Origin of the sequence: Actinacidiphila yanglinensis, assembly GCF_900107965.1 — a bacterium.
In the GTDB taxonomy this organism is placed as follows: domain Bacteria; phylum Actinomycetota; class Actinomycetes; order Streptomycetales; family Streptomycetaceae; genus Actinacidiphila; species Actinacidiphila yanglinensis.
Map to the genome: position 1 here is coordinate 113707 of NZ_FNVU01000025.1, position 41100 is coordinate 154806.

The window sequence follows — 41100 nt, forward strand, 5'->3', positions numbered from 1 at the left end:
GCTCGACCACCCCGTCGCCGTCGTCATGAGCGGCTACAACCCGGCCCGCGCGCTGATCGAGACGGGACGTGCCGACGAAGCCCGCGAGCCGCTCGACCTGAGGGTCGGTCACCTGGACCGGCAGCCGCACGAGGCGCGCGCCCGCACCGATCGCCTTGCCGGCCGGCTGTGCAGCCGCACGGACCGCAATCCCGAGGCCCTGCAGCATGCCCGGAACGCGGTGGCGCCCGCCCGCGAGCCGGGCCGGCGCGGCAAGTGGGGACGCGCGCTGACGGACGCCGGCTGGGAACTGGCCGCGCTCGGCGCGTACGAGGAGGCCGTCCCCGGTCCGCGGGGAGGCCGCGCGCCGGGAACCGCTGGAAACCAGCTCGGCCGCCGCACCCGCACCGCACGTCCGAACCACCCACCAGGAGCAGGAACATGAGTTTCGACGACCACCGCGTGGTCATCACCGCCGCGGGCCGCGACTTCGGCCGGACCCTTGCCATCCGCCTCGCGGACCTCGGCGCCGAGGTCTTCCTCTCCGCGCGCACGCTCGCTGCCGCCGAGCGCACGCGGGACGAGATTCGCGAGCGGGGACACCCGCGGGTCCACGCCTTCGCCTGCGACCTGACGGACCCGGCCTCGATCCGCGACTTCGCCGCCGAGGTCGGCCGGCGCACCGACCGCATCGACGTGCTGGTCAACAACGGCTCCCGCTACCTCGAAGGCCCCGACCTGCTGTCCGCCGCCGACGCCGACATCGTCGACACCCTCGCCTCCGGTGCCACCGGGACCGTCCTGACCGTGAAGAGCTTCCTTCCCCTCCTGCTCGCCTCGGACAAGCCGGATGTGGTGACCATGATCTCCGCCTGCGGGACGGCCGGTCATCACCGCTCGGACGCGCACGACGCCTTCTACGCCGCCAAGAGCGCGCAGGCGGGGTTCGCCGAGATCCTGTCCAGGCGGCTGCGGCCGCAGGGGGTGCGGGTGATCTCCCTCTACCCGCCCGACTTCGACAACCCGGACCCGCTCTCCGCGGAGTGGGATACCACACCGCGCGGAGCCCAGGACGCCCTGACCTCCCAGTCGCTCGTGGACTGCATCCTCTTCGCCGTCGCCCAGCCCCGCGACTGCTTCATCAAGGCGTTCCACTTCGAACAGGTCTGATTCGAACGGGCCCGACCGCCCCGGGTTACGTCAGCGGGCACCGATGAGTTCGGCGCCGTCGAACGGTCCACCGGCGACACGTCCGTTCTCGACAGGAGTGCCATGTCCACCATCCAGCCAGTGATCATCACGGCCGACCACGACGTGCTGCTCGGCTTCTACACGGAGCTGTTCGGCGCCGAGGAGATCTTCCGGGAGCCGGCGGAGGGCCCGGCCTTCTACGTCGGCCTGCGCATCGGCGACACCGACCTCGGGCTGGTGGCGAGGGACGACGTCGACGCCGGGGCGGCGCCGCGGATCCTGCTCAGCATCGGTGTGGACGACGTCGAGGAGACGCTGGGCCGGGTGACGGCGCTGGGCGGCTCGCTCCACGGCGGCCCCAACGACATGCCGTGGGGACAGCGCGTCGCCCACATCAAGGACCCCGACGGCAACCCGGTGAACCTCACCCAGCCTGTCCCGCCCCGGTGAAGGGCACGCAGCGCGGTGGAGGAGGGCCGGTCCGTGCCGGAACGGGTCTCCATTGGCGGCCGAGGCCACGCGGGAGGACCATGGATTGCAGGGCGAAACAGGTGTGCACTCCCACGGGCCCGGTGCCGGCTTCGGTGAGCGTGACCTCATGGCGCGGGGGCCCGACCCCAGCGGAGCGCACACACCTGTGGGGGGCGATTCGCGCCGGCCGCCTGGCGCCCCGGAGGCGGGCCGCACCCACCCGAACATGTGAAGGCGAGCCATGTCGCACCATCTCGACTCAGCGGCAGCCAGGGCGGACGCCCGGTTGAACATCTCCGATGTCTATCTCTTCCGGGGCGATCGCGGAACGGTGTTCGTGATGAACGTCTGTTCCGACGCGGCCGGACCGGACGCGCCCAAGGGTTTCCGTCACGAGGCGCACTACGACTTCAACATCGACAGCACCGGGGACGCCGTCCAGGACCTCGCGTACCGCTTCAGCTTCGAGGCCGCGGAGGCGGACGGCGGCCAGCGGTTGGAGTTGCGGCGCCTGGAGGGCCAGCAGGCCGCCGACGACCATGCCGACGGGACCGTACTGCTGTCCGGTCCGGTCGAGCAGGAACTCCGGGCCGACGACGGCCTCAGGGTGTGGACCGGCCGGGCGGGCGACCCGTTCTGGATGAACCCCGAGGTGGTGGAGGCGGTGGGCCAGGCGTTCCAGCACGGCACCGACGTCGAGGTTCCGCCCCAGGACATCACGCAGGTGTCCAGCCTCTTCTCCGGGCAGAAGATACACTCCATCGTTCTGGAGGTGCCGGACGCGGGGCTGCGGCCCCTGACGGAGCGGCCGGACATCGGCGTGTGGGCGACCACGACGCTCGCCACCGACGCCGGCGGCTGGCACCGCATCAACCGGTGCGGGCTCCCCATGGTCTCCCCGATCTTCGCGCAGTTCGACGACGAGCTGGCCGAGAAGCTCAACCAGACCCCGCCCGCGCAGGACGAGGAGGCCTTCGGGGACGTGATCACCGAGCGGGTGGCCGCCGTCGTCGCCGCCCGCGGCACGGCCTCCGATCCGCAGAGCTACGGCAGGGACGTCGCCCGGCGGCTGCTCCCCGACATGCTGCCCTACGAGATCGGCACCCCCGCCGTGTTCGGCTTCGACAGGTTCAACGGCCGGGCGCTGAACGACAATGCCGGCGAGGTGATGTTCTCCCTCGCCACCGACAGCGCCCTGAGCATCGGCCTCTCCCAGGACGCGGTCGACTCCCCCGCGACCTCGTACTTCCCCTACGTGGCTCCCGCGATCTGACGGTTGTGCCGCGGGATCGGTCGGGGCCGGCTCCTTGCATCTCCCTTTGCCCGCCGGTTCGTTCGTGGGTGCGCTCGCTGGTCTAGCCTGGGGGCGGCGAGTTGCTCGGCGAGTCCGTCGTTCGGGTCGGACGGTGTCGAGGACGAAGCAGCGGGGAGGGGCCCAGCGGTGCCGTATCTGCCGACGACCGCGGCGCGCGAGTTCAAGGACCCGAGCCTGTTCGGCACCGCGGGTTCGGCGAGCACCCTTGCGTTCGGCGCGGACAGCCGGCTGCTGGCGCTGGGCGGTACGCGGCGGACGATCGACCTGTGGGACGCCTACGAGGCCCGGCAGGTGGGCGAACTGTCCGGGCACAAGCGCTCCCTGCTCCAGGGCACCGTCTTCTCGCTCGCGTTCAGCCGCGACGGGCGACTGCTCGCCAGCGGGGGCCAGGACCGGACGGTCCGGCTGTGGCGCGTGACCGACGGCGCGTGCGTCACCGTGTTCGACGGTTTCACCGGCTACCTGCAACGGCTCGCGTTCAGCCCGGCCGGGACGGTCCTCGCCGCCTCGGACAAGGACTCCGTACGGCTCTTCGATCTCGCCTCGGGCTCGGTCCTGCCGCTGGGGTTGCCCGAGGGCGGGGTCAACGGGCTCGCGTTCGCCCCGGACGGCTCGCTGCTGGCCGTGGCCCTCGGCGGCCGGGAGAGGCGCGGCACGCACCCGATCGTGCTGGTGGATCCGGTCGGCGGAACGGTCGTACAGACCCTCGGCGAGGGTGATTTCCTGGCCCGCGCCCTCGCCTTCAGCCCCGACGGCCGGCTGCTCGCGGTCGCGCCGCGGGAGGGCGGCCGGGTACAGCTGTGGGACACCGCCTCATGGCAGGTCGCCCGCACACTGAAGGTCGGCTCCCCCACCGTGTACGACCTCGCGTTCAGCTCGCAGGGCGCACTCGGCGCTGCCGTCGGCAACCGGGTCCGCCTGTGGGACCCGGCGGCCTCCGAGGCGAAGCCGGCCGCGGCGAGGGTGCCGTACCGGCGCTCGGCCCTGGTGGAGACGTTCGCGTTCAGCCCGGACGGGCAGTCGCTGGCGACGTGCAGGAGAGGACTGAGCGTCCGGATCTACCGCTGATCATCCGGTTCACCGTCCGCAGCACGTGGGCCTCGCGAGCAGCGCCGTACCGGCGGACCCTCCGGTGAGAACACCCGGAAACGCCGGGAAAACCGAGAACGGAGCCTGGCCGGTTGAGTACCCGCGACGACGCGTCGAAGCCCTTGCGGCCCGTGGGGGCGAGCCTGCCGAGCGGTGTCCTGGCGGACGTCGTGGACGCGGAGCCGCTCGGCGGCGGAGCGGCCAACGACGTCTGGCGCCTGACGCTCGCCGGCGGCACCCGGCTGGTCCTCAAGGCCTCGACGGGTGTGGCTCCCGACCTGTACATCCGCGAGGCGGAGGGATTGCGGGCCCTGCGTGCCCAAGGGGGCCTGCTGACACCGCGCGTGGTCGAGGTGAGCCCGGCGCACCTCCTGATCGAGGCGCTGGAGCCGGCCCCGACGGACGATCCTGGCTTCTGGGAATCGGCCGGCCGCGCGGTCGCCGGACTGCACTCCGTCCGAGGAGACCGGTTCGGCTGGCCCACCGACGGCTGGCTCGGTCTGCTGCCGCAGGAGAACGCGTGGGCGGACGACGGCCACGCGTTCTTCGCGGTTCGGCGGATCCTGCGCTACGTGCGCGAGCCGAGGGTTCGCAGCGCCCTGGGACCCGGTGACCTGGTGGGTCTGGAGAGCATCTGCGACCGCCTTCCGACGCTGATCCCGGCCGCCCCCGCCGTGCTGAACCACGGGGACCTGTACCGCGGGAACATCGTCTCCACCGCGGGCGGTGAGCCCGCGTTCATCGACCCGGCGGTCTGCTGGATGTGGGCCGAGGCGGACCTCAGCATGACGTACTGCGTCGACCGTCCCCCGGAGCGCTTCTTCGCCGCGTACCAGGAGATCCGTCCGCTGGAGGACGGCTGGCAGGATCGTATGCCACTGCTGCACCTGCGCGAACTGCTCAGCGTCGTCGCCCACTTCGATGGGGTGCCCGACTGCGTGGCCCGGATCCGGGAGACCGTCCGCCGATTCTCCTGACCTCCGCCCGCCGCCAACGGCCCCCTGACGGACTCAGGATGTGACGGACGTGTGCGGCAGCGCTTCGGCTTCCGGCCGGCGCGGAAAGGCGAGGAGTGCGCGGTCGACGACGCGGTGGAGGTCGTCCCGGGCGACGCCGGCCGCGGCCTGGACCGCGAGTCCGGCCGACACGGTGCTCACGTACTTCGCCAGGGCGGCGGGATTCTCGGAGGCCGGCAGGTCACCGTCCGTGATCGCCTGTGCGAAGCGTGCCGCGAACCGTGCTTCGCCGTCGGCGCGCCGCTCGGCGAGGTACCGCACGACGCGATCGTCGTCGGGTGAGGCCGACAGTCCCCCTTGGATCGACAGGCAGCCCGCGGGCTTGCCCGGCGTCGTCACGGCGTCGACGTTGTCCCGGAGGTAGCGGCCGGCGGTCTCGTACGCCGTCGGTGCGGCCAGCGCGGTGGTCACGTAAGCCATGTCGATGCGGGCGTACCGCTCGACGGCGAGCTTGAACGTCTCCTCCTTGGTGCCGAACGCACCGTAGAGGCTCGGCCGGCTGATGCCCATGGCCCTGGTCAGGTCGCTCAGGCTGGTGCCGGAGTAGCCCTGCCGCCAGAACACGTCGATCGCCCTGTCGAGCGCGTCCTCCATGTCGAACTCACGGGGCCTGCCCCTCTGCGCCACGGCCGGACCTCCCTTCCGAGCCCATTTAACTACCAACGGGAACAGAAGGCCGACCCCGCTCCACCACGACACCGGTCATCGGAGCGCCTGGTTGCCCCCGCGGAGCCGGCCGGCCGACCCGGTCACCCTCCCCACGGAACCGGATCAGCAGGCGGGGCAACCGACGGGTCAGCTCACGGTCAGTACGATCTTGTCGCGCACCCCGCCGGACGCGAGCAGACCATGTGCTTCGGCGGCCTGCCGTACGGGAAGTGAGCGATGCCGTTTCAGCCGGAGGGTCCCGGCCGCGAGCATCGGCATGGTGACGGCGAGCGCGTCGGGCGCGCGGCCCGGTCCGGGCTGTGACATCAGGGCTCCCGCGGCCGCCGCTCCAGCCGGATCGGCGAGCGTGACGACCCGCGCCGGATCGCCGGTCGCCCGCACGGCCTCGGCCAGTCCCCCGCGGCCGGCCGCATCGATGACGGCGTCGACCCGGTCGGAAAACGCCGCCACGCGGTCGAACACGCCGTCCCCGTACGGCACGAACGCGGCACCGAGTTCCTCGACGAGCTCCTTGTCACGCGCGGCGGCCGATGCGATGACCCGCAGGCCCCAGGCGCGGGCGAGTTGCACGACGATCATGCCGACCGACCCCGCGGCCCCGAGAACGACCAGCGTCTGCCCCGCGGCCGCGCCCACCTCGCGCAGGGTTCCGACCGCGGCCTCGGCCGAGGCCGGCAGCGCCGCCGCCTCGGTCCAGCCGACCTGTGGCGGTTTCGGGAACCACACGGGCGTCGCGACCAGCTCGCCGTACCCGCCTTGGCGCGGGAGGTAGGCCGCGACCTCGTCACCCACGGCAACGCCCTCCACACCCGCACCGACCTGCTCGACGACACCGGCCGCCTCGAATCCCAGCACCGAGCCCGGGCCCTGCGGGAACACCTTGGCGAGCCGCCCCGCGCGGATGTTGAGGTCCGTGGGCCCCACACCCGCGGCCCTCACCCGGATGAGCACGTCGCCCGGAGCCGCGACCGGAGCCGGAACCTCCTTCCATGCGAGCACCTCGGGTTCGCCGAAGCCGGTGATCACCATCGCGTAGGACATCTTCTTCGCTCCTTCTCCCCGTCGTCGGGTGCTTCTCTTTCCGCCCTGCCGCTGCCCGTTCAGATCTGGCTCGCGCCGCCGTCGACGTAGAGCTCGGCTCCTGTCACGAAGGAGCTTCGCGGGCTTGCGAGGTACAGCACCGCCTCCGCGATCTCCTCCGGGGTGCCGAGCCGCTGCATGGGCACCCCGGCCGCGAGGTTGCCCAGCAGTGCCTCGGCCTGCGAGGGCTCGGCCGCCAGACCGCTCAGCCCGGGCGTCGCGATGGGGCCCGGGGCGATGGAGTTGACGCGCACGCCGCGGCCGACGAGTTCGGCGGCCCAACTGCGCGCGAAGCTGCGGATCGCGGCCTTGGACGCGGCGTAGACGCTGAAGGACGGGCTGCCCTTGACGTCGATGTTCGAGCCGGTGAGCACGATGGAGGCGCCGGGGTTCAGCAGCGGCAGCGCCTTCTGCACCGTGAACACGGTGCCTCCGACGTTCGCCTCGAAGGTGTCGGTGAAGTGCTTCCACGTGACGTCTTCGAGGGCGGCGAACTCGCCGCCACCCGCGTTGGCGAAGACGATGTCGAGGCCGGCGCCGCGCTTCGCGATGACGCCGAAGACCGCGTCCAGGTCGTCGAGGGACGAGATGTCGCCGCGTACCGGGGTGACGGCGTCCCCCAGTTCGGCCTTGACCGCGTCGAGCTTCCCCTGGTTCCGCCCCGTCACCACCACGTGCGCGCCCTCCGCGACGAACCGGCGCACGACCGCCAGCCCTATACCCGAGGTTCCGCCGGTGACGAGCGCGGTCCTGCTGTCGAGTTCTGCCATGACCCTGTCCTCCCAAATTTCGTACCGCTCGGTACAAAATAGGAGCGTAGACCTCCCGTCGTCCCTGGTCAAATTTTTGTACCGATCGGTACTTTGAAAGTACGAGGATCGCACGAGCGGGTTCACGCGTCACGGCAGCGAGCGCGTCAGCCAGACCACCTCACCGTTCTCGACGGCGCGTTCCAGGCGCCGACGGTCGACCAGAGCCGTTTCCGGCCGGTGGCGATCGCGGCGTCGAGCACCGCGGCTGGTCACGCCCCCACTCTGCCCCCGGCCCATCCCGCGCCCCGGCGGCGGCGCATCCGCATCGGGCAGAGGACGGGGCTTGATCAACAAGGGTGAAATTCGCGCGGCTCGGGCATGTGACGAGGGAATATGCGAGGCCGGCACGTGTACATCTGTCGACGAGCCCCGGTGAACCCAGGGGCTCCCCCTCTCGACGACATGAAGGAGATCTCAGTTGAGCAAGCGCGCGGTGAAGTGCGGTCTCGTCGCAGCGGCGACTGCGGTGATGCTGGTCGGTTCGGGCGGCTTCGCGTCGGCCGCCGGCACGGGGACCATGGACATCGTGCAGGGCCAGTTGGTCACGCTCCCCGCGTCGCCCGGCGGCGGGTACGCGGGGACGGCGGCCGCCTCGGCCACCTGCCCCGCCGGGGAGGTCCTCACGGGCGGCGGCGCCGAGGTCAAGGCCGGGAACTCGTACGTCCAGCGGTACAACCTCGCGGCGAGCCGGCCGATCGGCGGGGAGACGTGGTGGGCCTACGGCACCAACTCCGACACCACCAACCCGGGCACCCTCCAGGCCTTCGCCGTCTGCGCGAAGACGACCAGCCTGGACGTGGTCCACACTCCCTGACGTAGCGCACGCAGGAGGGGCGGCACCCTCGGAGGGTGCCGCCCCTCCTGCGTCGGGGCGGGTCGCGCGAAGTGGTGAGGAGCCGTGCACGTTCTGGCGACTCCGGCTCGCCGCCCGGCACTACGGTCGTTCGCTGCACGCCTGTCCCGCGCGACCCCGACATCGGGAGGCATCCATGAGACTCAGCAGGCGCTTGACGGCCGCGGCCGCCACCGGCGTGGCCCTGGCGGGAACGTTGATCCTCGCATCCGGCCCGGCGCAGGCCCAGACGGCGGCGCCCGCGTTCTCCTGCCCCTACGGCGCGCTGTGCATCTACGGCAGCGACGGCGGCTGGCACACCCCCTACTTCTTCTGCCAGACCTACAACACCGCGGCGGACGGGTGGTACGTGACCAGGTACAACAACAACGAGACCACGAACACGGTGGCCGAGATCCGGAACGACTCGGGTGCCGAAATCGATTCCACGGCCCCCAGCGGCGAGCACGCCATCGACCCCGCCCTCAACATGGACCACTTCAAGCCCTGCTGAACGGTCCTGCCATCCAGCGCCGATCCGGACCGCGCCTCCCGACCCGTCACGCCCCTTGACCGAGCAGGAGGGCCAGCGCCCCGTCGAGCAGCAAGGGGACGAGGAGGAAGGGCAGCATCAGGTGCGGACTCCAGGCGCGGACGGGCGGGTGGTGGACGGTAGCCGCTTCGGTCATGCAGCGGAGCAGCAGCCTGCGCGCGTGGTGGCCGCCACGGTGTCGGTGGCGGATGTTCCCCCTGAAGATCGGGGGCCTGATCCGTTGCCCGTCCACGGTCTCGATGACGAGGTCACCGCGGTCGACCACCACACGCGAGACGTCCTCCACTCGGACGCGCCGCACCATGAGCGGGTAGTGGACGCTGATCACCCCGGCCTCCAGGCGGATCACGAGCATGCTGCCGACCTGCAGGAAGAGCCAGGCGCACCCGGTGAAGAACGTTGCGGCGACCGCGCGCGACGGCAGGCTCGGGTCGACTCCGGGATCGACCTGCGCCAGCACCCCTGCGGCCGCGAACACGCCGTAGGCGACGCGGGTGAACACCTGCGTGCCGCGCCCGCCGATGGCCGTCGCGGTGGCGCTCCCTAGTGGCCGGGGTTCCACAGGGGGTGGCCCGGTTGCGGGGCAATCAGGGCGGTGAGGAAGGGGTCGTGGGCGGTGCGGGCGCGGCTCAGGAAGGGGACGGCGACCATCGCGTAGCGGTGCCGGTCCGCCTTGTCCCACACCACGACCGGCCACGCCCGCCGGGTGTCGGGGTCGGGGTCGGACGGGCGGCGGGAGGAGGGGCCTGGAGGCATGGGCGCGGCGGGCATGCCGGGCGGCGGGAACGGTACTCCCGGCGGGACGCCATCGGCGGCCGGCCGGTGCGGCGGCGGTCCGGGTATGCGGCCCTTGCCCTGCTCTCCGGATTCCGATGGTCCCCGCCGATCCGCCACAGCGACTCCCCCACGTGCTTCCGCCGACCCCGGATTCCGAGGAATCCACCGTACCGACGGTTACCACCCGAAGGCCGAACTCCCGTGCATCGCTGCCGACTTGACACACAGCGGCCCCGAGAACTCCACCGGCCGCACACCGGCGCAGCGGGTTCACCGGCGCGCTCCGATCACCGGGCGAGGGCCAGCCACGCGGTCACCGCCGCGGTGACGACGAGCCCGATGTTGAGCCCGATCCTGCGGTCCCCACCGGTCAGGTGGACGGGGATCGCGCCGGCCTGCAGGAGGACGAAGCCGATGGCGGCGGCCGCCGCCAGCCGGGGGGCGATGCCGGTCAGCGGGGGAAGGATCAGGCCGGCCGCGCCGAGTATCTCGACCGTGCCCAGCGCCCTGACGGCGGGCAGCGGTACGCGGTCGACCCAGGCCATCATCGGCCGGAGCCGGTCGCGGCTGCGGGCCACCTTCAAGGCGCCCGAGTAGACGTAGAAGAGGGCGAGCAGCCCCGCGACGATCCAGAAGGCGATGTTCATGGTTCCCGTTCGTGATTCCCGTTGCGGGTCACCGGTTGCCGGGAACCCGTCGATGGCACGAGTGCACCGCCGCGACACCGCCCGTGTCCAAGACCCCTTCCGCGGTGCCGATACCGGCTGGGTATCGTGGCAGCGTGGAGCTGGAGCTACGGACCTTGCGGTACTTCGTGGCGGTCGCCGAGGAGCTTCATTTCGGCCGGGCCGCCACCCGCTTGCACATGAGCCAGCCGCCGCTGAGCCGGGCGATCAAGCACTTGGAGGCCGACGTCGGGGCCCTGCTGTTCGCCCGCTCACCCGGCGGCGTCACGCTCACCGCGGTGGGCGCGGTGCTGCTCGACGAGGCGCGGGCGCTGCTCGACCACGCCGAGCGGGCCCGGGTGCGCGTGGGTGCGGCGGCCGGCGTCGCGACCCTCACCGTCGGCATCCTGGGCGACGGCACCGACCCGGGGGTGTCCCGGCTGGCCGCCGCCTACCGCCGGCGCCACCCCGGCATCGACATCCGCGTCCGCAACACCGACCTGACCGACCCGACGTGCGGGCTGCGTGCCGGCGCGGTCGACGTGGCGCTGACCCGGGCGCCGTTCGACGAGACCGCCCTGCGGGTGCGTGCGCTGCGGACGGACCCGGTCGGCGTCGTCCTGCGGGCCGACGACCCGCTGGCCCGCCGCGACCGGCTGCGGCTGGCCGAGCTGAACGACCGCCCCTGGTTCCGGTTCCCGCGCGGCACCGATGCCCGCTGGCAGTCGTACTGGAACGGCGGCCGGCCGCGCGAGGGCCCGGTCGTGCGCACCGTCCACGAGTGCCTGCAGGCGGTGCTGTGGAACGGCACGGTCGGCCTGGCCCCGCTCGGCCACGACCTGCCCGCGGAACTGGCCGGGGTACCCCTGGTCGACATGGCACCGAGCCGCATGGTGGCGGTGTGGAACGAAGGCGACGCCAACCCGTTGATCCGTTCCTTCCTCGACGTCGCGACCGCCGCGTTCCGCCACTGAACACCGGGAGCCGCCGGACCGTGCGGGGCCCCGGACCGCGCGGTACGGCCTGCCGTGGCTCGGATCCGTGCCGGCCGGGCTCGGACCTGGCGCCGGAATCGTGCTCGCCCCGGCGGCGCTCCGTCCGGAAGGACGTTTGCTCCGCTATTGGATCCCGAAAAAGGATGTATGGAAATATCTGGTCGCAGGGGCTGTCGGCGGCAGAGGTGGGAATGGACGGGAGCACTTTCGGGGAGTTGCTTCGGGCGGCACGGCAGCGTGCCCTGCACACCCTGGAGAGCCTTGCCGAGGCGTCCGGGGTGAGCGTGCGCGCCATCAGCGACATGGAGCGGGGCAGGAGCCTGCCGCGGCAGGCGACCCTCGGGGAGCTGATGGACGCGCTCGAACTGGGCGAGGACCAGCGGCGGCTCCTCCTCCAGGCCGCGGCCCGGCGGAGCCACCAGGTCCCGCAGCAGCTCCCGCCCGACCTGGCCGCCTTCCGCGGCCGCGAGGAGGTGCTGAAGGCCGTCCTCGCCTCCACCGACCAGGTCGCCGCCGACGGCGGCCACGTGGTCGTCTCCGCCATCGGCGGCATGGCCGGGGTCGGCAAGACCGCGCTCGCCGTGCACTGGGCGCACCAGGTGGCCGACCGCTTCCCGCACGGCCAGCTGTACGTGAACCTGCGGGGATTCGAGCATCCGGGCACGCCGGTCGACCCGGGCGAGGCCCTCGGCGGGTTCCTGCGGGCCCTCGGGGTTCCCAGCAGCGACATCCCGCCCGGCACCGACGAGCGCAGCGCCCTGTTCCGGGAGCGGACCGCGTCCGCGCGGCTGATCGTCGTCCTGGACAACGCGCGGAACGCCGAGCAGATCCGACCGCTGCTGCCCGCTTCCCGGGGGTGCCTGACCATCATCACCTCGCGCAACCAGCTCTCCGGTCTCGCGGCGGCCGAGGGCGCCTCCCTCGTCAGCCTGGACGTGTGGACCGAGGCCGAGGCCCTTGCCGCGCTGGCCGCGCGGATCGGTGCGGAGCGCTGCCGGCGGGAACCCGAGGGCGCCGCCGAGCTGGTCGCGCTGTGCGGGTACCTGCCGCTGGCGGTCGCCGTCGTCGGGGTCCAGCTCGGTGCGGAGCCGCTGATGCCGCTGCGGCTGGCGGTCCGGGAACTGCGGGAGGCCCGGCCCCGGCTGGATGCCCTTGCGACCGAGGACCAGCGGGTCGACGTCCGGGTCGTCTTCTCGCGGTCGTACCAGGCGCTGACCCCCGGGACGGCACGGTTCTTCCGGTACCTGTCCGTCCACCCGGGACCCGCCGTGTCCGCGCACGCCGCCGCCTCCCTCGCCGGCGTGGACCTCGCGCAGGCCCGGCGGCACCTGCGGGAACTCACCTCGGCCAGCCTGCTCTCCCGGGACGCCCACGGCCGCTACGTGCTGCACGACCTGGTCCGCGCCTACGGCACCGAACTCGTCGAGCAGGAGGACGACGACGGCCTGGCCGCCGAGGCGCGGTTGCTGGACTACCTCCGCCACAACGCCTGCACGGTCAACCGCCTCATCGGGCAGGATCCGTACCAGCTTCCCGACGACCCGGTGCCGGGGGTCGTGCACGTGGCGATCGACAGCCGCGAGGAAGGGCTCGCCTGGTACCGCCAGGAGGAGGCGACCGCCACGGCGGCCCTGCGCTCCCTGGAGAGCCCGGAGCTGGTGCGCCACCGCATCGACGTCACGCTGGAGTGGGTCAGCTGGACCATGGTCGCGGGCCGGTGGTCCGAGGAGATCACCGCCACCCGCAGGGCGCTGGACGGCTCGCTCGCGCTCGACGACCCGGTCGCGATCGTCAGGAGCTGCCACAACCTGGCCCGCGCGCTGGTGGAGACGGGGCGTCCCGACGACGCCGACGAGCCGCTCGACCTGATGCTCGGCCAGTTGCACCGGCTGACACCGCAACAGCAGGCGCGCGCCGAGCGGAACATGGGCTGGTTCCGGTCCCGACAGGGCCGCCACGAGGATGCCCTGCGGCACACCCGCCGGGCCTTGGTGATCGCCCGGTCCCTCGGTCACCGCGAGGAGATCGGCCGCGTCCTCACCCACGAGAGCTGGTGCCTGGCCCTGCTCGGCCGCCACGACGAGGCCATGGCCAGGTCCGAGGAGACGCTGCCCGTCCTGCGCGAGCTCGGGGACCAGCGCAACGAGGCGGCGGTCTGGGACACCATCGGCTACGTCCGGCAGCGGATGGGCGATCTCCATGCCGCCGTCGCGGGCTACCGGAAGGCGCTGGACATCTTCGTCGAACTCCACGACGACTACATGCAGGCCGAGGTGCTGGACAACCTCGCGTCCGCCGAGCTGGAACTCGGGGCGACCGAGGACGCCCGGGCGAGCTGGGCGCGGGCCGCCGACCTGTTCGGCGCCCTCCGTGTCGCGCGCGCCGCCGAGATGCGCGCCAAGGCCGAGGCCCTGCCTCAACCTCAAGCTCGACCTCAACTTCAACCTGAATCTGAGCCTGAGCCTGAGCCCGAGCCCCCCGAACGCTGACGGTCCGGGCGAACGTCCGGCCGCCGGAAAACCGCCCGCCGTCCGGATCCACCCGCGCCGCAGGTACGCGTGCGGCCGGCGCGCCGCACGGGGTGCGTGGCGCCGGTGCGTGGGGGGTACACGGGTACGGCCGGAGGCGCAGGAGTCAGGACTTGATGCCGACGCCGCCGTAGAAGCCGACGTGCGCCAGTTCCTCGTCCGTCGGCACCGGGCCGTCGGGACGCCACAGCGGCGGCTGCACCAGCCCGGGCTCGACCAGCTCGAAGCCGTCGAAGAAGCCCCGCACCTGATCGTGGGAGCGCAGGGTGAGCGTGGCGGTGGCCCCCTTGTCCCGGTAGACGTCCCGGGCCTCCCCCGCGTCGCCGTCCAGCTGGTGGAAGTCGCCGGTGGTGTGGCTGAGGACCAGGTGGCTGCCGGCGGGCAGTGCGTCCCGGTAGGCGGCGACCAGCCCGGCGGGGTCCTCGTCGTCCCGGATGAAGTGCAGGATGGCGACCAGCATCAACCCGACCGGCTGGTCGAAGTCGATCAGCTCGCTGAGCGTCGGGTGCCGCAGGATGCTCTCCGGGTCGCGCACGTCGCCGAGGAGGAAGCCGGTGTGCCCCGCGCCCAGCAGGTGCGCCCCCGCGTACGTCGCGACGATCGGGTCGTTGTCCACGTACGCGACCCGGACCTCGGGCGACACCTCGTGCGCGATCTGGTGGGTGTTGGGCGAGGTGGGTATGCCGGTGCCGATGTCGATGATCTGGCGGATACCGCTGTCGGCCATGTACCGCACGGCGCGGTGCATGAACTCCCGGTTGCCCCGCGCCATGGGCACGATGTCCGGGAACAGGTCGATCACGCGCTGCGCGGCCTCGCGGTCGACGTCGTAGTTGTCCTTGCCGCCGAGGTAGAAGTCGTACATGCGGGCCGGATGGGGCCTGCCGGTGTCGATCTCCTCGACGGAGAATCCCTGGTCGGTCAACGCCGTTCCTTCCCTGTGCCCTGCTGGTCGTTGTCGGTGCTGCGCGGAGCGGGTGCCCGAAGGCGGCCGCGGGTCCGGGGCCCCGGAGTCAGCGTCCGGTGCGGCGGCCGCCGTGGGTGCCGGCGGGGCGCCAGGGCCCGGCCGGGGGCGGCACGTGTCCAGCCCGGGCCGAGGGGAATCCCTCGCCCGCCGGGCGCGCCGGGAGCATCCGGGTGGCCGGTCCCGCGCACGAGTTCCCCGGCGCCCGGCCGGCGCGCAGCTCCTCGGCACGCTCGCGCGGAGCCCTGCGGTACGACGCGAACTCGATCACCTTGTCTCCTGGCTCAGACAGGCTGAGCGTACCGACAAGCCGAGCCGGTCCGCCAAGCCTTCGGCCGAACTCCTGTCGAACTCCTGTTGCCATCCGCCGATTCGGCGCCGTCAATCCCCGATCGGCCCCTGACCACCGGGGATTGACGGGACACCGCCAAAGCAGTCAGGATCGATCGCGCGAGAGTGACAACGTTGTCGCACGAAAGGATCGCGATGAGAGCGTGGAAACGCGCGTGTGCCGCCCTGATGCTCGCCATGACCGTCACGGTGGCCTCCGCAGCCGCCGGCGGCGTCGCCGACGCGGCCGAGAACGGGCCGAAGTTCGCCAAGGACCCCACCACGCTGGTCGACACCTCGATCGGCAACAACGGCGACGGGACCACCTTCCCCGGCGCCGCGGTCCCGTTCGGCATGGTGCAGTTGAGCCCGGACACGCAGCTGAACCAGTACGCCTCCTACGACTACGCGCAGAGCAGCATCCTCGGCTTCAGCATGACCCACCTGTCGGGCGTCGGCTGCCAGACGATGGGCAACTTCCGGTTCATGCCGACCACCGGCGCCGTCACCTCGTCGGACCCGGCGCAGTACGGTGCGAAGTTCAGCCACGACAACGAGACGCGGGCGCCGGGCTATTACGGCGTGACCTTCGACAACGGCATCCGCAGCGAGCTCTCCGCGACCGAGCGGACCGGCCAGCAGCGCTACACCTACCCCTCGGGGTCGGGCCCCGAGAACGTCCTGATCGAGGTCGGCCAGAGCAACGGCAGCACCTACGCCGGTGACGTCCACGTGGTCGGCAACGACACCGTGGAGGGCTGGCTGCAGGGAGGCAACTTCTGCGGGGAGACCGGCAAGGAGCGCTACAAGATCTTCTTCAGCGCCCGGTTCGACCGGACCTTCTCCAGTTTCGGCACCTGGACCGACAACACCCTCACCCCCGACCAGCGGGACGCGTCGCGGGGCAGCCAGCGGGCGGGCGCCTGGGTGACCTTCGACCCGTCGAAGAGCGGCCAGGTCGGGGCCTCGGTCGGCCTCTCCTACACCTCGATCGACGGTGCGCGCCTCAACCGCAGCGCCGAGCAGCCGAAGTCGTTCGACAGGGCCCGCGACGCCGCGCACATCGCGTGGCAGGACGAGTTGGGCCGGATGCGGGTGGCCGGCGGCAGCACCGCCGACCAGCGCACGTACTACACCGCGCTCTACCACTCGCTGCTGGATCCGGCGATCGGGTCCGACGTCGACAACCGCTACCGCGGCTTCGACGACAAGGTGCACACGTCGGCCTCGACGTACTACCAGATGTTCTCGCTCTGGGACACCTACCGCTCGCAGAACCAGCTGGTGGACCTGCTGGAGCCCGAACGGGCCGCCGACATGGCCAGATCCGTGCTGCACATCTACCAGGACGGTGGCTGGCTGCCGCGCTGGGCGCTCGCCAACAGCGAGACCAACGTCATGAGCGGCGACCCGATCACCCCGTGGATCGTCGACATCTACAACCGCGGCCTGCTCGACCGCGGCACAGCGAACCAGCTCTTCGACGCGCTGTGGAAGAACGTCAACGAGGTGCCGGCCGACCAGTCGATCTTCCGCGGCCGCGACGGCAACCCGTCGTACGTCAAGAACGGCTGGGTGGCCTACCAGAACCTGCCCGGGTACACCTACGGCGACAGCCGCCAGGCGGGCTCGGCCACGCTCGAGTACTCGCTCGCCGACTGCGCGCTCTCCACGATGGCCAGGAGCCTCGGCCACCAGGACGAGGCGGCGACGCTCGCCGCGCGCTGCGACAACTTCAGCACGCTCTGGGACACCGACGTCACCTCGCAGGGCTTTACCGGGTTCCCGGTCGCGAGGAACGCCGACGGCTCCGTCGCCGGCACCTCCGACCCCACCCAGACCGCGCCGTTCCACGAGGGCACCGCGTGGCAGTACCAGTGGCTCGCCCAGCAGGACCCGCAGACCCTCTTCGGGCTCATGGGCGGTCAGGCCCAGGCCGAGCAGCGGCTGGACAAGTTCTTCGACATGCCGACCGTGCTCACCGACCCGGCGAAGGCCGCAGCCGACTCCTGGGTGACCGGCGCCTACGACTACCACAACAACTTCGCCTTCAACCCGAACAACGAGCCCGACTTCAGCGCTCCGTGGATGTACACGTGGACGGGCGCGCCGTGGAAGACCTCGGCGGTGCTGCGCGCGCTGCGGACGCTCTTCACCGACACGGTGTACGGCATGCCCGGCAACGACGACCTCGGCGCCACCTCGTCGATGCTCGTCTTCGCGATGGCCGGCGTCTTCGAGGCGCAGCCGGGCTCGGCAACCTACGTGATCAGCGCGCCGATGTTCGACAAGGTCGAGATCCGGCCGGCGCACGGGCAGACGATCAGGATCGACGCCGCGGGCGCCGACGCCTCGAAGCTGCAGTACGTCTCCTCCGTGCGCACGAACAAGGGCACGCTGGACCAGAGCTGGCTGTCCCACAAGGATCTGCTGCACGCGGGGACCATCAGGATCGGCCTGTCCGCCCAGCCGACGGACTGGGGGGTGAACGCCGCTCCGCCCGCCCTGTCCCAGGACTGACGATCCGTGGTGCGGTTCCTCCGGCCGGCTCGCCGGAGGGACCGCACCCCCGTCCGTCCTCCACCACCCCCGTCCCCACCTCACCGTCCGGCCCACCGCGAAGCGGCCCTTCCGGTGATTACCGCGCACCGGGTGAGCCCGACGGCCTCCCCGGGGGTACGCCGTGTCAGGGGCGACGAACCTGGAACCGGAGGAGACGGGCCATGTACGCAGCGGTACGGCGCTATGAAGGGGTCACCGACCCGGTCGAGGCGGCGCGCCTGGTCAACGAGGGATTCGTGCCGCTGATGCGGCAGGTCACCGGCTTCGTGGCCTACTACTGGCTCGACGCGGGGAACGGGGTGATGGTCTCCACCAGCGTCTTCCAGGACCGGGCCGGGGCCGAGGAGTCCATCATGAGGGCGTCGAACTTCGTCCGGGACAACCTCGCCGCGCTGCTCCCCCACCCTCCCGAGGTCATGGCCGGGGAGGTCGTGGCCAGCGCGTGACGGCGAGCGCGCCTCGCGGGCGTGCCACACCCGGAGCCTGTCGGTGGTCCGGATTCCCCATCGATGTCGTCAGGGGCCCGCGGCGGCGCCGGCGCGGCAGCCGCGGGTGGGTGAACGCCGGCGCCCTCGAACCGCCGGGCTCACACCACGCACGCGGCAGGCGCCGGCGCCACGTGTTCCTTGAGCGCCTCGCCGAGTTGCGCCCGTGCCGTCACTCCCAGCCGGGAGAAGATCCGGTAGAGGCACGCGCCGACGGTGCGCGAGGGCAGGCCGAGCCGTTCCCCGATTTCCTGGTTCGACAGCCCGCGGGCGGCGAGTTCGGCGATCCGCAGTTCCCGTGTGGTGAGCATGGAAGTCCCCTCTTCTGCGGCAGGCGCCCCCACCCCGAGGGAGCGCTCTCCTGCCTGACCCCATCCCACCCGAGCGGCGGCCGCGGAACCAGGCAGTTCGCATGCAGCTTCCCGGACGCGGTGGAGCGTTCCCTCGGGGAGCGGCTCAGCGGTCCTTGAACGACTCGATGGCGTCCCGGACCACCTGGCCCAGGGCGTCGCTCCCGGCGTGGCCGGAGTCCTCGATGATGTGCAGCCGGGCGCCGGGCCAGGCCGCCGCCAGTTCCCAGGCCGTCCCGACCGGGCAGCCCATGTCGTGCCGGCCCTGCACGATGACCCCGGGGATGCCGGCCAGCTTGTGCGCGTCGCGGATCAGCTGGTCCTCCTCCAGCCAGGCGCCGTTGCTGAAGATGTGCGCGCAGATCCGGACGAACGCGATCTGCGCGTCGACCTCGCGGTCGCTGTACATGCCCGGAGTGCCGTTGGGCTCGCCGGTGATCACCGCGTCCTCCCAGGCGAGCCACTCGGCGGCGGCCTTCGCGCGGACCGCCCGGTCGGGGTGCTCCATCAGCCGCGCGTAGGCCACGAGCAGGTCGCCGTCCCGCTCCCCCTCGGGTACGCCCTCGCGGAACCGCTGCCACGCCTCGGGGCGGAACCGCCGGGCACCCCGGTAGAGCCACTCGATCTCGGAGCGGCTGGAGGTCATGACCGACATGATGATGATCTCGGTGACCCGCTCGGGGTACTGCTGCGCGTAGGCCAGGATGAGCGTCGGGCCCCAGGAGGCGCCGTTGAGCAACCACCTGTCGATGCCGAGGTGTTCGCGCAACCGCTCCATGTCGTCGATCAGGTCGCGGGTGGTGTTGCGGCTCATGTCGGCGGCCGGGTCGCCGGCATGCGGGGTGCTCCGGCCGCAGTTGCGCTGGTCGTAGCGGATGATCCGGTACGCGTCGGGGTCCCAGGCCCGCGTCGGCCGGCGCATCGCACCGCCGCCAGGGCCGCCGTGGACCATCAGGGCGGGTTTGCCCCGGGGGTTGCCGAGTTGCTCGTAGTAGAGGCGGTTGCCGTCGCCGACGTCGAGGAACCCGGAGTCGTAGGGACCTGTCGGAGGGTAGAAGTCGACCATGCTCCCGACCCTAATCGCGTACGTCCGGCGGGACTTGGGCTTTGGGGGCGGCGGGACCTGGGGTTCCGGGCGGCGGGCTACTGGTCGGTGGTGGCCAGGCCGTTGCGCCAGGCCCAGGCGATGAGCGCGCCGCGGTCCTCCAGGGCCAGCTTGGACAGCACGTGGTTGAGGTGGGTCTTGACGGTGGCCTGGCTGACGACCATCTCGCGGGCCACCTGACGGTTGTTCAGACCCTTGGCCACCAGCCGCACCACGTCCACCTCACGCCGGGTCAGGCCCTCGGCCTCCGGCGGTACCGCGTCCCCACCCTCCCTCGCGCCCTCCCGTGGGGAGGCCGGTACGGCAACCGGTGCGGGGGTCGTTGCCGCGCCGGCGGGCCCGCGCGGCGCCTGCGAAGCCGTGGTGGCGGGCTCGTCGACGAGGAGCTGGACCAGCCGGCGCTGGACCGCGGGGTCGAGGACGGTACGGCCGGCGGCCACGTCGCGCACGGCGGTGAGGACCGCCTCGCCGGTGGCGTCCTTGGTCAGGTAGCCCGCGGCCCCGGCCCGCAGTGCGGGGAGGACGGCGTCGTCGTCGGCGTACGTGGTCAGGATCAGCACCCTGGTGCCGAGGTCCGCGCTCAGGATGCCCGCGGTCACCTGGGCGCCGTCCAGCTCGGGCATCCGCAGGTCGACCAGGGCGACGTCGGGCCGTGTCTCGGTGGCCAGCCGCAGTGCCTCCCGACCGTCGCCCGCCTGCCCGACCACCTCGATGTCGCCGGCCGAGGTCAGCAGCAGCACCACGCCGTCCCGCACCACCGCCTGGTCGTCGGCGACCAGCACCCGAATCGTCACCCGTCCGTCTCCTCACCCCGGCCCGGCCCGCCCGCGGCGGCCGATGCGTTCACTCCCCCATCTTCCCGTCCGCACCGCCCGCCCCGCCATCGTCCCTGCCGTTCGCCGCGTCACTCGACGTGTCGCCCTCCGTCCCACCCTCCGCGTCGGGCGCGGGCGTACGGGATTCGGGCCGGGCCGGTGCGAGGGGCGCGCCGGACGCCGCCACCGGCACGCGCAGGGTGACCCGCCAGCCCGGTGCGTCGGAAGCCGGCCCGGCGGACACGCTGCCACCGGCCTGCTCGATCCGCTCGGTCATGCCGTGCAGCCCGCTGCCGCTTCCCTGGACGCCGGACGGGCTGCGGCCGGCGGGCAGACCGTGGTCGCGTACGGCGACGCGGACCTCGCCGGCGTCCCAGGCGACGTTGACCTCCACCGCGCTGCCGGTCGCGTAGCGGGCGGAGTTCGTCAGCGCCTCCTGCACCGCCCGGTAGACGGCGTGCCCCGCCTCGGGGGCCAGCCGCCCGGGGCGGCCGGTGACGCGCAGCTGCGCGTTGCCGGGAAATCCGCTCACCAGTGCCGCGAGGTCGTCGATGCTGCGCAGCGGCCCGGCGCGCAGCGCGCCGACCGCGGCGCGGGCCTCCTGCACCCCGTCGCGGGCCAGCTCCGCCGCGCGGTCCAGCGGCTCGGTCAGCACCGGGGACGCGCCCTCCCGGGCGGCGACCGCCCGCACCGCCTGGAGCTGGACGGACAGGCCGGCCAGGCTGTGCGCCAGCACGTCGTGCATCTCGCGGGCGATCCGGCCGCGCTCCTCGACGGCCGCGGCCTCCAGCCGCGCGAGCCGGTTGGCCTCCAGCTCCGCGAGCAGCGCCACGGCCCGGTCCCGCTCGGCCTGCAGCGCGGCGTGCTCCACCGTACGGTCGGCGATGAACCAGGCGCCGACGCCGGCCAGCAGACCCACCACGCTGCCCGAGATCACCATGATCGCCACCCCGAAGCCGACGGCCACCACCGCTACGGCCGCCCCGCGCACGGGGCCGTCGGGCACGCACAGCGGAAGCACCGCGGCGCCGGCCAGTACCGGGATCTCGCCCAGCCCCTGGGGGGCGAGCAGGATGATGGCGAAGCCGGTGGCGATGGTCAGCCCGACCCCGAACACGGCCCGGTCCGGCGCGAGGATGCGGCGGCCGAGCAGCATGCCCAGCTCGGCGAACACCCCGAGCACGGCGACGACCACCTTCAGCACCGTCCCGGGCGCGGCGACCACCGACACCGCCATGCACAGCACCATGGCGAAGGCGCCCGTCAGGTCCCGGCGGGTGAACCGGAAGCGGTCCTGCCCCGTCGCCGACCAGGTGTTCGTCATTCCCGTACTCCGTTCACGAGCGTCCCGAGCGGCACGCACCTCATGAGGTCCACCGTCCACGAGGGTGCCCCGCCGAGCTGCCGGCCTTCCGCGCTGCCGGCCCGAGGGCCCGCCGGACTGCACCCTACGCACCGTCCCCCCGCGACCGCTGCCGTAGCGGGCCGCAGGGGGACGCCGTCCCGGTCGGGCATCACACGTACGCGCCCGGGCGGGTCTGCGGGGCCGGGGCGCCGGATCCCTCGCGGCGGGCCCGGGCGAGCTGGAGCTGCCCGCGGACGACGATGGTGCCGAGACGGACCACGACCTCACCGAAGGCCATCAGGATCAGCGCCACGACCCACGCCTGCGCGCTGGTGATGTGGTGCGCGGCGGAGAAGTGGGCGAGGTGGGTCTCGCCGGACGGGTGCGAGGACCAGACGGCGAAGCCGAGGCGGAAGCCCATGCTCGCCACCCACAGTGCGGCAGCGCCGAGCGAGGCGCGGATGCGGACCTGGCCGTCGACCACCCGCACCCGGGTGAGCAGCCCGCCGAAGACACCGAAGACGATGCCCGCGGCGGCGAACGCACCCGCCAGCAGCAGGTCGTTGCCCGCGGTCGGGATGTGGTGGAGGTAGGTGGTCGCCGCCCAGCCGATGATGGCCAGCGGCAGCAGCACGGTCCGGGCGGTCAGCCGCTCCTCGCGCATCTGCCGGAAGACGATGAGGACGAGGACGATGTCGAGGATCCAGTCGGTGGTGGTCATGGCAACGAGCATCCGCTTCCACGGCCCCGCTTCCTTCAACCCACGGATGGAACGCAGGTGGAACCCGCGCCTCCACCCCCCTCCACCCGCGGGGTGAGGCGGTGGGTGTCCCGCCGGACCCGTAGGCTGCCCGGATCATCGACACGACGGGGGCAACGATGAGGATGTCGAAGGCGCGTGCGGTCCTGGCGGCCGTGGTGGTCGCCGCGCTGGCGGTGGGCGGCTGGCTCGTGCTGCGCGGCGGGCCGGACTACCACGAACAGGCAGGCGGACCGCAGGGCGCTTTCCCCACCGCGGCGGCGAGCGGGGCACCGGCAGCGCCCGGCCGGGTGGTGCGGCAGACCTCGCAGTCCTACGGGGTGGACGGCGGGCTGTCCATCGACCAAGCGGCCGAGGGCATCGTCGCGCGCGGCCTGGAGACGGGGAAGGTGTACTGGCGCTACGGCCGCAGCGGCACCGATCTCGGCCAGGTCGACTTCACCGGCGACGGCCGCACGGTCGCGACCTGGTGGCGCGACGGGGTGGTCGCGGCCATCGATGTCCGCACCGGGAAGCCGCGCTGGCACACGAAGGTGACCTACGGCGACCCCGTCGGCTCCTCGAACACGTTCGCCGCGATCGACGTGGTCAGCGGCCTGGTGGTGGTCGAGAGCGTGAACGGGATCACCGCGTTCGCCGAGGACGGCGGCAAGCGGGTGTGGCGCGGGGCCGTCCCGAAGGACTGCACCCTGTCCTCGGGCGGGGTGTTCGCGATGCGCGGCGTCGTGGTGGCCCGGGCGAAGTGCGCCGGGAAGGGCGACAGCGACGACGACCTGCCGCTGCTCGCGTTCGACACGCACAGCGGTGCGGTCGGTTGGCGGGTGGACAGTGGCATCAACCACCTGCGCCCCGTCGACGACCACACCCTGGTCACGTCGTTGTGGAGCGGGGAGGGGGTCGGCGCGGTGGTGGACGTCGCGGGCCGCGCTCCCCACGTGAGCACCTGGCCGCTGCCCGCGCTGCGTCCTTCGGTCGCGGCCGGTGACGGCATCATGCTGTCCGTCGACAACACCGTCCGGGCGCTCGACGGGACGCTGGTGGCCTACGACGTCGCCGGCCGGAGAACGGCCTGGACGCACCATCCGGCGAAGGGCACCCGCTTCGGGCTGCCGCTGATCGAGGACGGCCGGGTGTACGTCGTCCAGCAGGCCCCGCTGGCGAGCAACCGGGCGCCCAAGGCGGCGCCGTCCGACCTGCTGGTGCTCGACGCCCGGACCGGCCGGCAGCTCGACTCGATGCGGCTGCCGCCCGTCGCACCCGCGTCGAGCGAGCCCGGCGACCCCGACACCGCGCTGGCCCCCTGGCAGGCCGCCGCGGGTGTGGTGACCGTCCGGTGGAACGGCATGCTTGCCGGAACCACCGCCGATCTGCTCGTCGTGGGGAGCCCGTCCGGTCAGGTGCGGTGACGGGTCGCCGCAGGTCGTCACCGCTGCGCGTGGGACGCGCCCGGTCCGCCCCGGCCCGGGCGGATAATGCGTTGCGATCCACCCGTCTCCGGCGGGACGCTCGTCCGCATGCCTGAGCACCCGCACCGCGAAGACCCCGGGACCGCGCACTCCGTGACCGCGCTGTTCTCCCACGGCCGCCTGACCGCGATCCCGCGCCGGGCCGCACGCCGCGAGCAGTTGCTGCGGCACCTCACCGCGACCCTGTTCACCCCCGGCCGCGCGTACACCGAGTCCGAGGTGAACGACGCGCTGCGCACCGTTCACGACGACTGCGCGGCCCTGCGCCGGTACCTGGTCGAGGCGGGCCATCTCAGCCGCACGCGCGACTGCCTCACCTACCGCCGGCCGGCCTGACCGTCTCCTTCCGACCGGCTCCTTCCGACCGGCTGCCGGGGGTGGGACCATGCCCGGCATGACGATTTGAAGAGCACAGCGCGGTCGCCGGGGCTGGCTCGACGTCGGCACCTGGCAGACCATTCCGGACGGGGACCGGCGGATCTGCCCGGACTGCCGCACGCCGGTCCGCTCGTACCAGTACCGCTTCCACCCGCCCGAATCCTCCTTGTTCGAGCGGTGCGTGGGATTCGCCTGGTGCCACCACTGCCGGATCTACTCCGGCGCCATGGTGCACGTCCCGCGGCGGCGGGTCCTGGTCGACGCCCTCGCCTCGCTCCCTCGCGAGCAGCGCGAGTCCCTGGCGCGTTCGGAAGCGCGCCTGATCGACTTCCTGGACCGGCGGTTCGAGGACGGCGCCCAATAGCCGCCTCCGAGATCCCCGACCCCTGAATTCCCGGCACGTTTGTCAGGGGACTTCCGGGCGACTTCCGACGGACTTTCGACGATTTCAGTCAAAAATATCGCCTGACGGCCGCCACCAGAATACCCCCGACGCCGGAGGCGACGACCTCCGTCACGACACTGGGCGCAACACCCGAGCACTCGCGACCGCCTCAGCAGTGCCGCAGTTCACGGGCCCGACGGCCTACGACACGCGCTCCGGGCACGGCTGGGTCCGGCCGGGACGGGACCGGGGCCACCGACCACATTTAGTCATATTGGGCCCGACGGGCCAAACGCCCGGATCGGACCTGCGATTCGCCGAAACCCCTTGTGAAAGCCGTGATCTGATGCGTCGTCCGGGGGCGGTTCGGCGCTGACAGAATCCTTGACTTTTGTTCATAGCAAGCTAAATAGTGGCTGAGCGAGTTTTCATCAGCCCGTGGGCAGTCGCGGTGCTCGTGCGTCGTGAGTGAAGGGGACAACGATGTCAGCTCCCCGGTCGGGCCGCCATGGCCTCGCCCGCGGCGCCGGCCCGGTCCCGGCCGCGGCGCGTGACGTGAAGGAGACAACGATGCACTCCCGAAGACTCAGATCATCAGCCGGACGGGGGCTCGCCGCAGCGATAGCGGTGAGCGTGGTCGTCGGGGTGCCCGCGGTGGCGCAGGCGAGCCCGAAGGCCACGCAGGGGTCCGCCGCGTCGACGGCACCGATCTACCTCGACACCCACTACTCGTTCGCCGAGCGGGCGGCCGACCTGGTGTCGCGGATGACGCCGGCCGAGAAGGTCGGACAACTGCAGACCAACGACGCGCCGGCCATCCCGCGGCTGGGAGTCCAGCGCTACACCTACTGGAGCGAGGGCCAGCACGGCATCAACCGGCTCGGCGCCGACACGGCGGCGGGCGGGCAGGGCGAGCTCGACGTGACAGCGACGAGCTTCCCGGTGAACTTCGCGTCGACCATGTCCTGGGACCCGGAGCTGACCTACCAGGAGACCACCGCGATCTCGGACGAGGCCCGTGGATTCCTCGACAAGTCGCTCTGGGGCACGGGCCAGAACAACCTCGGCCCGTCCGCCTCGGACTACGGCGACCTCACCTTCTGGGCGCCGACCGTCAACATGGACCGCGACCCGCGCTGGGGCCGGACCAACGAGTCGTTCGGCGAGGACACCGACCTGGCGTCCACGATGGCCGGCGCGTTCGTCGACGGGTACCAGGGGGAGACGATCACCGGCAAGCCGATGACCCCGTACCTGAAGGTCGCGGCGACCGCCAAGCACTACGCGCTGAACAACGACGAGAACAGCCGGCACACCCAGAGCGCGAACACCACCGACGCGAACATCAGGGACTACTACACCAAGCAGTTCGCCGGCCTGGTCGAGGACTCCCACGTGTCCGGCATCATGACGTCGTACAACGCGGTGAACGGCACGCCGGCGCCCGCGGACACCTACACGGTGAACGAACTGCTGCAGGCGACCTACGGGTTCGGCGGGTACACCACGTCCGACTGCGGTGCGGTCGGTGACGTCTACTCCTCCGGCAGCCACGACTGGGCACCGCCGGGGTGGACCACCAACGGCACGACGTGGACCAACACCAGCACCGGCAAGCAGATCTCCGCCGCGGCGGGCGGCCAGGCGTTCGCGCTGCGGGCCGGCACCCAGCTGAACTGCGCCGGTGGGGAGTTGACCACGCAGAACATCGACGCGTCGATCTCGCTGGGGCTGCTGTCGCAGGGCGTGATCGACAGCGCGCTGACGAAGCTGTTCACCACCCGCATGGAGACCGGCGAGTTCGACCCGGCGGGCAAGGTCGCCTACACCGGCATCACCAAGGACCAGATCGAGTCGCCCGCCCACCAGGCGCTGGCCGAGAAGGTCGCGGCGAACGACCTGGTGCTGCTGCAGAACGACAAGGTCGCGGGAACCTCCGCCCCGCTGCTGCCGGCGAACCCGGCCAAGCTGGACAACGTCGTCATCGTGGGCAACCTCGCCAACTCCACGACGCTGGGCGGCTACTCGGGCAAGCCGTCGCACACGGTCAGCCCCGTGCAGGGGATCACCGCGGCGGTCAAGGCGGCCCACCCGTCGGCGACGGTCACCTTCGACGCCTGCGGCACCTCGACGACGGCGACCGCGCCCGCGGCGTGCTCGGCCGCCACCCAGTCCGCGATCAAGACGGCGGACCTGGTGATCGTGGTGGTCGGTTCGGACCTGGGCGTGGCCGACGAGGGCACCGACCGGTCGGCGCTGACCCTGCCCGGCAACTACGACTCGCTGATCAGCCAGGTCTCCGCGCTGGGCAACCCCCGCACGGCGATGGTCATGCAGGCCGACGGCCCGTACGACATCCAGGCGGCCCAGAAGGACTTCCCGGCGATCGTGTTCAGCGGCTACAACGGGCAGAGCCAGGGCACCGCGCTCGCCCAGGTGCTGTTCGGGCAGCAGAACCCGGCCGGGCACCTGGACTTCACCTGGTTCGCCGGCGACTCGCAGCTCCCGTCGATGGACAACTACGGCCTCACCCCGTCGGAGACCGGCGGGCTCGGCCGTACGTACATGTACTTCACCGGCAAGCCGACCTACCCGTTCGGCTACGGCCTGTCCTACTCCGATTTCGCGTACTCGAAGGTCCGGGTCGGATCGGGTTCGGTCTCGGCCGACGGGACGGTGAAGGTCGGCTTCGACGTCACCAACACCGGCAAGGTCGCGGGTTCGACGGTCGCCCAGCTCTACGCGGCGCCGCAGTTCACCGTGCCCGGCGTGGAGTTGCCGAAGGAGCAGCTGGCGGGCTTCAAGAAGACGGCGGTGCTCGCCCCCGGGCACAGCCAGCACATCACGCTGTCCGTCAAGGTCTCCGACCTCTCCCAGTGGGACGAGGACACCCTGAAGCAGGTCGTCCACGACGGCGCCTACCAGTTCCGGGTCGGGCCCGACTCCGCGACCGTGGCCGGCTCCGCCACGGTGAAGGTGCACGGCGCCCTGACGCCGCGGGTGCAGTCGGTCACCGTCCAGCCCGACCAGGTGGCCTTCAAGCCCGGTGACTCGCTGGACCTGACGGGCTCCAACCCGTGGATCGCCCCCGACACGGACTCCTCGCTGGAGCAGACCCACGCGAGCGCGGACCACATCGTCGAGGCGGCGGAGAGCGACCAGTCGTTCGCCGACCTGTCCCGGGCCCACGTCACCTACCGCTCCAGCGACCCGCGGGTCGCCACGGTCGGAAAGGACGGCAAGGTCACCATGCACGCACCCGGCGCCGCCTCGATCGAGGTGACGGTGGACGGCGTGACCGGCAGCACGCCGGTGGTGGTGCAGGACCCGTTCGGCGTGCAGGCGGCCGGCATCGTGAAGCCGAACACCACGATCACCGCGACCGCCACCTTCACCAACACCGACACGCGCGAGGCCCGCGACCTCTCGGTGAGCCTGACCCCGCCGAGCGGCTGGACGGCGAAGGCGACCTCACCGGTGTCGGTGTCCCATGTGGCTCCCGGCCAGAAGGTGACGGCGACCTGGAGCGTCCAGGTGCCGAGCACGGCGAGTCCGGGGACCAAGGCGGAACTCGACGCGGCGGCGGAGTTCACCGGCGGGGCCGGTGCGTTCACCGAGGCCGCGGTCAGCACGCTGACGGTCACCTCGGGCGCCACCCCGGAGCAGGTCACCCCGGTGGTGACCGGGACCAGCCCGGCGGCCGGTTCGCTCAAGGTGGTCCTGAACAACCCGTCGGACACCGCCACCACGGTGACGGGGGTCGACTGGAAGCTCGGCAGCGAGTCGGGGACGCAGCCCGTCAGCGCGACCATCGCCCCCCAGGCGACGGCCACGGTGGACGTGCCGGTGAAGGACATCACCTTCGCCAAGCAGTACCCCTTCACGGTGACCAGCGCGATCTCCGGTGACCTGTCCTCGGAGGCCTTCTCCGGGCACGTCACGTTCCTGCCCGTGGTGAACAAGAGCCTGGGCACGTCGTGGGACCTGTCCCAGGTCCAGGACGGCCCCGCGGTGGACCTGTCCACCACGGCCGACGGCCAGTGGGAATCCCTGGACGGCTCCCAGCCGTACGGCGGGGACTCCGACCTGTCGGGCAAGGTGTGGCTCGACTGGGACTCCTCGAACCTCTACGTCACGGCCGACCTGACCGACGACGTGCTCTCCCAGCCCGCGACCGGTGCCGACATCTGGCAGGGCGACAGCCTCCAACTGGCCGCCACCTCGGGGGTGCCGGGCTCGTCGGCCTCGGAGAGCACCGCCTCGGTCAACGGCCACTACGAGTACGGAGCCGCGCTCACCTCGGTCGGCTCCCAGCTGTACCGGTGGATCGCCCCGAGCGAGGGCAGCGGCCAGGTGACCAACGCGCACGTCAGCGTCACCAGGGACGAGGCCACCCACACCACCCTGTACGAGCTGGCGCTGCCGTGGAGCGACCTCACCTCGGTGCAGCCCGAGGCGAACACCGTGTTCTCCTTCTCGCTGGACGTCAACGACAAGGACAACGGGGTCCGCAAGGGCTACACGCAGTGGGGTGAGGGCATCGGCACCAGCAAGGACGTCGCCGGCTTCGACATGGCGCAGCTGATGCCGGCGAGCGCTTCGTAGCCTGCCGCACCTGCTCCGCGCGGCGCGGCGGAGCGCGGCCGCCCGGCGTTCCCCGGGACCCTCCACCGGTCCCGGGGAGCGTCGGGCGGCTCTTTCGTGCGCGCGGGCCGCCTGGGCGAGGCGGTCCGGGGTCGCGCTCCGCGGGACAGTCCCGCGGCCCGGATGGACCGGTGGCCGGGACGTGGCGGCGCCGTCCGGGCCGGGCGGGTGGGATCGCGGTGGCCCTGCGCGGGGCCTACTCGAAGAACTTCAGGCCCCAGCCGGTGTCGCTGGTCGCGCCGGGGACGTTCGCCCGGGTGTAGGTGGTGTTGCCCCACCAGCAGAAACTGCCGGTGAACCAGTAGCGGTTGGCCCAGGAGTAGGTGGTTCCCTTGGGGACCGCGGTGAACATCAGGGGGAACGTCGGGCCGGCCGGCGGGCTGGTGCCGATGTCGCCGTCGAGCAGGACGAAGCTGTGGCTGCCGGGACCGTTGACGTGGAGGGTCGGGTCCCAGCCCGGCATCATCGTGGCGGCGTCGGAGCCGAACAGGCAGCCGTTCGACTTGTACCAGTCCCAGACGTACGTGGGGTCGCCGCCGGCTCTCAGCCGCAGGTCGGCCATGCAGTACTCGCTGCTCCAGCTCCCGTTGGCGGAGTAGACGATGTGCAACTGGCCGTTGGGGTCCTTGATGGCCGCGGGCGCCTCGTTGATGTAGGGGTTGCCGACGACCCGCTCCCAGCCCTCGCGCGGCTGCGAGATGATGGAGCGCGCGCCGGTCGGCTGGGTGGGGCTGCTCATCCGCGCGATATAGAGGTTCTGCTCGACATTGGTGTCACCGGCCCAGCCCGACCAGACGAACCAGCGCTGCCCGTTGAACGTGAACATGGTGCCGTCGATGGCCCACTTGTCGTCCGGCAGGGCCAGTTCGGTCTCGGCGCCGTACCCGCTGTTCGCGGCGGCGGAGCTGATCACGTACATCCGGTGGGCCGGTCCGGTGCCGGCCGTGAAGTAGATGTAGTAGCGGCCGCCGTCCACCACGATCTCCGGGGCCCACACCTCGCCGCGGTCCTTGGTGTCCGACCAGACCGTCCGGGCGCTCGCCGCGCCGAGGGCGTCGGGTGAGGACGCCTCCCGCACGGCGATGCCGCCGCCGGACGACTCCGCCGAGATGTAGGTGCCGCCGACCCTGATCACGCTCGGGTCGGCGTTGTGGATGGTGGTCTGGGACGCCCGGGCGGAGGCGGGGCACAGCACCGAGAGCACCGCGGCCAGGGCAGCGCACAGGGCGAGGGTCGTGGCGCCGTGGAGATTTCGCAGCAGCTTCATCGTCCCGTTCCCTCCTCGGCCTCCGCTGCGACGCCGGGCGGCGGGGGAACGCCGACCGTGGCCGCACATTCCCGCCAGCATCCCCAATGACCGTGTACACGTCAATCCCGTCGGTCTTCCTCCGGCCGGGTCCGCCGAATGCTGCAGTGGGTTCGACAGCAGGGGAAGGACGGCCAAGGCTGATCACAGAGGTTCGAGAGCAACCCGTACGCGTCGCCAGTCGCGAGGGAGAAGCGCGTGATCGAGACAGAGCCCGCCCAGGACAAGGGCCGGTCGCCCCGGCCGACGGACCTGCGCCGTGTCGGGATCCACCCCGACGCCTGGTACCCGGTCGTCGCCTCCCGCAGCGTCCAGCGGAACGCGGTGGTCGCCGCGGCGTTCGCCGGCGAGCGGATCGCGGTCTACCGCGGCGACAAGGGCGAGGTGCACGCGCTGGAGGACCGCTGCGCGCACCGGCAGGTGCCGCTGAGCATGGGCGTCGTCGAGGGCGAGACGCTGCGCTGCTGCTACCACGCGTGGGCCTATCGGGGAGACGGCCGCATCTCGCAGATCCCGTACCTGTCCAAGGGCGCGGCGCGGCCGCCGCGCGGAGTACGCGCCTACCCGACCCGGGAGGCGCACGGCCTGGTGTTCGTCTTCCCGGGCGACCCCGCGAAGGCCGCCGGCACGCCGATGCCGGACCTGCCCGAGGCCGGCTCGCCCACCCACCGGACCATGCGGTTCTCGCGCACGGTGCGCTGCCACTACTCCTTCATGCACGAGAACCTGCTCGACATGAACCACCAGTTCCTGCACCGCGGCGTCCTCGGCCGCATCCACCCGGAACTGCTCGGCTACGAGAGCGGGGCGCGGTTCGTCGAGGCGCGGTACCTGTTCACCCCGGGCGGCGGCAAGAAGGACCGGGGCGCCGGACTGCTGTCGGCCGAGGGGCTGGGGAACCGGGGGTCCTCGGACGTCCTCACCATCCGCACGGAGTACCCGTACCAGACCCTCCAGTTGGTGCCGGAGGGCGCGGACCGGCCGGCCTTCTCGCTGTGGGCGGCCTACGTTCCGGCGGACGCCGCCCAGCGCACCTGCCACGTCCACGGCCTGCTGATGATCCAGAAGCCCCGGCTGTCGGGTGCACTCACCCTCGCCTGGCCGCTGATCCGGCGCTTCACCGAGCGGATCTTCGCCGAGGACCGGACGGCCGTCGAGGCCGAGCAGCGCGCGTGGGACGAGCAGGGCGAGGACCGCAACCACGAGATCTTCCCGGTGATCCTGGACCTGCGGAAGGTGCTGCGCGCCAACGGCACGCCGCTGCGGGAGAACGTCGGAGGGTGCGGCACCACCCCGTCGTCCTGCGTGCCGGCGGCGACCTCCTGACGTACTGAGGCGCGGCAGGGCGCCCTGCTGCCGGCGACGGCGTGCGCACCGTTCCCCGGGCACCAGACATGCGCCGCACCAGACATGCACCGCTCTCAAGGCGCACACTGGGAGCAAGGACGGATGAGCTGCTGCCTCTCCCCCTCAGCGCAAAGCAGCGACATGAGGACCTACGACACCACCCCGGCCGATGCACCGTACGGCGTGCTTCTCGCGACCGACCGCGATGGAGTGCTCACCGCTTGGACGCGCCGCGCGGAGTCCCTGCTGGGCCGCCACGCGAAGGACGCCGTCGGGCGCCGGATCCAGGGCATCCTGGCCGGATCCGCGCTTCCGCCCTGGTACGGCCCGGGCGAACTCCAGCAGCCCGCGGAGTGGACCGGGCTGCTGGAGTTCGCCCGGCCGCAGGGGGCGCTGCCGCTGCGCGTGCACGCCTGCCGGATCGCGGTGACCGGCCGTGACGGGCCGTGGACGGTGGTCTCGCTGGCGCCGGAGGCGACCGAGCGGGTGGACGAGGTCGACGCGGCACTGCTGCGCTGGCTCTACGAGAGCTCGCCGATCGCGCTCAGCGTCTACACGGTGGACCTGCGGTGCCTGCGCCAGACCGCCGCGATGGCCCGGCTGACCGGGCTGTCCGACGACGAGCGCCGCAGGACGCGTCCTTCCGAGGTCCTGCTGGGTCCCGGCGGGACCGCGTGGGAGCAGCGGCTGCGCGAGGCGGCCGAGAACGGCACGGAGGTGCCGCGCGGCGACGTACGGGGACGCCTGGCGGGCTCACCGGACCGTGCGCGGGTCCTCATCGGGGCGGCCGGGCCGCTGGCGGACGAAGTGGGGCGCACGATCGGCGTGTGCTCGACGTTCACCGACGTCACCGAGCACCGCCGGGCCCGTGAGCGGCTGACGCTGCTCAACGAGGGAAGCACGCGCATCGGGACGACACTCGACGTTCCGGCAACGGCCCGCGAGCTCGTCGACGTGCTGTGCCCGCGGCTGGCCGACTGGGCGCACGTCGACCTGCTGGAGAACGTGGTGCAGGGCGAGGAGCCCGGTCCCTTCACCGGGAGCATCGCGCTGCAGCGGACGGCCCACAAGTCGTTCCGCGCCGGGACGCCCGAGGCGCTGCGCGCTCCCGGCGACGTGGACGTCCTCCCCGCCGGGTCGCCGCCGGTGCAGTGCATGGCCACCGGGCGGTCCAAGGTGCTCACCACCTCCGACCAGGAGATCAAGGACTGGATGGTGCGCGATCCGCAGCGGGCGGCGATGTTCCGGCTGCACCGGTACCACTCGGTCATGGTGGTGCCGATCCTCGCGCGCGGCACCATCCTGGGCGTGGTGGTCCTGCTGCGCAGCAGGATGGCCCCCTTCGCCGAGGACGACCGGCTGCTCACCGAGGAGCTCGTCTCACGCGCCGCGGTGTGCCTGGACAACGCCCGCCGCTTCGCGCGGGAGCGCGACGTCGCCCTGACCCTCCAGCGCAGCCTGCTGCCCGGGCAGCCGAAGAAGCAGACCGCGGTCGAGACCACCAGCCGCTACCTGCCGGCCGGTTCCGGTGCCGGGGTCGGCGGCGACTGGTTCGACGTGATCCCGCTGTCCGGCGCGCGGGTCGCCCTGGTCCTCGGGGACGTCGTCGGCCACGGCATCAACGCGGCCGCGACGATGGGGCGGCTGCGGACGGCGGTGCGCACGCTGGCGGACGTGGACCTTCCTCCCGACGAGCTGCTGACGCACCTCGACGACGTGCTGACCCGCCTGCACGCGGAGGCCGCCGAGACCGCCGAGACCTCCGGGAACACCGGGAACACCGGGAACACCGGGAACACCGACGGCACGGACGGCGGCGGTGGCGAGCTGGGTGCCACGTGCGCGTACGCCGTCTACGACCCGGTCGCCCTGACCTGCACCATCGCGTCCGCCGGGCACCCGCCTCCGGTGGTGGTCGCGCCCGATGGCAGGGCGTGGGTCCCCGACATCTCCGTCGGGCCGCCGCTGGGGGTCGGCGGGCTGCCCTTCGAGAGTGTCGAGTTGAGCCTGCCCGAGGGATCGCTGCTCGCGTTGTACTCCGACGGGCTGCTCGACGTGCGCCACCGGGACGTGTCGCAGGCGCAGGCGCAGTTGTACCGGTCGCTGTCCGACGTCCGCGCGCCGCTCGACGAGTTGTGCGCGGCCGCGATCCACGAACTGCTCCCCCACAAGCCGGCCGACGACGCGACGCTCCTGCTCGCGCGCACCCGCGCACTGGGACCCGGCCGGGTGGCCGAGCTCCAGGTCCCGCTGCGGGACGCGTTCGTCGCGGACGCCCGCGCGTGGACCGCCGAACGCCTCGCGCAGTGGGGGCTCGACGACCGCGGCTTCGTCAGCGAGCTCGTCGTCAGCGAGCTGGTGACCAACGCGATCCGCTACGGCGGCGACCCCGCCCACCTGCGGCTCATCCTCGACCGCACCCTCATCTGCGAGGTGTCGGACAGCAACACCACGGCCCCGCACATGCGCCGGGCCCGGCTGTCGGACGAGGGAGGGCGCGGACTGCTGCTGGTCGCGCAGCTCACGCAGCGGTGGGGCACGCGGCACTCGCGGAACGGCAAGACGATCTGGTGCGAGCAGCGGATCGACGCCGCCGGGTAGGCCGGCGCGGTGCGCCGCGCCCAAGGGACCCGGTCTGTCCGAACACCCGGACGGGACAGGACGGTTGACCGGGCATCCGAGGGTCAGTAGCTTACCGGTGCCGATCACCGCGTGGTGACCCGCGCTGCCCGGCCCGGCTCCCGCTCCGCCCCTCGCCCGCCCTCCCGTCGGCCCCAACGGACAAGGCTCCCATGCGGATTCGCGCTCTGACGGCAGCCGTCGCGCTGCTCACCACCCTGACCCTCTCGCTGGCCGGCGGCGCCGCGGCGGCCCCGGCCCACGGGTCGGCCCACGGGTCGGACGGCGGCCGGTTCGACCGGCCGTCCGCCGGCTTCGCTCCGGCCGGCACGGTGCTGCGGCCCGGAAGCCCGGGCGACGCGGGGCTGGACGCGGCACCGATCGACGCCTTCGAGCAGCAGATGGCCGGCTGGGAGGACCCGAGCGCCGGCGCCGGCTACCTCTTCCCCGGCGCCACCACGCTGATGGCGCACGACGGTGTGGTGGTCGAACGCAGCGCGGGCGGCTTCGCGGTGAAGTACGCCGACACCACCACCGAGCTGCCCCCGGACCAGTGGATCCCGGCCCGCACCGACACCATCTACGACCTGGCCTCGCTGTCGAAGCTGTTCACCTCGATCGTGGCGATGCAGCAGCTCGCGGCCGGGCGGATCGCCCTGGACACCCCCGTGGCGCACTACCTCCCGGAGTTCGCCACCAACGGCAAGGGCGACATCACCATCCGGGAACTGCTCACCCACACCTCGGGGTTCGACGCCGACCCGGTGCCGTCGCTGTGGCAGGGGTACCCCGACATCGCCTCGCGCGAGAAGGCGATCCTGGACGCCAAGCCGATCAACCCGCCGGGCACCACCTACCTGTACTCCGACCTGAACATGCTCAGCATGCAGCTGGTCCTGGAGGAGGTGACCGGCAAGCCGCTGGACACCCTGGTGCGCGAGGGCATCACCGCGCCGCTGCACCTGACCGACACCGGGTACAACCCGCCGGCGAGCAAGCTGCCGCGGATCGCGGCGACCGAGTACCAGACCAGCCCGGACCGCGGCATGGTCCGGGGCCAGGTGCACGACGAGAACGCCTGGGCACTGGGCGGTGTGGCCGGCCACGCGGGCGTCTTCTCCACCGTCGACGACCTGGCCGTGCTGGCCCAGACGATCCTCAACGGCGGGACGTACCGGGGCCACCGCATCCTCAGCGGGGACAGCGTCCGGCTGATGGAGGAGAACTTCAACCAGGCGTTCCCCGGCGACTCGCACGGCCTGGGCTTCGAGCTCGACCAGATCTGGTACATGGGCGGCCTGTCCGGCCCGCAGACGCTCGGGCACACCGGATTCACCGGCACCTCTCTGGTCATCGACCCGCAGTCGCGGTCGTTCGTCATCCTGTTGAGCAACCGGGTGCACCCCACCCGGAACACCCCCTCGACCAACCCGCCGCGCCGGGCGATCGGCGAGGCGATGTCGCAGGCGATGCGGGTCTCGGCGCCCGGCGGCGGCCCGCTGTGGTACTCCGGCCAGGGCGGCGGCACCACCAGCACCCTGACCACCGGCCCGCTGACCGCGTCCGCCCCGGTGGACGTCGACTTCTCGACCTTCGTCAACACCGAGTCCACCGACCTGCTCACCGTCGAGGACTCCACGGACGGCGGCGCCACCTGGCAGGCGCTGCCGCTGACCGTGACGGGCGAGGGAGCACCGCCCGGCACGCCGACCTCGCTGTCCGGGCAGGCCGTACGCGCCTGGTGGCACGTACACGCCTCGGTGCCGCAGCAGGCGGGCGCCTTCCGGATCCGCTGGCGCTACACCACCGATCCGGTCTACGAGGGCCGCGGCGTGGACCTCGCCCATCTGTCGGTGACCTCCGGGCACCCGGTGCCCGGTTCCGGCGACCTGACCGCGACCGGCGGCTGGAAGTTCCTACCGGACGGCCGGTAGCCGCATCGGGGCGGCGAACCGGGCGAGATGACGGCGCGCCGGCGCGTCTGCCGTGGCCCCGGGGTCAGTCGGCGGAGCGCTGGGCGAGCGGGCGGCGGCGCAGGGACACGTCCTGGAGGGCCGGGGGGACGTACGCCTGGTCCAGGGCGCCGACGTCCGTGCCGGGCGGGACGATCGCATCGATCCGGTCGAGGACGTCGTCGCCGAGGGCGACGTCGAGGCCGGCGAGCAGGTCGTCCAGGTGGCCCATCGTGCGCGGTCCGATGATCGCGCTGGTCACACCGGGGTGGGCGATGGTGAAGGCCATCGCGAGATGCGTCATCGGCAGGCCCGCCTCCGCGGCGACGGGGAGGAGCCGCTCGACGACATCGATGCGGTGCTCGTCGCTGACGTGCCGCATGAAGGGGACCCGGCGCAGGTCGTTCTCCTGGTTCCTGCGGACCCGGCCGGTCAGCAGCCCCTGGCCGAGGGGGCCCCAGACGAGGGTGCCCATGCCGTGGCGCTGGACGAGTGGCAGCACTTCGCGCTCGATGCCGCGGTTGAGCAGGGAGTAGGGCGGCTGCTCGGTGCGGAAGCGCTCCAGGCCGCGGCGCTCGGCCGCCCAATGCGCCTCGACGATGTAGGACGCGGGCGCGGCGGAGGTCCCGATCGCCCGCACCTTTCCGCTGCGGATCAGGTCCGTCAGCGCGGAGAGGGTCTCCTCCACGTCGGTGGCGGGGTCGATCCGGTGGATCTGGTAGAGGTCGATGTGGTCGGTCTGCAGGCGGCGCAGGGAGCCCTCGACGGCCTGGATGATCCAGCGCCTCGACGTCCCCTGCCGGTTGGGGTCGTCGCCCATCGGGCGCCCGAACTTCGTCGCCAGGACGACGTCGTCGCGCCGCCCCTTGAGGGCCTTGCCGACGATCTCCTCGGAGTCGCCGTACACGTCGGAGCTGTCGAGGAAGTTGATCCCCGCGTCCAGCGCCTTGTGGATCATGCGGATCGAGTCCTCGTGGTCCGGGTTGCCGATGGACGAGGCGAGCATCAGCGTGCCCAGGGCGTAGGGACTGACCCTGATACCGGTGCTGCCGAGGGTGCGGTACTGCATGGCTGCCTCCTGAGGGACGGGCAGGGTGGGACACCGGGAGGGGATGCCCTACCCTGGAGCCAAACGGAAAAGCTTTCCGCTTGATTTCGACTATACGGAAAAGCTTTCCGCTTATGCAACCGAGGAGGAGACCCGTGCCCGAGAACGCGGCAGCACCCGCAGGTCCCCCGGCCGCGCCGCGCCGGCTGCGCGCCGACGCGCAGCGCAACGTCACGGCGCTGCTGGAAGCCGCGAAGACGGTCTTCGACACCACCGGGGTCGACGCGCCGGCGAAGGAGATCACCGACCTGGCCGGCGTGGGCGTGGGGACGCTCTACCGCCACTTCCCCCAGCGCTCCGACCTCGTCAAGGCGGTGGTGCAGAGCAACATCGACGCCTGCGCCGCCGCGGGTCCCCGCCTCCGCGCGGCGCACGAGCCGGCCGCGGCGCTGGCGGCGTGGCTGCGGGAGTACACCGAACTCCTCGGCACCAAGCGGGGGCTCGCCTCAGCGCTGCACTCGGGCGACCCGGCCTACGAGGCGCTGCCCGGTTACTTCCTGGAGACGCTGACGCCCACGCTCACCGCGCTGCTGGACGCGGCGGCGGCGGACGGCGAGATCCGCGACGACGTCGCCGCCAAGGACCTGATGTTCGCGATCGCCCAACTGTGCCTGCCGGTAGCCGGCGAGAGCCCGGGGCACAGCGCCCGCATGGTGGGCATCCTGATCGACGGCCTCTCCAACGGCCCGCGGCGGCAGGGGCGGACCGCGGGCCAGTAGGCGCAACGGCCCCACCGGGTACGGGCCACGAGGGCGCGGGCCTTCCGGAGGCGCCGGCGTCGGCGGGTCGGGCTCGGCGGGTCAGCCGCGGATCATCGACATCAGCAGCGCGTGGGTCCCGCCGTCCGCGGCCACGACCAGCCCGCGGCCGGCCGGTCCGAGCGGGGCGCCGTCGACGCCGGTGACCGTGCAGCCGGCCGCCCGGCACAGGGCGATCCCCGCGGCGAAGTGCACGCTTCCGGACAGGTCGCCGCCGTCGGTGACGTACGCGGCGCGCCTGCCCGCGGCGACCCAGGCCAGCGCGAGGGTGGTGGAGACCACCCGGGGCCGGAAGTGCTCGACGAACGCGGGGTGGGCCAGCAGGTCCACGGCCCGGAACGCGGGCGCGCCGGGAAAGGGCGGGTCGAGATTGACGTCCACGAGCCGGGTGGCGGCGGTGGGCGCCAGCGGGATGTCGGTGCCGTCGTGCCGGACCCACGCGGACACGCCGTCAGTGCCGAAGACCTCGCCGGCGAACGGGTCGGCCACCGCCGCCGCGCCGCCGCGAAGCGCCACGTTGACCGCCACCAGCATGCCGCCGGACGCGTAGTTCAGCGTGCCGCACAGCGGGTCGACGAGCCACACGCGCGCGGTCCGCGCCGCTCCCCGGCGACCGCCCTCCTCGCCGAGCACCCCGTCGTCGGGCCGCACGGCGCGGATGACGTCGAGGATCGCCCGCTCCGCCTCGACGTCGGCGGTGGTGGCGAAGTCGCCCGCGCCCTTGTCGATGCGGGCGAGTCGCCGTCCGTACAGCGCGCGCACCACCTCCGCCCCGGCGCGCGCCGCCGCCGTGGCGACGGCCGTGTCGTCGAGGTCCCGGTCCGCAGCGATCATGCCCCGCAGGATAGCGGGGACGCCTGGCCCGGCCCTGCACGCCAGGAGCCGTCTCAGGCGGGTGCCGCGCCTAGGCCCTTACGGGCCCGGTCGCGGTGCGCGGCCTGCTTGGCGCGGTTGCCGCAGATCGCCATGCTGCACCACCTGCGGACGCGGCCGCGGGTGCGATCCGCGAACAGCAGGGTGCAGGCCGGCCCTTCGCACGCCTTGACGTCGGAGAAGTCCTCCTCGCCGACGACTCGCGCCAGCGCCTCACCGAGGGGCAGCAGCAGGGATTCCGGGGAGCGCCAGCGGCGCTCCGTCCGCAGCCGGAGTGCGGGGGCGCCGCCGTCCCCGCCGTCCTCCGCGACGGCGAGCCGGAGATAACCCTCGTCGCGCGCCAGCAGGCGGTTGAGCGGCGCGAGTTCGGCCAGCGCGGCGGCGTCCAGGGGCCGGCCCCTGTGTGCGTGGACGAACGACCGGAACTCCTCGCGCAGGCTCCGCGCCTGGGCGGCGACCGCGTCGAGCTCGCCGGGCATGGCCTGCTCCCGCAGCGCCGCGACGGCGATGGGCGCGACCAGTTCGGCCTGCTCCAGCCAGGCCAGCAGGCCCTCGCCGTCACCGATCCAGTCGACCCGCTCGTCACCGGACGTGGCGATCGAGTTGAGAAAGTCCAGGCCGAGCGTGTCGGCGAGGAACAGGGCCGGAGCACGGTGCACCATCCTCGCCTCCCCTTTCGTGTTTCGTGCCGGTTGCTTCGAGACCTCTCGACAGTAACCTCCTTGGATCACGTTGACAAGTTACCGATGCCGCTCATAACCTCGTTACGCAAGCCAGAGTGGTTACCCCGGACAGCGACACACCGGGCGGCAGACGAAGGGCCGCGGCCACGCGCCGCTGCTCGCCGCCGCCCCGAACAGGAAGAAGAGGGTGAACGTCATGGTCGACATCGCGTACCGCACCGCGGACGTGGACGGTCTCGAGGTGTTCTACCGGGAGGCCGGGGCGCCGGATGCCCCCGTGCTGCTCCTGCTGCACGGATTCCCGTCCTCCAGCCACATGTTCCGCGACCTGATCCCCCTGCTCGCCGACCGCTTCCACGTCATCGCCCCCGACCTGCCCGGCTTCGGACAGACCGCCATGCCGCCCCGCGAAGACTTCGCCTACACCTTCGAGCACCTCACCGACGTCATCGACCACCTGACCCAGCAACTCCACCTCGAACACTTCGCCCTGTACGTCTTCGACTACGGCGCCCCGGTCGGATTCCGCCTCGCAACCCGCCACCCCGAACGAATCACCGGCATCGTCACCCAGAACGGCAACGCCTACGAGGAAGGCCTGAGCGACGGCTGGGCCCCGATCCAGACGTACTGGAACGAACCGTCCGCAGCCAACCGCGAAGCGATCCGCACCATGATCCAGCCCGAAACCACCATCTGGCAGTACACCCACGGCGTCCCGGACCAGACCCGGATCAGCCCCGACGGCTACAGCCTCGACAACCACTACCTCGCCCGACCCGGCGCGGACGAGATCCAACTCGACCTCTTCCTCGACTACCAGAACAACATCGCCCTCTACCCCACCTTCCAGGAGTACTTCCGAACCAGCACGCCCCCCCTCCTCGCGATCT

General features: G+C 72.3%; 39 protein-coding genes and 1 pseudogene (2 of these 40 cut by a window edge). 22 read left to right on the plus strand and 18 right to left on the minus strand.

Translation table 11 applies throughout. From position 1 onward, the window contains the following. Positions 1–29, plus strand: partial view of a helix-turn-helix domain-containing protein gene (locus tag C4U44_RS35970; RefSeq protein ID WP_103890295.1) — the 3' portion only. 502 nt of this gene lie to the left of the window's left edge; the window shows 29 of its 531 coding nt (coding positions 503–531); its start codon lies off the left edge, out of view; it ends in the stop codon at positions 27–29. After that, positions 1–424, plus strand: the 3' portion of a protein-coding gene (locus tag C4U44_RS35975) for a hypothetical protein (protein ID WP_103890296.1). 59 nt of this gene lie to the left of the window's left edge; only the last 424 of its 483 coding nucleotides appear in the window; its start codon lies beyond the left edge, outside the window; the stop codon is at positions 422–424. Before C4U44_RS35970 ends, C4U44_RS35975 begins: the two co-directional genes overlap by 88 nt. Further along, positions 421–1149, plus strand: coding sequence for an SDR family oxidoreductase (locus tag C4U44_RS35980; RefSeq protein ID WP_103890297.1), 729 nt, complete (start codon positions 421–423; stop codon positions 1147–1149). The genes C4U44_RS35975 and C4U44_RS35980 overlap by 4 nt, the downstream gene beginning before the upstream one ends. Before the next feature lie 102 nt (positions 1150–1251). Next, the gene (locus tag C4U44_RS35985) at positions 1252–1620 is read left to right on the plus strand and encodes a VOC family protein (RefSeq protein WP_103890298.1); all 369 of its coding nucleotides are present in this window, start codon (positions 1252–1254) and stop codon (positions 1618–1620) included. Positions 1621–1882: 262 nt separating this feature from the next. Then, complete coding sequence (locus C4U44_RS35990; RefSeq protein WP_103890299.1) at positions 1883–2914, plus strand: DUF4331 family protein; 1032 nt, start codon at positions 1883–1885, stop codon at positions 2912–2914. 168 nt (positions 2915–3082) lie between these two features. After that, positions 3083–4024, plus strand: coding sequence for a WD40 repeat domain-containing protein (locus C4U44_RS35995; protein ID WP_160145181.1), 942 nt, complete (start codon positions 3083–3085; stop codon positions 4022–4024). Between the two features lie 113 nt (positions 4025–4137). Next, entirely contained in the window at positions 4138–5022 is an 885-nt protein-coding gene (locus tag C4U44_RS36000; RefSeq protein WP_200823526.1) for a fructosamine kinase family protein, read from the plus strand. A gap of 33 nt (positions 5023–5055) precedes the next feature. Here the strand turns inward: C4U44_RS36000 and C4U44_RS36005 are convergent, their stop codons facing one another. The 4 genes and pseudogenes from C4U44_RS36005 to C4U44_RS43735 form a co-directional block, all read right to left on the minus strand. After that, positions 5056–5688: a TetR/AcrR family transcriptional regulator gene (locus C4U44_RS36005; RefSeq protein WP_200823527.1), complete on the minus strand. Its 633-nt coding sequence runs from the start codon at positions 5686–5688 to the stop codon at positions 5056–5058. A 168-nt stretch (positions 5689–5856) separates the two neighbouring features. Then, entirely contained in the window at positions 5857–6771 is a 915-nt protein-coding gene (locus tag C4U44_RS36010; protein ID WP_103890302.1) for an NADP-dependent oxidoreductase, read from the minus strand. A 59-nt stretch (positions 6772–6830) separates the two neighbouring features. Continuing rightward, positions 6831–7580 (minus strand): SDR family oxidoreductase, encoded by a 750-nt coding sequence (locus C4U44_RS36015; protein ID WP_103890303.1) that lies wholly within the window; start codon positions 7578–7580, stop codon positions 6831–6833. Positions 7581–7709: 129 nt separating this feature from the next. After that, a pseudogene (locus tag C4U44_RS43735) lies at positions 7710–7825 on the minus strand (GNAT family N-acetyltransferase); the annotation flags it as partial. Between the two features lie 215 nt (positions 7826–8040). Between C4U44_RS43735 and C4U44_RS36025 the strand changes: the two are divergent. Beyond that, entirely contained in the window at positions 8041–8436 is a 396-nt protein-coding gene (locus tag C4U44_RS36025) for a hypothetical protein (RefSeq protein WP_103890304.1), read from the plus strand. Positions 8437–8611: 175 nt separating this feature from the next. Beyond that, a complete protein-coding gene (locus C4U44_RS36030) occupies positions 8612–8968 on the plus strand; it encodes a hypothetical protein (protein WP_146088424.1) in 357 nt (118 codons plus the stop codon). Positions 8969–9014: 46 nt separating this feature from the next. Here the strand turns inward: C4U44_RS36030 and C4U44_RS36035 are convergent, their stop codons facing one another. The 3 genes from C4U44_RS36035 to C4U44_RS36045 form a co-directional block, all read right to left on the minus strand. Then, positions 9015–9509 (minus strand): hypothetical protein, encoded by a 495-nt coding sequence (locus tag C4U44_RS36035; RefSeq protein ID WP_146088425.1) that lies wholly within the window; start codon positions 9507–9509, stop codon positions 9015–9017. Positions 9510–9550: 41 nt separating this feature from the next. Continuing rightward, positions 9551–9778 (minus strand): hypothetical protein, encoded by a 228-nt coding sequence (locus C4U44_RS36040; RefSeq protein ID WP_103890307.1) that lies wholly within the window; start codon positions 9776–9778, stop codon positions 9551–9553. 293 nt (positions 9779–10071) lie between these two features. Continuing rightward, positions 10072–10431 carry a DoxX family protein gene (locus C4U44_RS36045; protein ID WP_103890308.1) on the minus strand — a complete coding sequence of 120 codons (360 nt, stop codon included), beginning with the start codon at positions 10429–10431 and terminating at the stop codon, positions 10072–10074. A 140-nt stretch (positions 10432–10571) separates the two neighbouring features. Between C4U44_RS36045 and C4U44_RS36050 the strand changes: the two genes are divergently transcribed. Both C4U44_RS36050 and C4U44_RS36055 read left to right on the plus strand, forming a co-directional pair. Further along, on the plus strand, positions 10572–11423 hold the full coding sequence (locus C4U44_RS36050; protein WP_235032616.1) for a LysR family transcriptional regulator: 852 nt from the start codon (positions 10572–10574) through the stop codon (positions 11421–11423). A 212-nt stretch (positions 11424–11635) separates the two neighbouring features. Then, positions 11636–13933 (plus strand): ATP-binding protein, encoded by a 2298-nt coding sequence (locus tag C4U44_RS36055; protein WP_103890310.1) that lies wholly within the window; start codon positions 11636–11638, stop codon positions 13931–13933. 145 nt (positions 13934–14078) lie between these two features. Here the strand turns inward: C4U44_RS36055 and C4U44_RS36060 are convergent, their stop codons facing one another. Together C4U44_RS36060 and C4U44_RS36065 are read right to left on the minus strand one after the other, a co-directional pair. Further along, the gene (locus tag C4U44_RS36060) at positions 14079–14897 is read right to left on the minus strand and encodes an SAM-dependent methyltransferase (protein ID WP_103890311.1); all 819 of its coding nucleotides are present in this window, start codon (positions 14895–14897) and stop codon (positions 14079–14081) included. 88 nt (positions 14898–14985) lie between these two features. Continuing rightward, positions 14986–15207, minus strand: coding sequence for a hypothetical protein (locus tag C4U44_RS36065; protein WP_103890312.1), 222 nt, complete (start codon positions 15205–15207; stop codon positions 14986–14988). Positions 15208–15422: 215 nt separating this feature from the next. On the opposite strand from C4U44_RS36065, the gene C4U44_RS36070 reads away from it, so the two are divergent. Beyond that, a complete protein-coding gene (locus C4U44_RS36070) occupies positions 15423–17786 on the plus strand; it encodes a GH92 family glycosyl hydrolase (RefSeq protein ID WP_200823528.1) in 2364 nt (787 codons plus the stop codon). Positions 17787–17989: 203 nt separating this feature from the next. Beyond that, positions 17990–18274 (plus strand): hypothetical protein, encoded by a 285-nt coding sequence (locus tag C4U44_RS36075; RefSeq protein WP_103890313.1) that lies wholly within the window; start codon positions 17990–17992, stop codon positions 18272–18274. 140 nt (positions 18275–18414) lie between these two features. On the opposite strand, the gene C4U44_RS36080 is transcribed toward C4U44_RS36075, so the two are convergent. The 5 genes from C4U44_RS36080 to C4U44_RS36100 form a co-directional block, all read right to left on the minus strand. Beyond that, positions 18415–18624 (minus strand): helix-turn-helix domain-containing protein, encoded by a 210-nt coding sequence (locus C4U44_RS36080; protein ID WP_103890314.1) that lies wholly within the window; start codon positions 18622–18624, stop codon positions 18415–18417. 145 nt (positions 18625–18769) lie between these two features. Further along, a complete protein-coding gene (gene pip, locus C4U44_RS36085; RefSeq protein ID WP_103890315.1) occupies positions 18770–19729 on the minus strand; it encodes a prolyl aminopeptidase in 960 nt (319 codons plus the stop codon). A gap of 77 nt (positions 19730–19806) precedes the next feature. Beyond that, entirely contained in the window at positions 19807–20562 is a 756-nt protein-coding gene (locus tag C4U44_RS36090; RefSeq protein WP_103890316.1) for a response regulator, read from the minus strand. A gap of 49 nt (positions 20563–20611) precedes the next feature. Then, entirely contained in the window at positions 20612–21907 is a 1296-nt protein-coding gene (locus C4U44_RS36095; protein WP_103890317.1) for a sensor histidine kinase, read from the minus strand. A 190-nt stretch (positions 21908–22097) separates the two neighbouring features. Beyond that, positions 22098–22649 carry a hypothetical protein gene (locus C4U44_RS36100; RefSeq protein ID WP_235032612.1) on the minus strand — a complete coding sequence of 184 codons (552 nt, stop codon included), beginning with the start codon at positions 22647–22649 and terminating at the stop codon, positions 22098–22100. Between the two features lie 164 nt (positions 22650–22813). Here C4U44_RS36100 and C4U44_RS36105 point away from each other — a divergent pair, with 164 nt between their 5' ends. From C4U44_RS36105 to C4U44_RS36120, 4 genes are all read left to right on the plus strand, one after another. Further along, positions 22814–24094 carry an outer membrane protein assembly factor BamB family protein gene (locus tag C4U44_RS36105; protein ID WP_160145182.1) on the plus strand — a complete coding sequence of 427 codons (1281 nt, stop codon included), beginning with the start codon at positions 22814–22816 and terminating at the stop codon, positions 24092–24094. A 108-nt stretch (positions 24095–24202) separates the two neighbouring features. Further along, positions 24203–24490, plus strand: a complete 288-nt coding sequence (locus C4U44_RS36110) for a DUF2087 domain-containing protein (protein WP_103890320.1) — start codon at positions 24203–24205, stop codon at positions 24488–24490. Between the two features lie 223 nt (positions 24491–24713). Then, positions 24714–24896 (plus strand): hypothetical protein, encoded by a 183-nt coding sequence (locus tag C4U44_RS36115; RefSeq protein ID WP_146088427.1) that lies wholly within the window; start codon positions 24714–24716, stop codon positions 24894–24896. A gap of 591 nt (positions 24897–25487) precedes the next feature. Beyond that, complete coding sequence (locus C4U44_RS36120; protein ID WP_103890322.1) at positions 25488–29522, plus strand: glycoside hydrolase family 3 C-terminal domain-containing protein; 4035 nt, start codon at positions 25488–25490, stop codon at positions 29520–29522. 235 nt (positions 29523–29757) lie between these two features. Here C4U44_RS36120 and C4U44_RS36125 read toward each other — a convergent pair whose 3' ends face one another. Next, positions 29758–30828: a glycoside hydrolase family 43 protein gene (locus C4U44_RS36125; protein ID WP_103890323.1), complete on the minus strand. Its 1071-nt coding sequence runs from the start codon at positions 30826–30828 to the stop codon at positions 29758–29760. 237 nt (positions 30829–31065) lie between these two features. On the opposite strand from C4U44_RS36125, the gene C4U44_RS36130 reads away from it, so the two are divergent. The 3 genes from C4U44_RS36130 to C4U44_RS36140 all read left to right on the plus strand — a co-directional run bounded on the left by C4U44_RS36130 (position 31066) and on the right by C4U44_RS36140 (position 36767). Next, positions 31066–32193, plus strand: coding sequence for an aromatic ring-hydroxylating oxygenase subunit alpha (locus C4U44_RS36130; protein ID WP_103890324.1), 1128 nt, complete (start codon positions 31066–31068; stop codon positions 32191–32193). Between the two features lie 162 nt (positions 32194–32355). Next, positions 32356–34815 carry a SpoIIE family protein phosphatase gene (locus C4U44_RS36135; protein WP_103890325.1) on the plus strand — a complete coding sequence of 820 codons (2460 nt, stop codon included), beginning with the start codon at positions 32356–32358 and terminating at the stop codon, positions 34813–34815. A 191-nt stretch (positions 34816–35006) separates the two neighbouring features. Continuing rightward, positions 35007–36767 (plus strand): serine hydrolase domain-containing protein, encoded by a 1761-nt coding sequence (locus C4U44_RS36140; RefSeq protein WP_103890326.1) that lies wholly within the window; start codon positions 35007–35009, stop codon positions 36765–36767. Positions 36768–36831: 64 nt separating this feature from the next. Here C4U44_RS36140 and C4U44_RS36145 read toward each other — a convergent pair whose 3' ends face one another. Continuing rightward, positions 36832–37854 carry an aldo/keto reductase gene (locus C4U44_RS36145; protein WP_103890327.1) on the minus strand — a complete coding sequence of 341 codons (1023 nt, stop codon included), beginning with the start codon at positions 37852–37854 and terminating at the stop codon, positions 36832–36834. Between the two features lie 134 nt (positions 37855–37988). On the opposite strand from C4U44_RS36145, the gene C4U44_RS36150 reads away from it, so the two are divergent. After that, the gene (locus C4U44_RS36150) at positions 37989–38612 is read left to right on the plus strand and encodes a TetR/AcrR family transcriptional regulator (protein ID WP_235032613.1); all 624 of its coding nucleotides are present in this window, start codon (positions 37989–37991) and stop codon (positions 38610–38612) included. Between the two features lie 81 nt (positions 38613–38693). Here the strand turns inward: C4U44_RS36150 and C4U44_RS36155 are convergent, their stop codons facing one another. Further along, positions 38694–39485: an inositol monophosphatase family protein gene (locus tag C4U44_RS36155; RefSeq protein WP_103890329.1), complete on the minus strand. Its 792-nt coding sequence runs from the start codon at positions 39483–39485 to the stop codon at positions 38694–38696. A gap of 53 nt (positions 39486–39538) precedes the next feature. After that, positions 39539–40186, minus strand: a complete 648-nt coding sequence (locus C4U44_RS36160; RefSeq protein WP_103890330.1) for a CGNR zinc finger domain-containing protein — start codon at positions 40184–40186, stop codon at positions 39539–39541. A 217-nt stretch (positions 40187–40403) separates the two neighbouring features. On the opposite strand from C4U44_RS36160, the gene C4U44_RS36165 reads away from it, so the two are divergent. Beyond that, the coding region (locus tag C4U44_RS36165) for an alpha/beta fold hydrolase (protein WP_103890345.1) at positions 40404–41100 on the plus strand (697 nt) is incomplete at its 3' end.

What these genes read in the sequence shown, in the direction of transcription:
- C4U44_RS35980 (WP_103890297.1), top strand. Translation starts at nt 421, where the DNA reads ATGAGTTTCGACGACCACCGCGTGGTCATCACCGCCGCGGGCCGCGAC.
- C4U44_RS35985 (WP_103890298.1), top strand. Translation starts at nt 1,252, where the DNA reads ATGTCCACCATCCAGCCAGTGATCATCACGGCCGACCACGACGTGCTG.
- C4U44_RS35990 (WP_103890299.1), top strand. Translation starts at nt 1,883, where the DNA reads ATGTCGCACCATCTCGACTCAGCGGCAGCCAGGGCGGACGCCCGGTTG.
- C4U44_RS36010 (WP_103890302.1), bottom strand. Translation starts at nt 6,771, where the DNA reads ATGTCCTACGCGATGGTGATCACCGGCTTCGGCGAACCCGAGGTGCTC.
- C4U44_RS36015 (WP_103890303.1), bottom strand. Translation starts at nt 7,580, where the DNA reads ATGGCAGAACTCGACAGCAGGACCGCGCTCGTCACCGGCGGAACCTCG.
- C4U44_RS36030 (WP_146088424.1), top strand. Translation starts at nt 8,612, where the DNA reads ATGAGACTCAGCAGGCGCTTGACGGCCGCGGCCGCCACCGGCGTGGCC.
- C4U44_RS36040 (WP_103890307.1), bottom strand. Translation starts at nt 9,778, where the DNA reads ATGCCCGCCGCGCCCATGCCTCCAGGCCCCTCCTCCCGCCGCCCGTCC.
- C4U44_RS36045 (WP_103890308.1), bottom strand. Translation starts at nt 10,431, where the DNA reads ATGAACATCGCCTTCTGGATCGTCGCGGGGCTGCTCGCCCTCTTCTAC.
- C4U44_RS36055 (WP_103890310.1), top strand. Translation starts at nt 11,636, where the DNA reads ATGGACGGGAGCACTTTCGGGGAGTTGCTTCGGGCGGCACGGCAGCGT.
- C4U44_RS36070 (WP_200823528.1), top strand. Translation starts at nt 15,423, where the DNA reads ATGAGAGCGTGGAAACGCGCGTGTGCCGCCCTGATGCTCGCCATGACC.
- C4U44_RS36075 (WP_103890313.1), top strand. Translation starts at nt 17,990, where the DNA reads ATGTACGCAGCGGTACGGCGCTATGAAGGGGTCACCGACCCGGTCGAG.
- C4U44_RS36080 (WP_103890314.1), bottom strand. Translation starts at nt 18,624, where the DNA reads ATGCTCACCACACGGGAACTGCGGATCGCCGAACTCGCCGCCCGCGGG.
- pip (WP_103890315.1), bottom strand. Translation starts at nt 19,729, where the DNA reads ATGGTCGACTTCTACCCTCCGACAGGTCCCTACGACTCCGGGTTCCTC.
- C4U44_RS36095 (WP_103890317.1), bottom strand. Translation starts at nt 21,907, where the DNA reads ATGACGAACACCTGGTCGGCGACGGGGCAGGACCGCTTCCGGTTCACC.
- C4U44_RS36100 (WP_235032612.1), bottom strand. Translation starts at nt 22,649, where the DNA reads ATGACCACCACCGACTGGATCCTCGACATCGTCCTCGTCCTCATCGTC.
- C4U44_RS36105 (WP_160145182.1), top strand. Translation starts at nt 22,814, where the DNA reads ATGTCGAAGGCGCGTGCGGTCCTGGCGGCCGTGGTGGTCGCCGCGCTG.
- C4U44_RS36110 (WP_103890320.1), top strand. Translation starts at nt 24,203, where the DNA reads ATGCCTGAGCACCCGCACCGCGAAGACCCCGGGACCGCGCACTCCGTG.
- C4U44_RS36120 (WP_103890322.1), top strand. Translation starts at nt 25,488, where the DNA reads ATGCACTCCCGAAGACTCAGATCATCAGCCGGACGGGGGCTCGCCGCA.
- C4U44_RS36125 (WP_103890323.1), bottom strand. Translation starts at nt 30,828, where the DNA reads ATGAAGCTGCTGCGAAATCTCCACGGCGCCACGACCCTCGCCCTGTGC.
- C4U44_RS36135 (WP_103890325.1), top strand. Translation starts at nt 32,356, where the DNA reads ATGAGGACCTACGACACCACCCCGGCCGATGCACCGTACGGCGTGCTT.
- C4U44_RS36140 (WP_103890326.1), top strand. Translation starts at nt 35,007, where the DNA reads ATGCGGATTCGCGCTCTGACGGCAGCCGTCGCGCTGCTCACCACCCTG.
- C4U44_RS36145 (WP_103890327.1), bottom strand. Translation starts at nt 37,854, where the DNA reads ATGCAGTACCGCACCCTCGGCAGCACCGGTATCAGGGTCAGTCCCTAC.
- C4U44_RS36155 (WP_103890329.1), bottom strand. Translation starts at nt 39,485, where the DNA reads ATGATCGCTGCGGACCGGGACCTCGACGACACGGCCGTCGCCACGGCG.
- C4U44_RS36160 (WP_103890330.1), bottom strand. Translation starts at nt 40,186, where the DNA reads ATGGTGCACCGTGCTCCGGCCCTGTTCCTCGCCGACACGCTCGGCCTG.